Origin of the sequence: Nonomuraea sp. NPDC050153 (assembly GCF_044460125.1) — a bacterium.
Classification (GTDB): domain Bacteria; phylum Actinomycetota; class Actinomycetes; order Streptosporangiales; family Streptosporangiaceae; genus Nonomuraea.
Genome location: NZ_JBITJQ010000016.1, coordinates 56,278 through 111,192 on the forward strand (window position 1 = coordinate 56,278; position 54,915 = coordinate 111,192).

Genomic DNA, 54,915 nt, shown 5'->3' on the forward strand with positions numbered 1-54,915 from the left:
CGTCCGGGGGCGGGCAGCCCGCGCAGGCGGGCCAGGTCGCAGGCGAGCCGCAGCGTCTCCACGGCCTCGCCGGTCCCCGCTGTGTGCCCGGCCGAGCGCAGCTCCCGGCACAGGTCGGTGATGGCGCGCGCGGCACCGTCCCGGACCTTCTCCGGATCGCCCCCGGCCGCGAACACCGCCTGCTGCCAGCGCGGGTCCCTGATGCCTGCCGGGTAGCCGGACCGGGAGTCCAGCAGGTCGAACGCGTACGGCACGAGCGAGGTCACCGGCTCCGGCGATCCCTCACGCGACGACGCCGGGGGCCGGGTGACGGCCTCCCCACGTGACGCCGCCGCGTCAGGCGCGGCGCTCTCGTCGGAGGGCAGGCGGAGCGCGGGGGCGTGGAAGGAGCCGATCACCGCCGCCACGCGACGGCCACCGGCCGCGACGGTGGCGAGGACGTGGCGCATGTGGGCTTCGCGGGCCAGGTCCATCGCGGGCACCCCGCCCGCGGCCTCGGCGTCGCGGCGCAGGGCCCAGCCGACGCCGAGGGCGGCGCGGCGGACGGCCTCGGGCTCGCAGCCGGGGGCGAGGACCTCGACGGCGCGGTCCCACATGTCGTCCCCGTCGCGGCCGGTGCTGGACCTGGCCAGCCCGTCGGCGAAGGAGACGCCCCGCGCCCCGTCGCCGGGGGAGACGCCCCGCGCCCCGTCGCCGGGGGAGACGCCCTGCGGGCTCGCCTCGGCAACGGGGGAGACGGCGGCGGCGTGCCAGCCGGGGTCGGACAGCGGGAGGTCGCAGCAGACCACCTCGGCCCCGCGCTTCCAGGCCCACCGGATGGCCACCAGCTCGGGCGAGAAGTCGGCGAACGGGTAGAACCCGAGCCCGCCGTCGTCGCCCCGCGCCCCCGCGAGCGCCACCGGGGCTTGCGTCCCCGGGTCGGCCAGGTGCACGAGCCAGGGCTGGAAGTCGGCCGGCAGCTCGACGCAGACCACTTCGGGGTCGGCGGCGTCCAGCAGCGCCGGCAGCACCGCGGCCAGGGCGGGGCTGTGGTGCCGCACCCCCAGCAGGTACGGCCGCGACGAGGCCGCCAGCGCGGTGACCGCCTCCCGGGGATCCACGCCCGGCACGGCCGCCGGATCGGGTGCCGCCCCCGGCCCGGCCCCCGGATCGGGAGCCGTGGCCGGGGCGGACGGTGTGAGGTTCTGGGAGGTCAACGGAGGTTCTCCCGCAGGTCCCACAGCCGGCGCCACATGGCCGACCCGTCCTCCGCGCGCCTGCGCACCGGCCCGTCCCAATAGCCCAGCAGCCGCCCGTGGTCCGCCGGGTCGTCCTTGCGCACGACTCCCAGCAGGTGACCGGGCACCAGGTCCAGCACGTCGCCGGTGGGCAGGTACGCCACCGCCACCCCCAGGGAGGCCGCCACCTGCACGGCCTCGGCCGTGGACATGACGGTGCCGGGGCGTTCGACGTCCCAGCCCTCCGCGGAGCGGCCGGAGCGCAGGTCGCGGAAGACGGTGACCAGCGCGTCGAGCACCGCGTCGTCCACTCCGAAGGTCGCTCCGGCGCGCTCGACGACGGCCGTGGCCTGGCGGCGCACGAGGGAGACCTCGGCGTCGGCGTCGGAGATGGGGCCGACGGTCTCGAAGTTGAAGCGCCGCTTGAGGGCCGCCGACATCTCCGAGACGCCCCGGTCGCGCAGGTTGGCCGTGGCGATGACGGTGAACCCGGCCACCGCCGCGACCTGCCCGTCCTCGCTCCCGGCCAGCTCGGGTACGCTGACCCGCCGGTCGGACAGGATCGACACCAGCGCGTCCTGGACCTCGGGCAGGCAGCGGGTGATCTCCTCCACCCGGGCGACCCGGCCCGAGCGCATGGCGGTGAGCACGGGCGAGTCGACGAGCGCCGTCCGGCTGGGGCCCTGGGCGAGGAGCAGGGCGTAGTTCCAGCCGTAGCGGAAGGCGTCCTCGGTCGTGCCGGCGGTGCCCTGGACGGTGAGCGCGCTGGTGCCGCACACGGCGGCGGCCAGCAGCTCCGAGAGCATCGACTTGGCGGTGCCGGGCTCGCCCACCAGCAGCAGGCCGCGCTCGCCGGCGAGGGTGACGACGCAGCGTTCGACGAGGGCGCGTTCGCCGACGAACTTGGGCGCGATCTTCATCCGGCCGTCCAGCGGCTCGTCGCCGCTGCCGCAGATGAAGGTCACGACCGCGCGCGGGGTCAGCGCCCAGCCGGGCGGGCGGGGGCCGGAGTCGTGGGCGGCCAGGAAGGCGAGCTCGGCGGCGTGGCGCTCCTCGGCGGGCAGCACCTGCCGGGCCGAGGGAGCGCGATCTTCGGTCAAGGTCATGAGAAGAGAGGTCCTCTGGTCGATCGGTGAATGGACGGGCGCGCCCCCGGTGCGGGAGCGCGCCCCGGGCAGGGTCAGCGGCGGCGTCCGCGCTTCACCTTCAGCTCCTCGAACCGCGGCGCGTCCCCGTCCCGCACCCGTCCCCAGGCCCTGGCGTACAGGCCGGCGGCGGGTTCGGTGGGCACGAGCGGCACGCCGGAGTGCCCCGCCAGGTCGAACAGCGGCAGCTTCCACTGCTCCAGCGGCAGCCGCGGCGCGCTCTGCGCCGTCCACCCGCCGGGCAGGAACAGCGAGCGGCCCGCCCGCTCGCGCGTGGCCCGCACGACCAGGTCGGTATCGGCCAGCTCGGCGTGGGCCGACTTGAGCCGGGCGGGCTTCCAGCCGGTCCACCGGGCCACGTTGCGGTCGGTCGGGTCGGGCATGGCCAGCAGCATCAGGTACGCGGTGGCGGCGTCCTCGCCGAGCCCGTACTCCTTGGCCACCTCGACGACCAGGGCGGGCACGGACCGGCCGGGGTCCTGCGGCCACCACGTGCCGTCGGCGCCGCGCTCCCCGGCGAGCGGGTCGCCGGGGTCGGCCAGCAGGGCCTCGAAGCCGGGGTCCCGGACGGTCCGCAGCGCGTCCATGGCCGGGAACGGCTCCTCCGACCCGATGAGGGCCCGCAGGTACGGGTCGTCACCGGCCGCGTCCAGGAGGGACACGCGGACGGCCGGCGCCGGCCGGTCGTCGGCGGTGGCCATGAGGACGGCGCCGTACCTTTCGTACCCCTCGCCGGTCTCGGTGGGCACGCCGGCCGCCTTGCGGAAGGCGGGCAGGTCGACGTACCGGCCGAGGTCGAGCAGCAGGTCGGGGCTGGCCAGCCGGGCGTGCACGGCGGACAGCGCGCCCGGCAGCGCGGCCCGGATCGGGTCGCCCGCGGGCAGCCGGTGCGCGAGCCAGCGCGACATGACGATGGTCGTGTGGAGGGTGTCGGCCGTGAAGCCGGTGGCGTTGTCGTCGGCGGGCCTGGCACGGTCGCCCTGGATGGTCCAGACCAGGTCGCGGCCGAGCTCCGGCTCACCGGCCGGATCGATGAGGGCGCGCAGCGCGCGGCCGGTGTCCCAGCCGGTCCCGACCGTGCGGGAGGCCTCGCCGAGCAGCCATTCGGGGACGGCCGTCTGGGGGCCGACCTTGTCGTTCCAGACGGCCGCCGCGGCGGCGACGTCGGGGCCGTCGCTCCAGAGCCGGGCGGGCTCCCGGGGCAGCAGCGCGGCGACGACCGCCCGCCGGACCTCGGCGTCGACCTTGCGCAGTTCGTCGCGGGCGATGGCGGCGTCCGCCACCTTCACGCCGATCATGGTGCGGGTCTCCTTGGCGAGGAAGGAGCGCTCATACCCGTCGACGGACGGCAGGCCCGCCACGATCAGCCGGGCCAGCGTCAGGGAGACGCCGGTGAGCCGGGAGAACTCCTCGGCCGCCTCCGGCCGCCAGGGCGCGGGCCCGCGTTCGGCCAGCTCGGCGCGGAACGACTCCAGCCACCCCTGCGGACGATCCACGCCGACCGGGTCGGAGGAGCTCAGCGTGTACGGCGGAGGCACCTCGAACCGCCCGGACGGGTCGTGGAACAGCGCCTTCCACCGGGTCCCGGAGACCTCGGGCGAGTCGTGGCTGACGAACACCAGGAACGCGCCGCCCTCCAGCGGCAGGCCCCCGTGCCAGCTGCCGTCGCGCCACTTGCCGTCGGGCTTCTGCAGATACCGATTGGGCAGGTGAGCGGAGACGCGGCGCCATCGGGACAGGTCGGCCGCCGTGGGCAGCCCGGCCTCGGCCAGGGCGTGCAGCAGCCGCTCCTGCGTGCCTCGGTGCTCCTCGGGGACGGTCGCCGATCCGGTGCGGTAGGCCACCGCGGCCAGGTGGTCGAGCAGCGGCTCCCACTCCAGGCTGGAGTGCGGCAGCTCCGGCCGATCGAGGTGGACGTGGCCCACCCCGGCCGGGGTCTGCTCCGCCAACGCCCGGATCGTCCGGAACTGCTGGAAGGCCCCGTCGACCTGGTTGCGCCAGTAGTAGGAGGTGGAGACCTCCAGCCCGCTGAGCGCCTCCGCCAGCGCGTGGTCCGTGGGGCCTACGGGCGCCTGCCGGTGGTGTCCGCCGGACAGGGACTCGGTGAGCCTGGCGGAGACGGCGTCCAGCGAGGCCTGCTGCGCGGCGGCGAACCGGACGATCCCGGCGATACCCGCCACCAGCCCGTCGTGGCTGACCTGGGGCAGCAGCTCGCGGATGCGCGCCGGGAGGTCCTCCTCACGGGCCACGGCCAGCAGCCGCGCGGCGGTGTCCGGGTCGAGCCCGCGCAGGGCGGCCGACCCCTCGGGGTCCCTCGGCCGCAGGCAGTGCCAGTAGCGCAGCGGCGGCAGGATGATCGTGCCCTCCCCGAACACGCCGGGCGCGGCGTCGGTCTTGGCCGTGGCGGTGACCACGCCGTCGGCGTCGACGAGCTCGACCCGGTAGCTCCCCTTCAGGACGGCCACGTGCCGGTCGGCGCCGGGGAAGGTCAGGATGCGCACCGGCGAGCCGCCTCCCTGCGGGAGAGTGACCGCGCGGCCGGAGGTGTCCTCGCCGCGCAGCGAGCCGTCGGGCAGCCGCGTCACCCGCCAGCCGAACAGCCCGTCCGCGGGCACGCCCGCCGGGGCCGCCTCCTCGGACGGGGCGGGCAGCACCCAGCCCCGCTCGAACGTCGTGCCCGCGGGGACGTCGGTGAGGAAGGCGGGCCGGCTCTTCCTGCCGTGCTCCCCGCTCGCCGGGTCGTATTCGTGCCATCCGAGGGTGTCGTGGTCGGACCCGTCCCAGGTCCACACCCAGTAGGAGGTGCCGTCGCTGATCACGGACCGTTCGAGGGGCACGGTGGTGTCGCCGGCGTGCAGCAGGCCGAGCCCGGTGGTGCGCCCGCCGCCGGGCAACGGCAGGGTGACCGGGTCGTCGCCGCGGTACCAGTCCAGGCGCGTGCCCCGGGTGCTGCCGCTCTGGCTCTCGACGGCGTGGACGCGGTCGGCGGAGGTGTGCCAGTAGCCGCGGAAGGCGTTGTCGGCGGCGCGGGACTGCCAGTAGACGAGCAGGTCGCCGTCGACGTAGTGGTAGCCGATGTCGCCCCACGTGTCGTTGGGCGGGACGCGCAGGTCGTGGGTGAGCACGGTGCCCTCGTGGTCGAGCACGCGGGCCTGCCGGGAGCCCGCCGCGATCAGGTACGGCCAGGCGTCGGCGACCACGATGTCGTCGACGTCTTTCCTCGGCACGAGGGTCGCGGCCGCCTCCTCCCAGGCCGGCCAGCCCAGCTCGTCGAAGATCCCGGCCCGCAGCGTACGGGCGAGCACGGGCGAGATGTTGGCCGCCGCGGCCTGACGTACCTCGTCCTCGGCCAGGACCAGGGCCTCGCCCGGCAGCCAGGACAGCCGCCGCAGCGCGTCGGGCAGCTCGGGCAGCCCCGCGGACGTCGACTGCGTGGCGACCTTGCGCACCCACCCGGCCAGCATCGGCCGGCCGCCGTCGGAGCCGGCCAGCAGCCGGACGGCGCGCAGCGCGTCGCTGTCGCCGGAGAAGGAGTAGGCCGCGCGCTCGAAGGGCTGCGCGAACCTGCCGTCGGCGGCCAGCGCGGCCAGGTCGCGCTGACCCTCGCCCTGTGCCCAGTGCTCCAGCCGCAGCGCGTCGCCCTCGCGGGGGTCGGCCACCGGCAGTCCGAGCGCGAGGAACAGGTCGAGCAGATCGACGTCGTACGGGTCCGTCAGCCCGGTCGCGGTGCCGGCGAGCTCGGCGCGCAGCCGGTCGGCGGCCCGTTCGACGAGCGAGTAGAGGACCGGCAGCCGGGGCGGCATGCCCCAGGCGGCGTTGCGGGCGACGAGGAAGCGCCGGAGCCAGCCCGACGCGCCGTCCTCCGGCGCCTGGCCCGAGACCAGCTCGTCGATGGCACCCGTGGCCTCGAGGACGTCCATCCACACGCCGGGCAGCTCGCTGTCGTGGCTCTGCGGCATGGCCGCGAGCAGCGTCGCGCGCACCTCGGGGTCCTGCCTGCCGAGCGCCCCGATCGCCGCGCGGTGGGCCTTCCACCAGCCGGTGGCGGCCCGCAGGGTGGCGGGCAGGGCGAGCAGCTCGCGCAGGTACGACTGCTCGGTCGCGTCGGCGTCCACGCCGGCCGCCCTGGCCAGGCGGCGCAGGTCGGTGGCCATCTGGGCCGAGGGCGGCAGCCCGCCCGCCGTGCGCCGCAGGCACAGCAGGGAGAAGCGGCGCAGCGCCTCGTCGGCGGACACCCGGCCGGCCAGCTCCTTGGCGTAGCCGGACAGCACCTTGACCGGCAGCGCCCCCGCCAGCGCGAACTCCAGGAACACCTCGTCGAGCCGGTCCTCGTCGACCGCCAGCCCGTGCTCGGCCTCCGCCTTACGCGCGCTGGAGAACATCTGGGCGGCGTAGGTGGCGTTCTCCACGCCGGTGAACACCCGTCCGGCCTGTTCGTAGAACGTGGGCAGGAAGTGCGGCACGGACGCGGCGAGCCGGCGGGCCAGCTCGTGGTAGCCGTCGAGCGCGTTCTTCGGCTTGGACTTGGCCTGCCGGGCGACGCGCTCCAGCTCCGGCACGACGGCGAGCGCGTGATGCCCGTCGTCGGGGTGGTGCACCAGCACCCACTCGGGGAAGCCGAGCGAACGCCGTAACCCGAGCCCGACCACCTCGGGCTCCCCGTCGGCCGCCAGGCCCAGGAACCCGGCCGCCAGGTCCTCGGCCGCCCCCAGCTCGCCGGCGACCAGGCGCACGACCACCCGGTCGTCGAGCCCGGGGTGCCGGTAGCGGCGGGCGGTCATCGGCACGGCACTCTCGCCCGCGACCTCGGTGCCCGGCGGCAGGATCGCCCCGGCCTTCAACATGTCGTCACTCATGCGTCCTTGCCCTCCTCGACCTTGCGCCCCGCGTACAGCGCCGCGGCCATCCGCATCCCCTCCGACCACGCGACCGGGCCGACCTCACGCAGCGGCAGCGTCCTGCCGTCGAGGTTCTGCCAGTTCAGGCCGCCCGTGGTGACCTCGTCCTCCCAGTACGGCTCGCCGATCCAGACGCTCGCCTCGGTGATGGCCCCGGCGTCGCGAACCCGGCAGGTGGCGTAGCCGCCGGTGACCCGGTAGCCGAGCCCGGTGGCCCGAGCGGCCAGGCCGAAGCGGGAGTCGTACGTGCCGCCGGAGAACTCCGTCACGGACGTCGCCTTGCCGTCCAGGTCGTCGGGCTTGCGCCAGGTGGCGCGGTGGATCTGCTCGACCTTCTGGACCACGCCCAGCTCGGCGGCGAACTCCCGCAGGTCGTCGAGGTCGGGCAGCAGCACCGGGTGGGGCAGCGTCACCGTGCGCGGCGACAGCCGTACGGTCTCGCCGTCGAGGTTGACCACCCGCAGCTCGCCCGTCTCGGTGGCGTCGCGCAGGAAGCCCACCTCGTCGGGGTCGTCGCCGACCACGGCCAGGTCGCGCAGTGCCGACTGCCACGCCTCGTCCGGCCACACCCGGGCCAGCAGCCCGGTCGGCACGGGCAGGGACGACACCATCCACAGGTCCACCTGCGCCACGCACGCGGCGGCGTGGCGGTCGAGCCACTCGGCGAGGCGGCGCAGCCGGTCCACCTCGGGGTGATCACGTAGTGCCTTCGGCAGCGATTTCAGCTGCCGTCCCGCCGCCCGGCCGGAGGTGGCTCGCGCCGCCACCCGGCCCTCCATGAGGGCGACCTCGTATCCGTCGCCCGCTGCCAGCCAACCCAACGGTCCCCGCCTTCCAGACGCCCGAATCCGGGCATGAAACATCGAATGAGCAGGGGTTTCCAGCCCCCTGCCGCTGTTGATGCGCCGAACCTAGCGGCCCCGACCGACAAATGCGGGCGGGTCAGGCGAATTATGTCGGACCTGGTCATCGCGTGGATGACCTGTCTGATCGGAGTGCGGGGTTGTCAGGGCGTCAGTCGGTGCCTCATGATCGTCGCGACGGGCGACCGCACGGGGGTGACAGTTCGTGGGCGGCAGATCATCGATCGTGATCACCGTGCTGGCTCTGGTCCTGGTCATGACGTCGTGCGGCGGCGACCGGCCCGAGCAGACGCCGACGCCCGCGGCCTCCTCCCGGACGACCCCGCCGCCGTCCCCCAGCGCGCCGTCCCCCAGCGCGCCGGCCGCGTGGGCCCAGGGCTTCTGCCTCGACGTACGGGTGCCCAAACCCGACAGCCAGGTCCCGGCGCCGGTCGACTGCGCCCTGGCGACGGCCGGAGTGCGGATCGTCCGGCTGGTGGCGCAGGGCCAGGGCGGCGCGAAGTGCCCGCGCGACTCCGACGGCTGGCTGGACACCCCGGCGGGCACCGAGACGGCCTGCCTGCGCAACCGCGTCGGCCCGCACCCCGGAGACCCCGGCAAGGGCGGGGGCGTCCTGCAGGTCGGCGACTGCACGCTCGTCAAGGACGGCGACGTCCAGGAACGGGCCTGCTTCGACGCCCACGGCCCCGGCCGGATCCGCTCCTTCACCAGGACCAAGAAGGCGTGCGAGCGCAGGATCTGGTCCTACGCCTACAAGTGGAACGGCTCGTACGTCTGCGTCGGCCCCGGCGAGGACGCCACGGACGTCGGCCCCAGGTACGAGCCGGGCAGCTGCCTGACCGCCCCCAAGACCAAGAAGCGCAAGACCGTGTTCGGCACCGAGACGGCCATCGTCGGCGGCCTGAAGAAGACGCCGTGCAAGGGCGGCAAGGCGTGGGGGAAGGTGGTCGGGAACATCAGCATCGAGCTCGAGTGCAAGCGCCCGGCCGACTACTCGGTGACGGCCAACACCACGACGTACGTGCTGCCGCACGGCGCCGACCCCTACCCGTCCGTCACCTGCGTCCGGCGCCTCTAGGGCCCCTCAGCCGGGCGGACCAGCGGATCGCCCTGGAGCGCGAGCCGTTCCCGATAGTGTGACCGCATGATCTTAGTGACCGGCGCCACCGGCAACATCGGCTCGGAACTGGTCGCCGCGCTGGCCGCGGCGGGCCGGCCGGTGCGGGCCCTCGTCCGGAACCCGCTCGGCGCCGCCCTCCCGGCCGGTGCCGAGGCCGTGACCGGCGACCTCAACCGGCCCGAGAGCCTGGCCGGAGCGCTCGACGGCGCCCAGGGGCTGTTCCTCCTGCCGGGTTACGCGGACCTGCCCAAGCTGCTGGCCCTGGCCCGCGACGCCGGGGTGCGGCACGTCGTGCTCCTTTCCGGCGGTTCGGCCGCGCTGGAGGACCTCGGGAACGCCGTCTCCCGCTACATGACGCTCTCGGAGCGGGCCGTGCGCGAGTCGGGGCTGTCGTGGACGTTCCTGCGGCCCAGGTCGTTCATGTCGAACGCGCTGCGCTGGCTCCCGCAGCTGGCGGCGGGCGACGTGGTGCGGGTGCCGTTCGCCGAGGTGCCGGTCGCGGCCATTGACCCGTACGACATCGCCGCGGTCGCGGCCCGCGCGCTGCTGAGCGGCGAGCACGAGGGCCGGATCCACGAGCTGACCGGCTCCCGCGCGCTGCTGCCCGCCGACCAGGTGGCCGTGCTCGCCCGGGTGCTGGGCAGGGACCTGCGGTGCGAGGGGCTGACGAACAGCCAGGCGCGGGCCGAGATGGAGGCGGGCATGCCGGTCGAGTACGTCGACGCCTTCTTCCGGTTCTTCGTGGACGGCACGCTCGACGAGACGACGGTCCACCCGACCGTGGAGAACGTGCTCGGCCGGCCGCCGCGCACGTTCGAGCAGTGGGCGGAGGCCCACGCGGACGCCTTCCGCGAGGACTGAGGGCGACGCTCGGGGCAGCACTGAAGACCCGCCATATCCTTTGTGGGTGACCACAAAGGTGTCGGTGGAGGACCTGCTGCGCTCTCCCGCCCTCCAGCTGCGGCTCCTGGCCGGTGAGGCGGGGCTGGGGCGGTCGGTGTCGTGGGCGCACGTCAGCGAGCTCGACGACCCCACGCCCTGGCTGCTGGGCGCGGAGGTCATCATGACCACGGGGATCGCGATCCCGCGCCAGGCCGCCAGGCAGCGCGCCTACCTGGCACGGCTCGACGACGCGGGCGTGTCCGCGCTCGCCCTGTCGGCCCAGCTGCACGTGCCCCCGTTGCACGACGCGTTCATCCGGGCCGCCGAGGAGCGGGGGATGCCCGTGCTGGAGGTGCCGCTGGCCGTGCCGTTCATCGCGATCGCCCAGGAGGTGGCCGCGGCCGTGCAGGAGGACGCCAGGCAGCGCCTGGGCGCGCAGCTGCAGGTGTTCGGGGCGCTGCGCTGGCTGGCGGCCGAGGACCTCGACTCCGCGACGCTGTTCAAACGGCTCGAACGGCTGTCCGGCTACGAGGTCTACCTGTGCACCCCGCAGGGGCGGCCGCTGCTGCCGGGGGTGCCGGTGCCCGACGTCTCGGTGCTGCCCTCCGAGCCGGAGGCGCCGCCCACCATTCCGGGGGGTTTCGTGCTGCCCGTGCCCGCGCCGGGCGGTCCGGCGGGCTTCCTCGTCGCCTTCGAACGCCAGGGGGCCAGGCCCGCCGGCCTGGCCGTGGTGCAGCACATCGCCACGGTGGCCGCCCTGCAGGTGGCCATGGCCCGCAACGAGCGCGAGACGCTGCGCCGCCAGGGCGCCGAGACCCTGTCCGAGCTGCTCCAGGACGTCCTCGACCCGGCCGCGGCCCGGCGGCGCCTGGTCAGGATGGGCCTCCCCGTGGACGCGGAGCTGGCCCTCCTCGTGATCAGGAACGTGCCCGACGAGGCCATCCAGCGCGCGATCGACGACGAGCCGCACCTCATGCTCCGCCGGGGCGACGACCGCTACGTGCTCGGCCCGCCCGCCCTCGGCACGGCGGTCGCCGCGCTGCCGGGCGTCGCGGCGGGCATGAGCAGGCCGTTCCCGCCCGGGGAGTCCATGCAGATCCCCAAGCGGGAGGCGGTGTGGGCGGCCTCCTCGGCGGCCGAGTCGGGGCGCGCGCTGATCCACTACGGCGACGACACCACCGGCCGGTGGCTGCCCGACGACCCGGGGGCGCTCACGGCGCTGGTCGAGAACGTGCTCGGCAAGGCGCTCGCCTACGACTCCGCGCACGGATCGCAGCTCCTGGCGTCCGTACGCACCTGGATGGAGCGCGACCGGCGCACCGAGGACGCCGCGACCGCGCTGCACATCCACCCCAACACGCTGGCGTACCGGCTGCGCAGGTTCGCCGAGCTGACGGGGCGCGATCTGACGTCCACGGCCGCGTTCGCCGAGGTCTGGCTGGCCCTGCGGGCCGGCCGCCAGCTCGGGCTCATGGACTGATCCCCGGGCGGGCCGCCCCCGCTCGGCCTGGACCTCATCTCGGGGTTCTCCGGCCGAGCTGCCGGGCCCGCGCCGCGGCCGCCACGTTGACGGGCATGCGCCCGAAGACCAGGCCGTGGAAGGGGGAGATCGCCCACCAGTACAGGTGGCCGAGCAGGCCGCGCGGGTGGAAGATCGCCCGCTGGCGGTAGTAGGTGCGGTCGCCGGAACGGGAGACGCCGAGCTCCAGCCAGGCCAGGCCCGGCAGCCGCATCTCGGCGCGCAGGCGCAGCAGGCGGCCGGGCAGCACCTCCTCCACCCGCCAGAAGTCGACGGCGTCGCCCACCCTCAGCCGGTGCTCGTCGCGCCGCCCGCGGCGCAGTCCCACACCGCCGGACAGCCTGTCCAGCAGGCCGCGCAGGCGCCAGGCGACCGGCAGGGAGTACCAGCCGTTGGGGCCGCCGATGCCCTCGATCACCTGCCACAACGCCTCCGGCCCCGCGGCCACCCGGATGGCGCGGCAGTCGGTGTAGAGGCTGCCGCCCGCCCAGTCGGGGTCGGTCGGCAGCGGATCGCTCGGGGCGCCCGGCGTGGCGGCCGACGACCAGCGGGTGGCCACGTCCGCCTCCTTGATCTTCTTGAGCGCCAGCGACACGGCCTCGCGGAAACCGATCAGCCCCTCCTCGGGGTCGGGCACGTACCGGGCGATGTCGTGCTCGCCGCAGACCGCCTCGTTGCGCAGCGACTCGACCAGCGGCCGCGCGATCCCCGAGGGGACCGGGGTGACCAGGCCCACCCACAGGCTCGACAACCTCGGGGTCAGCACCCGCACCGGAATGATCAGGCGGTGGGGCAGGCCGGCCACGGACGCGTACCCCTGCATCATGTCGCCGTAGGTCAGCACGTCCGGGCCGCCGACGTCGAACCCGCGGTTGACCTCGCCGGGCACCTCCGCCCAGGCGGTGAGGTAGCGCAGCACGTCCCGTACGGCGATGGGCTGCGTACGGCTGCGCACCCAGCGGGGCGTCGTCATGACCGGCAGCCGTTCGGTGAGGTGGCGCAGCATCTCGAAGGACGCCGAACCCGAGCCGATGATCACCGCGGCCCGCAGCACCACCGCCGGCACGCCCGACCCGAGGAAGATCTCACCCACCTCGGCCCTGGAGCGCAGGTGCGGCGATAGCCGCTCGCCCGGGACCAGCCCGCCGAGGTAGACGATGCGGCGCACCCCGGCCTCCTCGGCCGCCGCCGCGAAGGTCCGGGCCGCCCTGCGGTCGTCCTCGGCGAACCGCCCCGACCCGCCCATCGCGTGGATCAGGTAGTAGGCCACGTCGACGCCGTCCAGGGCCGCCCGCGTCCGTGTGGGATCGGTGGCGTCGGCCTCGGCCACCTGCGTCCGCGCCATCCACGGCAGATCCCGCAGCCTGCCGGGCGAGCGCGCCATGCAGCGGACCTCGTGCCCGGCCGCGAGCAGCTCGGGGACCAACCGGCCGCCGATGTAGCCGGTCGCCCCGGTGACCAGGCAACGCGCCATCTCCGTGCCCCTCCACAGCCGGTGACCCTCTTATGCCTGTTCCATCCGGCGTCGCGGGGAATCGGGAACCAGCGCAAAGATGACTTTGCCGTGGACCGCCCGAGTCGAGCGCGCCCGCCCGGCCGGGCGGGCGCGCTCAGGCTTCAGGCGTCCTCGACCACCTGGATGGCGGCCGCCGGGCAGACGGCGGCGGCCTCACGCACGGCGGCGTGCCGATCCGCGGCGGGCTCGGCCTCCAGCAGGATCACGATGCCGTCGTCCTCGTTCTGGTCGAACACCTCCGGCGCGATCAGCACGCACTGGCCCGCGCCGCAGCACTTGACCTCGTCCACGATGACTTTCATCCGAGACTCCTCCTACCAGCGAACCGGGACCTGGCGCAGGCCGCCGACCACGAGGCCCTCCACCCGGTGCAGCTCCTCCACCGGCACGGCCAGCTCCAGGGTGGGGAGCCTGCGCAGCAGCACCTCCAGGACGACCTGCAGCTCGGTGCGGGCCAGGGACTGGCCCAGGCAGGAGTGGGCGCCGGAGCCGAAGGCCAGGTGCGGGTTCGGGCTGCGGGTCAGGTCCATCTCGGGAGCCGCCTCGAAGACGCTCTCGTCGCGGTTGGCGGCGGCCATGCTGCAGATCACCGTCGTGCCGCGGGGCAGCACCGTGCCGCTGACCTCGGTCTCCTCCTTCAGGTAGCGGGGCAGGCCGAAGCCGGAGTTGGCGTCGAAGCGCAGCACCTCCTCCACCGCCGTGCGCACCAGCGACGGGTCGGCCAGCAGCCGCTCCCAGCGGGTGCGGTCGGCCAGCAGCATCCCCACCATCTTGCCGATCATGTTCGCGGTGGTCTCGTGCCCGGCGACGAGCAGCCCCATCCCGGTGGCCAGCAGCTCGACGTCGCTCAGGCCCTCGCCCTCGGCCGCGCTCGCCTCGATCAGCTCGCTGAGCAGGTCGTCGCCCGGCTCGGCCCGCTTGGCGGCCACGTGCTCGGACATGTACTGGATGAACTCGGCCTGCGAGGCGTCGGTCTCCGCCTGGGTGAACTTGGTCAGGTTGAGCAGGCTGTCCGACCAGTGGGCGAAGCGGTCCCGGTCGGACGCGGGCACGCCGAGCAGGTCGCAGATCACGTACACGGGCAGCGGGAAGCCCAGGGACGCCTTGAGGTCGCCCGGCGCGCCGTGCTCGACCATGTCGTCGATGAGCTGCTCGGCCATCGCCTCCATGGCGGGCCGCAGCGACGACATGCGCTTGGCGGTGAAGTACTTGCCGACCAGGCGTCGCCAGCGCTGGTGCGGCTCGCCGCTGTCCGGGATGACCGCCGCCATCTCACTGCTGAACAGCCCGCCGTCCTCGTTGGCCGACAGCCGGGCCGCGTCCGGCGCGTTCAGCAGGCGGCTGAAGCGCGGGTCGGCCAGCACCTGCTTGACGTCCTCGTACCGGGTGAGCAGCGTGGCCTCGTCGCCGCTGGGCAGTGTCACCCGCGCGACCGGGCACTTCCCCCGCAGCTCCGCCCACTCGGAGGGCGGCTCCAGCGCCGCCTCACTCGGGATCGGGTAGCTCAGGACCTGCTCGCTCTGCGTCATTGCGGTATCTCCTCCGATGGGTGTTCTCGCTGGTCAGGTGATGGGTGTCACCGCAAGCCGGGGTGAGCGCGGCGTCTCCGGCATCGGCGTCCTCTCGGAAGCGGCGACGGCGCGCTCTGGCGATGCGAACCCAGGCCGCGGGGGTGACGTGCGGCAGCAACCGGACTACATCGTCCGGTTGTAACCGTAGCCCCGCCTTCTGCGTGTGTCGAGTGGGCGGGACGATCGCGGTAGGGGATACCGGACGATATCGTCCGGTTGATACCGTACTGCCATGGCCAACACGCGTCGACCCAACAGAGGCCCCAGCGCCGCCGCCGGGAACCGGGCGGCGCTGATCGCGGCGGCCCGCGAGCTGTTCGCGACCGACGGCTTCGACGCGCCGCTCACCTCGATCGCGAAGGCGGCCGGTGTCGGCCAGGGCAGCCTCTACCGGCACTTCCCCGACCGGGTCAGCCTCGCGCTGGCCGTGTTCGACGACGGCATCAGGGCGCTGGAGGCGCTGGCCGCCGACCCCGCCGCCACGCTCGACGACGTGCTGGAGCTGATGACCGAGCAGGCCATCGCCTCGACGGCGTTCATCGCGATGGTCAGCGCCACGGATCCGCGCATCATGCGCCTGCGTTACCAGGTGGAGGCGCTGCTGGAGGACCCGCTGGCCAGGGCGTGGGAGGCCGGTCTCGTCCGCGAGCAGGTCACCACCGAGGACCTGGTGACGGCCCTCGGCATGATCGCGGGGCTGCTCGCCAAGATACCGGCGGACATGCGGCGCGAGACCGCCGACCGGGCGTGGCTGCTGCTCCGCAAGGGCTTGGAGCCCCCGGTGGCTCCCGGCCGATGAGTTCCGCCGCTCCCGACGGTCTAGATTCGCAGAAGACGAGAAGGAGCGACCACATGACCGAGCTCAAGACCCACACCCTTGAGGTCCCCGGCTGCGTGCTGCACTACGACGTGCGGGAGGCCGGCGCGGGCGCCGGGCCGATCCTGCTGATGATCGGCTCGCCGATGGGCGCCGACGGGTTCGTCACCCTGGCCGGGCACTTCCAGGATCGTACGGTGGTGACCTACGACCCGCGCGGCATCGGGCGGAGCACCCGCACCGACGGCGCCGACGAGTCGACGCCCGACCTGCACGCCGACGACCTGCACCGGCTGATCGGCGCGCTCGGCGGCGGGCCGGTGGACATCTTCGCCAGCAGCGGCGGCGCCGTGAACGGGCTGGCGCTGGTGGCCCGGCATCCGGAGCAGGTGCGCACGCTCGTGGCCCACGAACCTCCGGCCGCCCAGACCCTCCCGGATCGGGAGCAGGCGCTGGCCGCGGTGGTGGACATCCGCGACACGTACGAGCGGGAGGGCGTCGGACCGGCGATGATGAAGTTCTTCGCGATCACCGGTCTGCGGGGCGAGGTCCCGGCCGACTTCGCCGACCAGCCCGTGCAGAACCCCGCAGACTTCGGCCTGCCCGCGCAGGACGACGGCTCCCGCGACGACCCGCTGCTCGGGCAGAACCTCATGACCTGCACGCACCACGAGCACGACTTCGACGCCCTGCGCGCCGCCTCGACCCGCATCGTCGTGGGCGTCGGGGCCGAATCGGAGGGCGAGCTGGCGCACCGCTCGGGCGTGGCGGTCGCCGAACGGCTCGGCACGAAGCCCGTGACCTTCCCCAGCCACCACGGGGGTTTCCTCGGCGACGAGTTCGGCATGAGGGGCGACCCGGACGCCTTCGCCGTCACGCTGCGCCAGACCCTGGCCGAGTGACCGGCTGACGCCTCAGCGCGTCCGGGTCGTGTAGGAGTGGGCCCCGGCTCCGGCCAGGGCGCCACCCTCGACGATCAGGTACTCCTCGCGGATCGGGGTGCCCTCCAGCCAGGATTCGAGGATCTCGCGGGTCCCGGCCGCGTACCGGGCCTGGGCCGACAGGGAGGAGCCGGAGATGTGCGGGGTCATGCCGTGGTGCGGCATGGTCCGCCAGGGGTGGCCGGCCGGGGCGGGCTGGGGGTACCAGACGTCGCCGGCGTAGCCGGCGAGCTGCCCGCTCTCCAGGGCGCGCACGATCGCGTCGCGATCGGCGATCTTGGCGCGGGCGGTGTTGACCAGGTAGGCGCCGCGCTTCATCGAGCCGATCAGCTTGTCGCCGAACAGGCCCTCGGTCTGGGGGTGCAGCGGCGCGTTGACGGTCACCACGTCGCAGAGCGGGACCATGGCGGCGGCGTCGGGGTGGAAGGTGAGCCCGAGCTCCTCCTCGACCTCGGCCGGCAGGCGGTGCTTGTCGGTGTAGTGCAGGTGCACGTCGAACGGCTTGAGCCGGCGCAGCACGGCCAGTCCGATGCGGCCGGCGGCGACGGTGCCGACGTGCATGCCCTCGACGTCGTAGGAGCGGGCGACCACGTCGGCGATGTTCCAGCCGCCGTCGAGCACGGTCCGGTGGGCGGGCAGGTAGTTGCGTACCAGGGACAGGATCATCATCACGACGTGCTCGGCGACGCTGATGCTGTTGCAGTAGGTGACCTCGGCGACGGTGATCCCGCGGGCGATGGCGGCGTCGAGGTCGACGTGGTCGGAGCCGATGCCGGCGGTGATGGCCAGCTTCAGCTTGGGCGCGCGGGCGATGCGCTCGGCGGTCAGGTACGCGGGCCAGAACGGCTGGGAGATGACCACGTCGGCGTCGGCCAGTTCGCGGTCGAAGGCGGAGTCGTCGGTGTCCTTGTCGGAGGTGACCACCAGGGTGTGGCCGCGTTCTTCCAGGAAGCGGCGCAGGCCCAGCTCGCCGGAGACGCTGCCGAGCAGGTGCCCGGGGGTGAAGTCGATCGCCTTGGGGCTGGGCAGCGTCTGGCCGCCCGGGTAGCCGGCCAGCTCGGGCAGGCCGTCTCGCGCGTAGGTGGTCGGGTACCCGTCGATCGGGTCGTCGTACAGCACGCACAGCACCTTGGCCATGGTCTCGGCTCCTCGTCGGTCGAAGGTGATCTCACTGTCCGCCGACGTATATCCGCAGGTCAAAGCGTTTGCTTCTATCGGGTGATAGAGCCCGTCTATGCCAGGTGATCCCGGGTCAGCCGGTCGAACACCTCGCGCAGATCGAGATCGCGGGCGATGTCCAGCAGCGCCCGCGCCATCACCGACTCCGGGCCCGTGCCGGCCAGCACGAGCCCCACGCGCGGCTCCCGGGCGGCCCGCTCCAGCCGGACGACCCGCATGCCCTCGGGCACCCCGAACATGTGCAGCCACGCGTGCGCGATGACGCTGGACCAGCGGTGGGTCGCCACGTGGGCGAACAGGGCCGAGACGGTGTCGGTCTCGATCGCGGGCACGGCCACCGCCCCGGCCTGCCGGAAGTTGACGTCCAGGATGCGGCGGTTGCGCATCTCGGGGGCCAGCAGGCACAGCGGCAGCGCGGCCACCTCCGCCCAGCGCGCCACCCGCCGGTCGGCCAGCTCGCCGTCGGACGGCGTCAGCAGCAGGTAGCGCTCCTCGTACAGGGGGTGCACCTCGCCGAACCCCTCCTCGTCGTCGAGGTACGTCATCGCCATGTCGATCTCGAACTCGGCCAGCCGCCGCGTGATCTCCCGTGACGACAGGGAGGTCAGCAGCACCCGTACATGCGGGTACCGCTCGCAGAACGGCGTGGTCAGCAGCGAGGCGGCGGTCAGCGCGGTCGGGATCGCGCCCATCCGCAACGTGCCCGACAGCCCCTCGCGCATCTTCGACAGGTCCTGGCGCAGGGCGTCGGCGTCGGCGAGGATCCGGTGCGCCCACAGCAGCACCCGCTCGCCCTCCGGGGTCAGCCCGGCGAAGCGCTGCCCGCGCCGGACGAGGGGCACGTCCAGCTCGCGTTCGAGCTTGCGGATGGCCGCCGACAGCGACGGCTGGGAGACGTGACAGGCCGCGGCGGCGCGGGCGAAATGCCGCTCCCGGGCCAGGGCCACCAGATACTCCAACTGGCGCAACAGCACGCCACAGAATGCCCCGCGCGCGGGCGCCACGTCCATCCCCTTCCGCCGGGGGCGCCGCGCATGCGCGTGAGACCCCCGGTCAGGGCGCGCTGAGCACCTCGATCAGCTGCTTGGCGAACTCCTCGGGGGCGTCGGTGAAGCTGTGCCCGCCCGGGAACTCGACCAGTTCGAGCCCGAGCCGCTCCGCCAGCACCGCGGCGGGCCGGTACGGCAGATGCCCCCTGCTCTCGCGTCCGGCGGCCAGGACCAGCCGGTCGGAGGCGCGGCCGAGCGCGGCCAGGTCGGGCACGTGCGAGGTGAACTGCCGCAACTCGTGCTCCATCATGATCGGCGCGTTGCTCGTCAGCCGGGCCGTCATCTCGGCGGCCCGGGGAGGCAGCGAGGCGGGGTCCGGCAGCGGCCGGAGGGTGCCGCCGATGCCCTCCATGAACCGGGCGGACGCGGCCGCGAGCCCCTGCTCGCGGAAGAGCCGGTGGACCTCCTCGACAAAGGCCAGCTGCGCGGGGGCGTCGGGGAGGACGGCGAAGCACGGCGGCTCGTGCGCGACCAGGCGGCGCACCCGCCCGGGGTGCCGGGAGAGCAGGTCGAGGCCGACGATGGCGCCGCTGCTGCCGCCGAAGACGTAGGCGGGCCGGTCGGGGGTGACGGCGTCGAGCAGCCGGCGGGCGTCCTCGCTCTGCACCTCGACCCGCTGGTCCGCGGCCGGGCCGTCGAGGCGGCTGCGGGAGTAGCCGCGCGGGTCGACGGTGATGAGCGTGAAGTGCCCGGCGAGCGGGCCGGTCAGCGCGTCGAAGATCGCCGCGTCACCGCCGCCGCCCGGCAGCAGGAGGAGCGCGGGTCCGCTGCCGCTGACCTCGTGGTAAAGCGTGGCGCCTGGTACGTCCAGCGTGGCCATGATGATCCCCTTTCGAGCGATTCCTAGGCATCCTAGCTTATTTCCTAGGGCTCCTAGGCTTATAAAAGATGACACTAGCTGTCGGGTTTTGTCTCTAGCGTCTGGAGCATGAGCAACACGTTGAAGGGCAAGGTCGCGCTGGTCGCCGGTGGCACGCGCGGCGCGGGACGGGGCATCGCGGTGGAGCTGGGGGCGGCGGGCGCGACCGTGTACGTGACCGGCCGGACCACGCGCGAGAACCGGTCCGAGTACGGCCGTCCCGAGACCATCGAGGAGACCGCCGAGCTGGTGAACGAGGCAGGAGGGGAAGGGATCGCCGTCCAGGTCGATCATCTGGAGCACGAGCAGGTGCGGGCTCTCGTCGAGCGCGTCGAGCGCGACCACGGGCGCCTGGACGTGCTGGTCAACGACATCTGGGGCGGAGAGCTACTGGCGGAGTGGGAAACCCCGCTGTGGAAGCATGACCTCGACGGCGGGCTGCGGCTCCTCCGGCTCGCCGTCGACACCCACATCATCACCAGCCACTACGCGCTGCCCCTGCTGATCCGGCGCCCGGGGGGCCTGGTGGTGGAGATGACCGACGGCACCAAGGAGTACAACGACGGCAACTACCGCGTCTCCTTCTTCTACGACCACGCCAAGAGCGCCGTGATCAGGCTCGGTTTCGCGCAGGCCCACGAGCTGCGGCCGTACGGCTGCGCGGCCGTGGCGCTGACGCCCGGCTGGCTGCGCTCGGAGCTGATGCTGGACCTGTACGAGGTCACCGAGGACAACTGGCGCGACGCCACCGCCCGCGAGCCGCACTTCGTGATCTCCGAGACGCCCCGCTACGTCGGCAGGGCGGTCGCCGCCCTGGCCGCGGACCCCGACGTGATGCGCTGGAGCGGCCAGTCGCTGTCCGGGGCGCGACTCGCCCACGAGTACGGCTTCACCGACGTGGACGGCTCGCGGCCGGACGGCTGGCGCTATCTGGTCGAGGTCCAGGACAAGGGCGGTCCCGCGGACGCGACCGGCTACCGCTGAGAGCCGGCCGGCGGGCTGAAGGGCAGGTAGACGGTGCGGGCATCCTTGCGTGCCCGCCGCGCCGCCGGGACGCGGGCGGTGGTGGTGGCGGGGAGCAGCCGGGCCGCCTCGTCCCAGGAGAAGAAGCCGAAGTCGTCGAGCTCCGAGGTCTGCAGGACGATCTGGCCCGGGTCGGTGACGGTGCCGCCGTCGAACAGGAAGTTGATCATGCTCTGCGGCCGGTCGTCCATGGGCGGTATCCAGTCCACCACCAGGAGCCCGGTCACCGCCACGCGCAGCCCGAGCTCCTCGTCGATCTCGCGGACGGCGCACTCGTGGGGGAGCTCGTCGGCCTCGATGATGCCGCCGGGGATCGACCAGTAGGGCCGGTAGTTGGGCTTGACCATGAGGACCCGGTCCTCGGTGTCGGTCAGCAGCACGCACGCCGAGGCGTAGAACGCCGGAAGCGTCGCGTACCACTCCGCTGGCTCCAGGAACGACTTGCTCATCCGTTCACGCTACCCGTTCCACCCGCGAGATCCCGGTCGCCACGCGTCAGCCCATCCGCCTGGCTCCTCGCGCACGGGCCGCCTCCCCGCCGCCGCGGTTCCCCGGCTGACCGGCTGTCGTCGATCCCCACCCCGCTCACGGCGGCCGGTCGTCTGAACGCTCTCGGTTTCGTAAAGGGACCTGGGCCCCGGAGGGCCGGGTGCGACGCGTTCCAAACCTGCGGGAAGACGCGGCGGGCAAAAGTTATGATGTGCGGCTTTTGTGGCCTTTTAGGCGAAATGTAACTCCGGTGTTCTCGATGGCTGCCCACACTGGAGGGGCAGCCGGGGTGCGAGCCCGGGGCTGCGTTCGAGCCGTGGCGAGTTCGCCCGCCGCGGCACTCCGAACTCGGGGGGATCACAGTGAAACGAGTGCTTCTCGCGGCGGCGTTGGCGCTGGCCGCCGGTGCCACTGGTACCGCCGGCGCGGCTGTCCACATGCGTACGCCGGCGCCGTCACCGGAGGAGACCTCCATACCGGAGGTGTCGCCCACCACGCCAGAGATGTCGCCCACCTCACCGGAGATGTCGCCCTCTCCTCCGGAGATGTCGCCCTCGCCGGGCGCCGCCGTAAGCCCGTCCGGTCCCGGATGCGCCGCGATCGAGAGCGACCTGGCCGAGATCGCCGACCAGCCGGCCGGCACCGCCATCTCCAAGCTCACCGAGCTCTCCATGGTGTCGGCGGCCGTGAAGGCGGCCGGGCTCGAGGAGAAGCTGAACTCCGCCAAGGACATCACGCTCTTCGCGCCGGACAACAAGGCGTTCGACGCGATCCCGAAGGAAGTCCGGGACAAGCTCATGGCCAACAAGGACGTGCTGACCAAGCTGCTGTCCTACCACGTGGTGACGGGCAAGAAGGCGCCGTCCGACCTGGTGGAGGGCGCCGACCTCAAGACCATGCAGGGCGCGTCCCTGACCGTGAAGGGCTCCGGCGACAACCTCACGATCAACGACGCCAAGATCGTCTGCGGCGGCGTGACGACGAGCAACGCCACCGTCTACATCGTCGACAAGGTCCTGATGCCCCACTGACGGGACCTGGCCTTCGGAACGGGGAGCGCGGTCGCCAGCGGCCGCGCTCCCCACCCGCACTTCTTGAGCGATTGCTTAAATCCGTCTAAGGTCGGATTAAGCAGTCGCTCAAAACGGAGGTCGGGGGTGCGGTTCATGCCTGCTGCGGTCGTGGTCGGCGGGGGGATCGGCGGGCTGGCGGCGGCAATCGCGCTGCATCGGATCGGCTGGCGGGTGACCGTGCTGGAGCGGGCCGGGGAGTTCGGCGAGATCGGGGCGGGGCTGGCGCTCTGGCCGAACGCCACGCGCGCCCTCGCCGCCCTGGGCCTGGCCGAGCGGGTACGCGCAATCGCCGCCGTGGAGACCGCGGGCGGGGTGCGGGACCGGGCCGGGCGGTGGCTGTTCAGGACGGACAACTCCGACGTCGCGCGGCGGCACGGCCGGCCGCTGCTCATGGTGCACCGGGCCGAGCTGGTACGGGTGCTCGTGGCGGCACTGCCCGCGGACCTGCTGCGGCCGGGCGGCGAGGTGCGCGCCGTGTGGCCGGACGGCGACGGGGCGGTGGTCGAGCACCGGGACGGGCGGGTGCGCGCGGATCTGGTGGTGGGGGCCGACGGGATCCGCAGCCGGGTGCGGCGGCAGTGCTGGCCGGAGGCCCGGCCGCCCCGATATGCCGGGTGCACGGCGTGGCGGGCGGTGACCGAGCCGCTGGACGGGCGGGGAGCCGAGGGGGCGCTGTTCTGGGGGCGGGGCGAGCGATTCGGGTTCGCCGCGCTGCCCGGCGGGCGGTTCTACTGTTTCGCGGCGGCCCGGGCGCCCGAAGGTGGCGAGGAGGACGCGTCCGCCGGGTTCGCGCGCAGGTTCGGCGGCTGGCCCGATCCCGTGCCCGAACTGCTTGCGGCGGTGCCCGAGGGCGCCGTGCTGCGGCACGACGTGTACGCGGTGCCGCCACTGGCCTCCTACGTTCGGGGGAGGGCGGTGCTGCTGGGGGACGCGGCGCACGCGATGGATCCGGCGCTGGGGCAGGGTGCGGGCACCGCGCTGGAGGACGCGGTCACGCTGGCCGCCTGCCTGCGGGCGGACCCGGACGTGGACGTGGCGCTCGCGCGGTACGACCGGGCACGGCGGCCCCGCACCCGGGCGATCGTGCGCCGGTCGGCCCGGATGGGCGCGGCGTCCCTGGTGGCATGGCCACCGGGGGCGTGGTCACGGAACCTGCTCGCCCGCCTGGTGCCGCCCGGCCTGCTGCTGCGTTCGATGGACCCCGTCCTCGGATGGACACCACCCGAGCTGCCCGAGCCGGCTGAGCTGCCTGGGCCGGCCGAGCGGGTCGAGCCGGCTGAACGGGCGGCTGAGGCGGTGCCCGCGCCGGGGGGAAGGCCGGGTGGCGATGCCTGACTGGACGTACCAGCCGCTGCGGGGCATCGCGGGGGCGCTGCTGGGCGTGCGGCGGTCGCGGCGGATGGCGCTGCGGACGCTGGCCTGGACGGGATCGCTGCCCGGCGGCGGGCGGATGATCGCGGGGCTGCTCGGGCACCGGCACCCGCCGGCGCACCTGGCGGGCACCGCGGGCGGGGTCGCGGTATGCAGCCGCTTGGGGGCGGTGGTGCCGCCGGAGGTGGCCCGGGACGCCGTACGCGCGCTGCCGCCGCTCGGGGCGGGGCTCATCGTGGTGGAGCCGGTCGGGCTCGCGGACGTGGCGCTCGTACGGGAGGCGGCGGCGGGCAGGCGGGTGCCGGTGCTGGTCCGCACGGGGGACCCGGCCGCGACCGCCGCCCTGGCACCGCACGTGGACGCGGTCCTACCGCCGGACCACGAGGAGAACCGACGGCCGGGGCACGGGGAGAACCGCCGACCGGACCACGAGAGGAGCCGCCGGCCGGGGCTCGATGTGGAGGCCCGTCCGGAGGACGGCGTGGACGTCGTCCAGCTCGTTTCCCCGTCCGTCGGAGCGGCGGTCCGGGTCCTCGCCGATCCCGCCAAGGTCGTGCTCGCCACACCGGCCCTGCTCGTCGAGGCGGGGCCCGGGTGGTTCGGGCGGGTGATGGAGGCGGCGACCCCCACCACGCCCGCCCCCTCGCTGTGGCCCGCCGGCCGCGACCCCCGCCGCTGGCCCGCCTGGTGGTGGGGGCTGATGGCCGGCGCCGTCATCGCGGTCGCCGGGCTCGTGGCCGCGGCGGTCGCGCTCGGGCCGGTCCTGCTCTGGTACGACCGCGCCTTCCTCGGCATGGACCAGGAGGCGTTACACGCCGTCAACCACCACCTGGTCCACTTCCTGCGACACGACCGGATCACGCTGGCGGGCACCATGGTGGCCGTCGGAGTCCTCCACATGGGGCTCACCGCCGGGGGCATGCGCCGCGGGTGGCCGTGGGCACGCGAGGCATACCTGGTCTCCGGGGCGATCGGGTTCGCCGCCGTGCCCTACCTCTTCACCCACGGGTACGTCGAGCCGCTGCACACGGCGCTGGCCGCCGTGCTCCTGCCCATGTTCCTGGCCGCGGCCCGGCGGCCCCGGGACCGCCCGCGGTGGATCTCCCGCCCGGAGGGACCCGAACGCGAACGCCGCCGGGCGCTCACCGGCCAGCTCCTCATGGTGATCACCGGGATCGGCCTGTTCGCCGGCGGCGTGGCCGTGTCGGCCGTCGGCCTCGGCGGTGTCTTCGTCCCGAGCGACCTGGAGTACCTGAGAACCGGGCCGGACACGCTGCGGGCGGCCGGCACGCGGCTGCTGCCGTTCATCGCGCACGACAGGGCGGGGTTCGGCGGGTCGCTGATGGCCGCCGCGGCGGCCATCACCCTGCTGAGCGCCTGGGGGTGGCGGCGCGGCGAGGCATGGGTGTGGTGGACGCTGACGCTCGCGGCCGTCGCCGGTTTCGTGCCCGCCGTCGTCACCCACCTGGCCATCGGGTACGTCGACCTCGGGCACCTCGCGCCGGTCCTGTTCGGCATGGCCCTCACCGCGATCGCCCTGACGCTCTCCCGCCCGTACCTGTGCTCCGCACAGGCTGCCGCGTCACGGAGAACGGGCGGCCGCGGCGGCGAAGAGCACGTCACGTCCGGCGGCACCTGTACGAGCGCGGAGGAAGGCTTTCTCGGGGCCGAGGCCACGGCTCCGCGACAGGACGCCGCCGCCTCCTGACCCCTGTTCACTACCCTGACGTGTACGTTTCCCAGACCATCTCGGGCGTGAAGCGGTTGTCGCTGCAGTCCTTGAGCCTGAGGAACTCCGGATTTCCCGTCGTGCCCTTGCTCAGACACATCGGGTGGGCCGGGGCGTTGGCGCGGGAGCGGAAGGCGTACTTGCGGGGGCCCATCGGAATGGCCATCCAGACGGTGTTGCTGCTGCACGGCCCCAGACCCGCCGCGGTGCCCCCGCCGTCCTGCATGCGCCGGCCGCCGAACAGAATGCATCGTCCCGTCAGTTTGTTCTCCAGTTTGACCTCGCCAATTTGCCCGGTGCTGGGAAATCTCACCTTCCATAGCTGCGAATCCTTGGCGAACGTGCTGGCGTTCAACCGGACCGATCCGGTGATCTTGCCGTCGGGGGCCCATTGCACGTCCATAGCGCGAAGGGCGAAGGGAGCGATCTTGTCCTTCGTGGTGCCCCGGAGATGGAACCATCCGGCGGGCATGGCGTTGGCGGGCGTCGCCGTGAGGGGAACGAGTCCTGCCGCCAGAATCGCGGCACCGATCAGAGAGGTGAATGTTGCGCGACGCACGGGAGCCTCCTCGCACCAGTGGTCCAGTGGGGCACGCCTTGTGTATGGCGGATCGCTTTCATACGGACTGATGGCCGCTTGCGATCTGACTTCCGAGAATGATCAGTTCAGTAGACGGCGCAGCCGACACGGACCGCGACCTTGGGCGACCAGCGGCCCGAGGTGACGTCCTGGGCGCGAGCGTAGGCGTTGGCGGGCTTGCCCGGGGCCGAGCAGTCGAACTTGCCGGTCTGCATGCCCCAACTGCCACCGGGGTACGCGCCGTTCTGGGCGGCCTTGACCGTGCCGCTCCAGAAGAGCTTGCCGGTGTTGTAGTAGATGAACAGTCTCACCTGGCCGACGTTGTAGTGGCTGCCGTTCAGTTTCAGCCGCTCGATGTCATCGGTTGAGGTGGTGGAGGCGGTGCCGTCGCCGTTGTCCCGCGGCCCGAGGCGGTATTTGGTGATCCACAGGCTGGCCGTGACCCTGCGATCGGCGGCCTCGGCGTTGTCCCGCAGCGCCTCGTTGCGGCTTTTCTGGTTGACACAGACGTCGTCACCGGCGAAGGCTTCTCGCCATACCATTCCCTTTAAGCAGGTGTGCGGGCCGTACGCGCCCGGTACCCAGTTCATGTATTTGAGCCGGTTCTCCAGCGCGGTCCGCTCGCGAACCTTCGGGGTCACGCAGACCCGGTCGGTGGGACGCGCCTCCCGCCACACGTAGCCGACCAGGCAGGTGTCCGGGCCCGGTGCGGTGGACGCGGTAGCGGCGAAGGCGGGCGTCAGGGCGATGGTCAGAACGGTGGCCGCCAGTACGGCCGTGCCGAAGGTGACGTACTTCATGATCTTCTCCTTGGGGTCAGCAGTGCTTGCTCAGCGAGGCGCAGATGGTTATGGCGACATCTGCGGCCCGGCCCCGTCAGGTGGGCCGATGATCTGGTACCCGTGGCGGGCGGCCATCTCTGTGAGCCGCGTGGGGTCGGGTGGGCCGGCACCGAGGGCGGCGACGTCGGCGGCGAAGCGCTCGAACCCGGTCGGCCAGGTCAGCTGGAGCAGTCGCAGGGGGTGGTCCTGGCGGTTGACGAAGGCGTGGGGCCGCCCACGGGGCAGCAGGACGAAGGCGCCGGGGCCGGCCGGCCACGTCGTGTCGCCGCAGGAGACCTGCATGGTTCCCGACAGCACGTAGAAGGCCTCGTCGTCGTGTTGGTGAAGGTGCAGGGGAGTGGCGAAGCCGGGCGGGCACTCCTGCTCGATGAGAGTCATCGCCCCGCCGGTTTCCCGTTGGCCCGCCTTCACGGTCATGGTGGTGCCGAGGAACAGGTGAACGGCACCGGAGCCGGCGGGCAGGTGCAATGCGCTCATGACCGCTCCTGGAAGGTGTAGAGCCGGATCTCGATGCCGTCGGGGTCGGTGATGCCGCTGATCAGCCACCCCACGCTGCCTTCGGCGATCTCGGAGTGCGCCACGCCCAACGCCTCAAGGCGGTCGGACCAGGCGTGTAACGCATCAAGGGTCGGCACGCCGAGCGCGACCGGGTCGAATCCGCTCAGGGCGGCGGCTCGCTCGGGCTCCTCGCGGATCGCGATCATGAGGCTCTGGCCGGCGTCGCGCAAGGCGGCGCCGCGCAACGCGCCGTCCTCGACGAACTCGATCGCCACCTGAAGGCCGAGCACCCGCCCGTACCACTCCAGACTCTTGTGGATGTCGGAGACAGGGAGCTTGACATGGTGGAACCCGCCTAGCGCGGTCATGAACCACTCCTGGTTTTTGTAGTGCGACTATAGAGCGACACTATAAAGTGGTACTCTAAATCAATGCCTGACGTCAAGAACCCCAAAGGGCGCTCCGCGCAGACCAAGGGCCGCATCGTGCGGGCCGCGTACGAGCTGTTCGTGGTGCGGGGATATGCCGGGACGACCTTCCAGCAGGTCGCCGATACGGCCGAGGTGTCGGTGCAGACCGTGTACTTTCACTACGGGAGCAAGAGCCGGCTGCTCAAACACGTCGTCGACGCCGCGTCCGCCGGAGACGACGAGCCCGTGCCGCTTCTGGACCGGCCCTGGTTCGCGGCTCTGCGGGCGGAGCAGGACCCGGTGGCGGTCGTACGGGGGTGGACCCACGCGAGCGGCGTCATCCTCGATCGGGTCGCCCCCGTGCTGGCGGTCGTCCGTGACGCGGCAGCCGTCGATGCCGACATGGCCGCCCAATGGGCGGCCAACAGCGAGCAGCGGCAGATCGCGCATGGGACGTTCGTCGCCATCCTGTCCGGGCTGCGTGCCTTGCGGCCAGGCCTGACCAAACGGCGAGCCACCGACATCACCGTCGGGCTGCTGTCGCCGGACCTGTTTCTCGTGATGCTGCGCGAGTGCGGATGGACGACGGGGCAGTGGGAGAGCTGGGCCGCCGACCAACTGGCGCACGCCCTGCTGCCGCACTGACGATCAGGGACCCTTCCCGCCGCCGGTGTGACACGGCCGCAGCCGTTCGGCCGGGTCCTGGTGGAAGCGCGCCTGCCGTACGGGGTCGGCGGCGTTGGAGCCGGCGAACTCGGAGATCGTGACCATCCAGCGGACGAAGCCGGCCCTGCGTTCCGGTGAGATGCCGAGCAGCGCCGCGAGCGTGGCGACCGTCAGCGCGAAGCGAACCCGTCCACCGCCTCACCGGGCGGGGCGGATCCAGCGACGGCGAGCTGCGCAGCACGGGATTGTCGTGGCGAGGTGCCGGATGTGTGCCGTGGGCACCGGAACGCCTCGTTTGCCGACTATGGCGGAATCCCTTGAGCGATGCATACTGAATATGCATACTTGGTATCCATGTCGATCAGGCACGGCCTGCTGGCCCTGCTCAGCAGGGGGCCTCGGCATGGCTACCAATTGCGGGTGGAGTTCGAGGCGTCGACTGGGGCGACCTGGCCGCTCAACATCGGCCAGGTCTACACGACGCTGGCCCGCATGGAGCGCGACGGCTTCGTCGAGCCGGGCGAGTCGGACGAGCAGGGCCGGGTCGTCTACACGCTCACCGCGGACGGCAGGGCGGAACTGGCGCGATGGTTCAGCACCCCCATCGTCCCGTCCGACCGGCCGCGGGACGAGCTGGTCATCAAGCTGGCCATGGCCGTCGAGGCCAAGGAGGTGGACGTCGCCGAGGTCATCCGCCGGCAGCGTACTGCGACCATGCGCGCCCTCCAGCAGCTGACCAGGGCCAAACGAGCTGCGACGGGAGGTGTGGCTCAGCGGTTGGTGCTCGATTCGATGATTTTCCGGGCCGAGGCCGAGCAGCGGTGGCTGGACCACTGCGAGGCCGTTCTCAAGGAGAAAAGATGACGGTTGTGCGGCTGGCCGAGGTGGCCAGAGTCCATGGCGAAGGGGCGACGGGCGTGCACGCTCTCAAGGGCGTGAGCCTGGAGGTTGACGCGGGGGAGCTGGTCGCGGTCATGGGCCCGTCCGGGTCCGGCAAGTCGACGCTGCTCAACCTCGCGGGCGGGCTGGAGCGGCCCACGTCGGGGACGGTGCACGTCGACGAGCAGGACCTGGCCGCCGTACGCGACCTGGCGGCCTTGCGGCGTCGCAGCGTCGGCTACGTTTTTCAGGACCTCAATCTGATCCCGTCGCTGACGGCGGTGGAGAATGTGATGCTGCCGCGCGAGCTCGACGGCGTGCGCCCACGCCTCGCCCGCGAGGAGGCCACGGTTGTGCTGGCGGAGGTCGGCGTGGAAGATCTGGCCGACCGCTTCCCTGACGAGCTGTCCGGTGGCCAGCGCCAGCGGGTGGCGATCGCCCGTGCTCTGGTCGGCGAACGGCACCTGCTGCTGGCCGACGAGCCGACCGGTGCGCTCGACACACGCACCGGCGATGAAATCCTGCAAGTCTTACGCGCCCGCTGTGACGTGGGCGCGGCGGTCTTGCTCGTCACCCATGAGCCGCGCTACGCCGCCTGGGCCGATCGTGTGGTGTTCCTCCGTGACGGGATGATCGCGGATTCCACGGACGTGTCACTGGTGAGCGCCCGATGAGCGTCGTTCTTGTCGCGCTGCGCATCGCCCGCCGCAACGCGCGGCGCTCCCGAGGGCGAAGCGCGCTCATCATGGTGATGATCGGCTTGCCCGTATTGGTGATCACGACGGTTCTGACCCTCATCGAGACCATGAACGTCAGTCCGCAGGAAGGGCTGGTGGCTGAGTTTGGCGCGGCTGACGCCCGCCTCGTGCAGGTGCCCGAGGGTGCGGTGCTCCGCCAGCAGCCGGACGGGACGAGCTGGAGCACGGGTGGCGAAGGACCGATCGTGGCCAGGCGCAGCGCCGCCGAAGTGGTGGCGCTGCTCGGATCGGGCACCAGGTTGATCCCCTTCGACAGGGGTGTGCTCCACCTGGGCACCGAGCGGGTCGACGCGCTGAAGACCGACCTGCGCGACCCCCTCACCAAGGGGATGCTGACGCTGAGCGAGGGCAGGTTGCCCTCGGCGGCCCGCGAGGTCGCGGTGACCTCCGCGTTCGGCCTGCGGCCCGGCGCTCTCCTGCGGCCGTCCGGCGCGGCGCCGCTGACGGTGGTGGGCGTGGTCGAGCACCCGAACCGGCCGTCTCTTCGGGAGGTCGTGGGCCTCGATCTCCCGCTGGCGTCGCTGGATGAGTTCTGGTTTCCAGACAGGCACGGCATCGGATGGCTCGCCGACACCGCAGGCTCCGTGTCCTGGACCGGCGTGACCACGCTGAACAGCGCCGGTCTGTACGTCACCTCGCGCGCCATGATGACGGACCCTCGCGTTTGGGCTCGTGCCTCGGGCTTCGACGTCCAGAACACGGTCGGGATCGGCGCCATGGTGATCATGGTGGTGCTGGAGACCGTGCTGCTGGCCGGGCCCGCTTTCGCGGTCGGGCTCAGGAGGCGGCGCCGGGAACTGGCCGAGATCGCTGCCCAGGGAGGTTCGGCCGCGCATCTGCGGACCATCGTGGTGGCCGACGGACTGGTCCTCGGCGGCGCCGCCACCCTGATGGCGACGGTGCTGGGCATCGGGGCAGGAACGCTCGGCGCACCCATCGTGGCACGATGGGGAGGCCAGGCCGGCCCGCCGGACGTACCGTGGCCGCCGGTCCTGGCCGTCTCCGCGCTGGGCCTGCTCACTGGGATCGTGGCAGCGCTGGTGCCCGCCGTACAGGCGGCTCGGCAGAACAGCGCGACGGTGCTGGCCGGCCGGGCGCCCACGGCGGCTGATCGGCCGGGATGGCCGCTGGCGGGGGCTGTGCTGGTGCTGGCCGGACTGGGGGCGACCGTGGTGGCGCGCCGCCAGCCGGGCTCGGTGTGGGTGCTCGCATCCGCGGTGCTGGTCCTGCTCGGGCTGGTGGTGTTGACGCCATGGCTGGTCCGCTGCACGGGGCGACTGGCCGAGCGGCTGCGGCTCCCTCTGCGGCTTTCCGTACGTGACGCGGTCCGTCACCGATCCCGTACGGCGAGCGCCGTGGCGGCCGTCATGGCGGTTACGGCCACAGTCGTGGCGGTGGGCATCGGCACTTACAGCGAGTACATGGACCGGCGCAACGCCTACACCTCGGCGCGCCCGACCGGCATGCTGGCCATCTGGGCCGGCAACATCGGCGACGCGGCCTGGACCAGGCTTCGCGCCGAAGCCGCCCGCCACCTGCCGGGCGTGCCGCTGACCGCCGGGTACCAAGTGAGGGACACCCAGGGCCGCCGCTACGCACTGCGGTACACGGTGCGATGGAACGGCACACGCACGCGTCGCACAGCGGCCGTCGGAGACCAGACCCTGCTCAGGCTCCTGCAAGGGCGCCATGATCCGCAGGCGGCCGCGGCGCTGGCGAGTGGCAAGGCCGTGGTGTTCGACGCGGCCGCGCTGCGGGACGGCAAACTCGCGCTGCGGGCGGGCTCCACGTCCGGCCCCGCGCGCAAGCTCGAAGTGCCCGCGGTGCTGGCCGCACCCGCCGATGAGCACCAGGGCGGCGCCCTGCTGCCGCGTGCCCTGGTGGAGCAGGCCGGTTTCGCGACAGCGGAGCGCCAGCTCTACGCCATGTACCGGCCGTCAGCGAACTCGACGCTGGGGCGCGATCTGGCCAAGGTGACCCCGCGTGTCACGGTCGCCTCCGAGGAGGGCTATCGCAACGTGCCCGACCCCAGCCTGTGGGGCTGGCTCGGCGGCGCTCTCGTCCTCGTCGTCGGCGGTACGCTGGCCGCTACTCGCCTGGCAGCCGCCGACATGAGGCCCGAGCAGGCGACGATGGTGGCCATCGGTGCCCCGTCCAGGGTGTTGCGGGCGGTCGTGGCCGGCCAGGCCCTCTACATCTCCGGGCTCGGCGCGCTGGTGGGGCTGGTCGCGGGAACGGTGACGGGCCTGGCACTGACCCGCCCGATGACGACGCACGGCGCCGGAGATCCCGCCACGATCGCCATACCGTGGCCGTTCGTGGTCGCCGTGGTGGTAGGGCTGCCCGTTCTGGCGAGCATGGCGGCGCTCATCACCCGGACCAGACTGCCCCTCACCCGCCGGCTCCTGTGACGCGGATCCTGGTCAGCGTGTTTCTGAAGGTGTCGCTGCCCGGAGCGACCGTCACATCCCGCCGGCGGGCCGGGCGGATGGCTCAGCTCAGCGCGGCGGCGGTCCGCTCCCGGAGCAGGGCCTCGTGGGCCGGGTCGGTGCACAGGGTGACCGTCAGCCCGGCCTCGGCGGCGTCGGACAGGACCGCCAGCAGGGTGGCGAACTGCTCGGGAGGCTCGGCGTCGAGCAGCTCTTCGGCGTGCACCACGACCAGGGCGACGGCCCCGGTGTCGCGCAGCGAGTCGGTGAGCGCGTCCCAGTTGCGGCCGAAGTAGTCCGGCAGGCGCAGAACCCGCGCCACCTCGGTGAAGAAGGCGGCACGGGTCCGGCAGGACCGCCCGTCGACCACCACCGGAGCCGGGCCGGTGGACACCGTGAGCCAGGACGGCAGCGGACGTGCGGCGGAGGTCATGGGCGTGCGTCCTAGAGGCGATAGAAGTCGGTGTAGTGGTTGGGCGAGAACCACACCACGCCGGTGCTGCGGTTGACCACGATCCGGTACGCGTCACGCGCGGCCCCGCGCGCCCGGGAGTAGACGTCGTACTCGTAGTAGGTGGCGCCGCTGGGCAGCTGGCCCTCGCGGTTGTAGAAGCGCCCGCCCGTGTAGTTGTAACGGCCGTCAGGCCAGGAGTACCAGCCGCTGGAGGTGGGGTAGCCCTTGGAGGCCCAGGTCGAGCTGGCGGAGCGCGCGTCGGAGCACCGGGAGATGGTGCAGGAGTTGTAGACCGCGGCGCTGGCGGGGGTGACGCCGACCAGGGCGATGAGGGACAGGAGGGCGGTGAGGACGACGGTGAGCCTCACCGGCCAGGCGGGTCCGGAGCGTTGCGGGGTGTGCACGAAGCCTCCTCGTGGGGGTGCGACGGACATCGCAATGATCCCCATGAATCGGTGCGAATAATGACAAAGATCGCCAAAGTAATGATGAACACTCGGATTGGTCCAATCATCCGGGCCACAACTGGCCCATCCCATAGGGCCGAACGCGCCATAGCGTGCTGGGCATGCAGACTTCTTCGCGATCGAACACCGTCCTGACAATGCTTCAGGAGCAGCACCCCACGGTCCCCGAGGGGGCCTGCGCGATGACCGCGCTGATCGAGTTGCCGCCCGGGGACCCGGGCACTCCGCCGCACCGCCACGCGGGCCCGGTCTTCGGCTACATGCTCGAAGGAGAAATGATCTTCGAGCTCGAGGGCGAGCCCGAGCGGGTCCTCCGCGCGGGCGAGGCCTTCTGGGAGCCGGGCGGTGACGTCATCCACTACCAGGCGGCCAACAACCTCGGCGACTCGTGGAGCCGTTTCGTCGTCGTGATGCTGTGCGCGCCCGGCGAGCCGATGCTCACGCTGGTCGAGGAGGAAGAGCTCGAACGCCGCCGCGACCGCCGCGTGCCCCGGGCTTCCGCCGGCGAGCGCCGCACGAGCGACGCGCCCCGCTGACCGTTGGCGGCGCGACGCTGACCGTTTGGGACGGGATCCGCTGACCGCTCACGAAGGGGCGCTGGGGTGGCGCTCGCGCCAGATGAGGAAGACGACGCACGACACCAGCGCCCACGCCCCCAGCACCAGGAAGGTGCCACGCTCTGGTGGCCGCGGAAGTAGACGGCGGTGCGCTGGGCGTTGACCGACGCCCCCGGCGGCAACCAGCGGCCGATGACGCCGAGCGGCGAGGGCAGCAGCGGCCACGACACCGCCCCGCCGGAGGAGGGGTTGCCGAGCAGCACCATCAACCCCCAGGTGGGGAGCATCGCCCAGCGTCCGAGGAAGGTGCGGAACATGGTGAACACCATCCCCGTCGTGAACATGGTCGGCGCCAGGATCGACTACGACTCCAGGACCGGCAGCCGCAGCGCGCCCAGCAGCCAGTCCACGATCGCCACGATGAAGAACGCCCCGAGCGCGGCGTACGCGGGGGTGAAGGCGATCCGCTCGCCCGCACCGAGCCGGTCGGCGTGGGCGCTGAGCCTGCTCGACGAGCAGCAGTGCCACCGACGCGCCCGAGGCGCTGGAGACGCTCATCTCGACGTCGGTCCCGCGCACGACGAAGACGGCGAAGGCCCGCTGCTCCTCGACGGCCCGCATGGCCTTGGCGTACGTCCGGTGGAAGAGCAGGACGAGCGAGGCGTCCAGGGACTTCTCCAGGCCGGTGACGAGGGCCTCCCCGCGTACGCTCTCGTAGCTGACGCCGACGACGGGCCCGTTCCCCGAGAGCGCGGCTAACCGGCCGCCGTCGTGCGCAGCGCGCGGTAGAGCAGGCGGCTGTCGCCCAGGTGATGGCGCAGGAGCTTCTCCAGGCCGCCGATCGGGACCAGGTTCTGCGGCGCGCGCGGGTCCTTGTAGTCCACGCCGGCCAGCGGCGGCAGGGCGAGGGTGACCGAGTCGGCCAGCCGTACGACCTGGGCCGGGTCCAGCTCGGCGCTGGCCTCGCAGCGCGCCACGCCCGCCCACGGGGCGGACGACTGGACGGGCAGCCGCACGTACCAGGCGTGCCGCCGCCAGCTCGTGCCCATCAGGAACACCGGCGTGCGCTGGCCGGGCGCGAGCGCGGCGACCACCGCGGACTGCGGCGACGGCAGGTAGGCGGTGTGATGCGTCTTGATGTAGCCGATCGTGCGCGGCAGGTGCGTGCGCCCCCGCAGCGGCCCGTCCACCAGCAGCAGGTCGTCATCGCGGTTGCGGTGCCGCACCGCCACATCCACCTCCAGCTGGGTGACCAGCCGCTGCAACGCCAGCGACAGCTCCTCGAAGCTCGCGTCGGCGGCCTTGGTGGGCTGGTAGGTGGCGTGCGGGGTCTTGACCTCGGGCGTGTGCGGCGAGGCGGAGATCAGCGACCGGTTGACCTCGATCTCCGCCAGCTCGGCGCCGTCCGGCCCGCAGCGGACGATCCCGGCCGCGTACGACGCCGCGATCCCCGGCACGGGCATGGGCGCGTCGGGGTCGTGGACCCACACGCGGGCGTCGATCCTGCGGACCCCGTCGGCCACCAGCAGCGTCGCGGGAGGGGAGGCGCCGGGCCCGGGGGTGACGGGTTTCCAGTCGGCGGCCGGCCGCTCGACGTCGATGACCAGCTCGGCGCTGGTGGCGCCCATCTCGGAGAGGTTCTCGACGGCGAGGGCGGCGGCGTAGCCGGGGTCCCACGGGTCGACGGTGAATCCCGTCATGGAGCGATGGCCGCCTTCCGCACGTGGGAGCCCTTGCCGTCGCGCCTGACCTCGAAGCGCACCGGCACGCGCTCGGCCAGCGCGGGCACGTGCGTGACGACGCCGATCAGGCGGTCCTGGCCGGCGGCGAGGCGTTCGAGGGTGGTGGCCACGGTGTCGAGCGTGGCCGGGTCGAGCGTGCCGAACCCCTCGTCCAGGAAGATCGAGTCGAGGCCCCGGGCGACCGTGCCGGACAGCGCCAGGGCCAGGGCGAGGGCCGCCTGGAAGGTCTCGCCGCCGGACAGGGTGCGGGCGCTGCGCCGCAGGCCGGCCTCGCCGTAGTCGATGACCTCGATGTCGCCGGTCTTGTCGCCGAGAGCCAGCTCGTACTGGCCGTCGGACAGCTCGCGCAGCGTGTCGGAGGCCGAGGCGACCAGCACGGCCAGGGCCTCGGCGCACAGCCAGCGCTCGAATGCGTTGGCCCGCAGCCGCAGGGCGAGCTCGTGGGCGACCTTGGCCTCGTGCTCCTTCTGAGAGACCTGGAGTTCGAGGTCGGCGGCCCGCTTGCGCTCCTCCTTGAGGCGTTCGAGGGCGCTGTCGGCGCGGGCGACGGCCCCGGCGACGGCGGCGCCGAGCTGGTCGGGCGAGGCGTCGCGCGGGGCGACGACGCCGTGCTGGGCCAGCCGCTCCGTCAGCCGGCGGCGGTCGGCGGCGAGCCGGGCGCCGGCCTGGGCGAGCTGCTCCTCGCGCTCGGCCAGCTCGGCGCGGGCGGCCTGCGCGGCCCGGTCCCGCCAGCCGAGCAGCTCGCTCCACGCCTGGTGCAGGTCGCGCCGGTCCACCAGCGGCGGCGGGTCCTCCTGCGGGCCGGAGACCAGGAGCCGGTCGCGGGCGGCCTCCAGCTCCCGCCAGGCGGTCTCCGTCTGCCGCTCGGTCCGCTCCGCGCCGGCCCGAGCCTCGTCCAGCTTCGCGCGGGCGGCGCGCAGCGCCCCGCGTGCCTGGGTGGCCAGCTCGCCGGCCTTGGCGATCGCCGCCAACCGGCCTTCGAGCTCGGCCCGGTCGCCCGGGGCGGGCAGCGCGGCCAGCTCGGACTCCATCCGGGTGGCCTGCGCGGTGAGCATCGACGCCGAGGTCTCGGCCCGGGCGTGGGCGGCCCTGGCGCGCTCGGCCCGTTCGCGGGCGCCCGCGAGGACGCGGTCGGCGGTGCGGATGTCGGCGGGCGGCTCGTGCCGGGGCAGCTCGGAGACCGGGTGCCGGCAGACCGGGCACGGCTCGCCCACGGCCAGCCGGGGGGCCAGGTGGGCGGCCGCGTGGGCGTCGCGCAGCCGTTCCCGCTGGGTCTCGGCGGCGGCCAGCGCCTGTTCGGCCCCCTCCCGCGCGCCGGCCAGGCTCTCCAGGGACTCCGCCGCCGTCGTGGCCTCGGCGCGGGCGCGGGCGGCGTCGGCGGTCAGCCGCTCGCGGGCGTCCAGCGCGGCCAGCGCCGCCCGTGGCGCGCCCCGGTCGCCCAGCGCGGCCAGCGCCTCGTACGCCTCGTGGTCGTCGGCCTCCAGCGTGGCCACCTCGGCGGTCAGCGCCTCGACCGACTCGGCGGCGGCGCGCCGGGCCGAGGCCAGCGTGGGCACGGCGGCGGGCATGCGCAACGACGACAGCAGCGACCGGCGTTCGGCCATGGCGGCCAGCTCCTGCTCGGCGCGGCGGATGTCGGCCTCGCGGGCCCGCAGCAGGTCCAGGTCGGCGCCGATGGTCTCGGCCAGCCGCCGCAGCGCCTCCAGCCGCTCCGACAGCTCCCGCTCGGCCTCCGCGGTCGCGCCGGACAGCTTGGCGAGCTGGTCGCGGGCGAAGGAGGCGGCCTGCTTGGCGGCCTCCTCCTCGCGGGCGGCGCTCTGCCTGATCCGCTCGTAGACGTCGGCGTCGAGCAGCTGCACCAGCAGGTCCTGCCGCTCGCGCGGCGCCGCGTGCAGGAACTCCGCGAAGCGGCCCTGCGGCAGCACCACGCACTGGGTGAAGAACCGGTACTCCAACCCGGTCACGCGTTGCGCCTCCGGGGTGACGTTCTCGCCCTCGGCGAGCGGCTTGACCACCGCGTCGAACGCCTGCGCGAGCGGCGCGGCCGGGTCCAGCTCGTCGAGCCTGGCCTCCTTGGTGCGCACCGCGCCCTTGGCGTCGCGCACCATCGACCGGGCCACGCCGTAGCGGCGCCCGTTACTGTCGAACACCATCGCCACCTTGCCGGCCGCGACGGACGGGGCCAGGGCGTGGGCGATGGAGTTCTCCCTGCCCCAGCGCGGCACGGTGCCGTACAGGGCGAAGCAGATGGCGTCGATGATCGTGCTCTTGCCGGCGCCGGTCGGGCCCACGAGCGCGAAGTACTCGGTGTCGGAGAAGTCGACGGCCACCGGCTCGCGGAAGCTGCCGAAGTGGTCCAGGTGCAGCAGGAGGGGTCGCATCAGCCGGTCACCTCGTCGTAGAGCCGGTCGAACAGCGCGGCCACCTGCTCGTCGTGGCGGCCGGTGGCGGTCAGGTATTCGCGGAACAGCTCGCGCGGGCTGTGCTCGGCCGAGCCGGTCCTGCGCGTGGCGGGCACCGGCCTGAACCGCTCGTCCAGGACCACGTCCACGGCGCCGTTCAGCAGGCCGCGCACGTCGTCGGCGAGGCCGACCCGGGGTTTCTCCTCCACGATCACCTTGAGCCAGTCGTCGCCCGGCTCGATGGCCTCCAGCTGCTCCAGCGTGCCGCGCACGGTGCGCAGCCGCCGCGCGGAGGTGAACGCCAGCTCCCGCACCACGGCGGGCCTGCCCGGCGCGACCTCGACCAGCAGCGCGCCCGGCGTGTTGCCCTCCTCGCCGAAGTCGACGGCCAGCGGCGAGCCGCTGTACCAGATCGGGCACGGGCCGGGGATCTGCTGGCGGCGGTGCAGGTGGCCGAGGGCGGCGTACTGGGTGGTGGCCGGGAACGCGGTCGGCTCGAAGTAGTAGGAGAAGATCGACTGCGCCTCCCGCTCGCCGCCGCCGAACGCCCCGCCGGGCAGGGTGCCGTGGGTGGTGACCAGGTTGACGGTGTCGGCGTGGAAGCCGGCGGTGAGCGCGCCGACCAGCTCGCCGATGCGGGCGGCGTAGTCGCGGTTGTGGTCGGCGGCGGTGCCGGTGAGGACCTCGGCGGCGCGTACGACGTAGCGGTGCGACAGGAACGGCAGCACCGCCAGCCGCACCGGCTCGCCCGAGCGCGCCGTGAAGGCGAGCGTGCCGCCCGCGTCCGGGCGCCGGAACGAGCCGATGACGTGCAGCCCCAGCTTGCCCAGCACCGGCCGGTAGACCTCCAGCAGCTGCGGGTTGTCGTGGTTGCCGGCCAGCACCACCACGTCCCTGCCGTCGCCGCGCAGCGCCATGAGCGCGTTGAGCACCAGCGACTGCGCCTCGGGCGTGGGCGCAGAGGTGTCGAACAGGTCGCCGGCCACGATCACGGCGTCGACGTCGTGGGTGCGGGCGGCGGCGACCAGCTCGCGCAGCACGTCGCGGTGCTCGTCGAAGCGGGGGCGGCCCTTGAGCACCTTGCCCACGTGCCAGTCCGCGGTGTGCAGGATCTTCACGAAACCACCTGTGGTCAGAAGGGCGGGATGTCGTCTTCGACGCCGGGCAGGCCCTGGAACGGATCGGCGGACACCTTCGCCGGCTCGGTCGCGGCCTCGGCCGGCCGGGTCGCCCAGGCCGGGAAGGGGAAGGCGACGGCCAGCGGGACCGGGATCTCCGGCTGGGCCACGAACATGGTGCCGGGCTTGGCGATCGTGGCGCGCTCCCTGACGGCCGGGGGCAGCCAGCCGTACTCGGAGCGGGCGGCCTCGGCCGGGTCGAGGCGGCCGGCGACGCGTACGGCGCTGTTGGAGACGATGCGCCGCTCCACCTCCGAGGCGGTCTGCTGGGCGCCGATGAGGATGACGCCCAGCGAGCGGCCCCGCTCGGCCACGTCGAGCAGGATCTCCTTGATCGGGGAGTCGCCCTCGCGCGGGGCGTACTTGTTGAGCTCGTCCAGCACCACGAACAGCAGCGGCCGGGCCGTGCCCGAGGACTCCTTGCGGTGGAACTCGCCGCGCAGCACCACGCCCACCACGAACCGCTGCGCCCGCTCCGGCAGGTTGTGCAGGTCCACGATCGACACCTGCGCGTCGGAGGTGCGGACCGAGTGGTTGCGGTAGAACGGCAGGTCGCCCCGGACGATCGGAGACAGCGGGCGCACGGCGCTGCGGAGCCGGCGCAGGAACGCGTTGACGGTGCCGAGCGGCGTCTGCGCGCCGGTCCACTCGCCGCGCGTGCCCTCGTCCTGGAGCTCGTCGGACAGCAGCTCGACGAGGTCGGAGAACGTACGGCAGGACGTGCCCCGCACCATGATCGCGCCGCCGTCGCCCACCGGCTCGGCCCACGCCTTCAGCCGGGCGGCGACCTGGCCGACCAGCAGTGAGTAGCCGGCCCGCTCGTCGTCGGCGTCGGCGAACACGAAGCGCAGCAGCTCCTCCTGGCAGAACTCGACCAGCGTCCAGTAGAAGGAGCTCACCCCCTGGGTGCGCGCGGAGACGTGCGGCACGCCGTTGGGGTCGTTCGGCCGGGGCGGGGCGAAGACGTGGACGCTGCCGAACGCCTTGGCGGGCAGCCCCAGCCGGGCGTAGACGCCTCTGGCGCGCTCGTCGAGCCGCACGTTGCCGTGGTCGAGGAAGAGCAGGTCCTCGCCCTTGACGGAGAAGATCAGCGCCTTGGTGTTGGCCGCCTCGCCCGCCAGCACGCCCGAGTTGAAGATCGAGTAGAGCAGGAAGGTCGCGAAGGAGGTCTTGGTGGCCACGCCGGAGACGCCCGAGATCGACACGTGGGCGCCGCGGGTGCCGTCGAGGAAGTCGAAGTTGACGTACAGCGGCTGGCCGTCGCGGCCCATGCCCAGGGGGATGCGGCGGTCCATCACGTCGAAGTAGAGGGCCTGGTCGCGGTCGCCGGAGCCGGCCAGGAAGACCTTGGAGCCGGGCAGCGGCGGCACGAACACCTCCGGCTCGACCCTCGTCACCCGCACCTCCGCCACCTCGACCACGGCGGCCGGCAGCGCGCCGTCGGCGATCAGGAAGACGTCGGAGTCGTACGCGGCGCCCTCGTGCCTGGCCTCCACGGTCGTCACCACGCCCGCCACGAGCACGGTGCCGTGGCCGGGCACCTCGCGCCTGGTCACCACCACGTCGTCGAGCTGGACCACCTTGCCCGGCTCCAGGCCGACCCAGAACGACAGCGGCGAGGCCGCCTGGGTGCCGAGCACCCGGCCGACGGCCTCACCGGCCGCGGGCGCTCCCGCGCCGGCCCCTGTGCTGGCCTGATGGTCCACCGACCCGTTGACCGTCACTCGTCCCTCCGCCCCCACGAAACGCCCTTCTAAGGGAGCGTAGTAGGCCTGAGGTGTGCCTCCGGCGCATTTCGCGCCCGGCGAGCGGTCTTGTCGGCGGTTTGCCGGGGGCCGTCTGGTTTATCGGGGGCCGTCGGCCCCGGAGCTCAGCGCCATGGCCGCAGCCTGCGCGAGCGCCGCGTGGACCTGGGCCTCGGCCACGATCTGCCGGTGGGCCCGCTCGGCGTTGCCGATGTCCAAGGGGCTGCTCACCGCCGTGGCGCGCACCTCCTGCGCGGCGCCGAGCAGCCTAGCGGCGGCGTCGGCATGCTCGCGATAACGCTCGAACTCACTCACGGCGACGTTTCCTTCGCTCAGGGGGACGGCCCCCAAGCCTACAAGCCGTGCCGCGGAATCACATGGTTGACACTTGCCCCGTGAGGCAGAAAAGATACGGTCGTCCGTACAACTGAGGCGGAGACGTCATGACCGACTGGGAACGCAGGCTGGCGCTCGACCCGTCAGCCGCGGTGCCGCTCTACTACCAGCTGCGCGAGCGACTGCGGGCGGTGATCCGCGACTGCGAGCCCGACACGATGATCCCCGCCGAGAAGGACCTGATGGTCTACGCGGGCGTGAGCAGGGCGACGGCCCGCCGGGCGATCGGCGACCTGGTCCAGGAAGGGCTGCTGGTGGCCAGGCAGGGGAGCGGCACCTACACCGCTCCGCAGGCCGTGGCCCCCGAGCTGGGCTCGCGGCCGGCCGGGTTCACCGAGACCATGGCGCGGCTGGGCCGCAAGCCCACGACGCAGCTGCTCAGGGCCCACCTCCAGCAGGCCGGGCCGGACGTCGCCACCGCGCTCGGCGTGCGGGCGGACCAGGAGATCGTCTTCGTCGAGCGGCTGCGCCTGCTCGACGGCGTGCCCTGCATGCTGGAGAGCGCCCACCTGCCCGTCGAGCTGGTCCCCGGCATCCTCGACGAGGACCTCACCGGCTCCCTCTACGACCTGCTGCGCACCAAGTACGGCCGCACCCCCGCCAGCGGCCGGGAGACGATCGGCGCGGTCAACGCCGACTACCGGCTCGCCGAGCTGCTGCGCGTGCCCATGGCCGCGGCCCTGCTGGCCACCGCCCGCAGCACGTGCACCGAGAGCGGGATCGCCCTCGAATACACCATCCGCCACGCCCGCGGCGACCTCACCGTGTTCTCCGTGGAGCTCAACGACCCCAAAAACGCTCTCATGGGCCAGTAATCCCCCATACCGGCCCCATACCGGGAGGTCGAGCATGACCAGGTTGACCCGCCGTGCCCTGCTCAGAACCGCCACTCTCGCGACGGCGTCCGGCCTGCTCGCCGCCTGCGGCTCGGAACCCGCCGCCACGGTCCCCGCCGACGGGGTGCCGCGCGGGAAGCTCAACGTCTGGCTGCACCAGACCAAGGCGTACGACAAGGTCTTCAACCCGCTGCTGCACAGCTACGTGCAGGAGTTCGGCGGCGTCGACGTCACCCCCCTGTTCGTGCCGGTCGACAAGCTCGACGCCAAGCTCCTGACCGCGTTCGCCGGGGACGTCCCGCCCGACCTGTTCAAGATCGGCGGCTGGACGATCCCGGGCCACGCGCGCAAGGGCCGGCTGGCCCCGATCATCCCCAAGGCCATGGGCGTGGCCGACGAGAAGGCGCTGGTCCAGGCGTACGACGAGCACGCCATCGGCTCGCTGTCGTACGAGGGCAAGCTGTACGGCGTCCCCATCGACTACACGATCTGCTACCTCTACTACCGCAAGGACAGGTTCGCCGAAGCCGGGCTCGACCCGGACAAGCCGCCCACCACCTGGGAGGAGGTCGCCGAGTACAGCAAGCGGCTGACCTCGGCCGACGGCAAGAAGGTGGGCCTGCAGTGGATCCTGGGCAGCCCGCAGTGGACGCTGATGCAACTGCTCGCGCTGGTCAAGGGCAAAGGCGGCACCATACTCAGCCCCGACGCCACCAGGGCCACGCTCGCCTCGGACGCCGGGGTCGAGGCGCTGCGCTACTACGGCGGCCTGGGCAACCCCAAGCTGTCGAATCCGCTGTCCGGCTTCGGGCTGTTCGCCACCGGTGAGGCGGCGATGCTGGTGTCCGGGCTGTTCGCGATGGACCTGTTCCCGACGCTGAACCCCAAGCTGACCTTCGGCAACGTCTTCGACATCGCGCCGATGCCCCGCTGGGAGGCGGGTCAGCCGGTCGCGCCCGCGTACACCTGGGGCTGGGCGGTCGCCCAGAAGTCCAAGCTCCAGTACACCGCCTGGCACTTCATCGACTACCTCCAGCGCGAGGACGTCGCCGCCAAGCAGCTCAAGGACGCCAGCCTGCTCACCCCGGTCAAGGGCTGGGAGAAGCTGCCCGGAGCCGACCAGAAGGCCATCGACATCATGGCCGCCTCCGCCCCGCACGCCGACTTCGGCCCGCAGACCCCCGTCTGGAACGAGATGGCCAAGGCGCTGACCGACGCCGGCGACGCGGTGGCGTTCGGCAAGAAGACGCCCGAGCAGGCCGCGGCCGACTTCGACCAGGCGATGCGGATCGCCCTATGACGCTGTCGCTGGGGCTCGCGCCGCGCGTCGAACGGGTGTCGGGCAAGGGGCAGCGGTGGGCGGAGGCGCGCACCGGCGCCCTGCTGTCCCTCCCCGCGGCCCTGTACTTCCTGGTCTTCTGGGTCACGCCGTTCGCGTCGGCGGTCTACCTCAGCTTCACCAGCTACGATCTGGCCGGCGCCCCCGAGTGGACCGGCCTGGACAACTACCGCAGGATGCTGGCCGACCCCGGCTTCTGGAACTCGGCCAGGGTCACCGCCGTCTACACCGTCGCCTCCGTGGTCCCGTCGATCGTGCTCGCCCTGGCGATCGCCGTGCCGCTGAGCAAGCCGGGCCGCTACAACGCCTTCCTCCGCGCGCTGGTCATGATCCCGGCCGCGATGCCGCTGGTGGCCACCTCGCTGACCTGGTCGGTGATCTTCGCCGAGGACGGCCTGGCGAACGCGCTGATCGGGCTGGCCGGCGCGGAGCCCAAGCCGTGGCTGACCGACGAGGGCCTCGCGCTCTGGGCCCTGGTGATCATGACGACGTGGAAGCACCTCGGCCTGTTCGTGATCATCCTGACGGCGGGCCTGCAGGGGCTGCCGCTGAGCGTCTTCGAGGCCGCCGGGCTCGACGGCGCGGGGCCGGTGCGGATCTTCTTGCGCATCACGCTGCCGCTGCTGCGCCGCACCCTGCTGTTCGTGCTGGTCATCGCGGTGGTCGGGGCGATGCAGTCGTTCGTGCCGGCCTTCCTGCTGACCAAGGGCGGCCCGGCGGGCGCGACCGAGGTGCTGCCGCTCTACATGTGGGCGACCGGCTTCACGTTCGAGCGCATGGGGTACGCGTCGGCGATAGCGATGGTGCTGCTCGTGGCCATGCTGGCGCTGTCGGTCGCGCAGTTCCGCGTGCTGCGGGGAGGCGATGACGGGTGAAACTCCTACGCGGGACCGTGCTGACGCTGGTCGTGGCCGTCATGCTGCTGCCGGTGTATGCGATGTTCGCCGTCTCCTCGGCCTCGGACGCGGGCGACCTGGGCGGGCTGTCGTTCGACGCCTCCCAGCTGGGCGCGCACGTGGCGCAGCTGTTCGGCCAGGGCGGCTTCCCGCTCTACCTGCGCAACAGCCTGATCCTCTCGCTCGGCATCGCGGTGCTCGAGGTGATCCTCTCCGCCGCCGCCGGCTACGCGCTCGCCCAGCTCCGCTTCCCCGGCAGCCGCGCGCTGTTCGCGGTGATCGTGGGGACGCTGTCGCTGTCGCCGATCGTGGTGCTCGTGCCGATGTACCTCATCGTCAAGGCGCTGGGCTGGATCGACACCTTCCAGGGCATGATCGTGCCGTTCATGATGAGTGCCTTCGGGGTGTTCCTGGTCCGCCAGTTCGCCCTGGCGCTGCCGCGCGAGCTGCTGCTGTCCGCGCGGGTGGACGGGGCGGGCGAGCTGCGCATCTTCGCCCGCATCGGCGTGCCCCTGCTGCGGCCCGCGCTGCTGACGCTCTTCCTGCTGCAGTTCCTCGCGCAGTGGGACAACCTGCTCTGGCCGCTCATCGTGGCCAACAACCCGGGGCTGTGGCCGCTGCCCGTGGGGCTCTCGCAGCTCCAGACCGAGTACGACTTCAGCATCGGCCTGGTCAGCACCGCCGCGCTGATCACGGCGCTGCCGCCGCTGGCGCTGATGTTCCTGCTGCAGCGCTACTACGTCGCGGGGCTGACCCTGGGAGGGGTGCGCAAATGAGCTCGTACGGGGAGTGGACGACGGCGTACGGGCTGCCCGCGTTCGCGTACACGCTGGACCAGGAGCGGGACCCGCGCGCCGAGTGGGACCCCGTGCTGGACCCGCCCACGCGGCGGCACGTCGCGCACGTGGGCAACCGGCGGATCACGCTGGTGTCGGACAACTACGGGCTGAGCGACCTGTTCGACGAGCACACGGGCCTGCTGTGGCTCACGCGGGGGACCGGCGTGACCCGCGTCGGCGACCTTTCCACCGATATTTCGGGATCTGAGCGGATCTTCGGACCCACCTTCGCCACCGTCAGGGTGGCCGACGAGCGGGCGGCGCTGGAGCGCACGGTCCTCTGCCCGGAGGGCGAGCAGCCGTGGGTGCTGATCCGGCTGCGGGTGCGCAACCTGCTCGACACGCCGGTACGGCTGGAGCTGACCGAGGAGTGGGAGGCCAGGGCGGCCCGGGTCGAGCTCATCACCGGCCCGGTCGAGTGTCGCGCCGACGAGGACGACCCCGGGCTGGAGCTGGAGCTGATCGGCGGGGCCAGGACGCGGTCCGGCCGGCTCGCGCTCCCGCTGGAGCTGGCGGCGGGCGAGGAGCGGGTGCTGGACCTCCGCTACGGCCTGCTCGACGCCCCATCCCAGACGGCGACGATCGACTCGTCCCGGACCGCGACGATCGACGGCTCGTCCGAGACCGCGACGTTCGAGGGCAGCCTGGAGGCCCTGCGCGCCCGGCTGCCGCGCGCGTCCGCCGCGCGGGCGCCCGAGGCCGAGCGGGAGATCCCCTGGCACGCGGCCCTGCTCACCGGCGCGGCCTGCGCCGACGGCGTGCTCGGCGGCCACACCCTCGACCAGGGATCCTGCTACTCCTTCCGGCACGGCTTCAACGGCGCCGCCCGCGACCCGCTCCAGCACGCGCTCCCGCTCGTCCACATCGAGCCCGACCTGGCGCTGTCCGTGCTGCGCAACACGTGCGCGTGGGGCGGACCCGACGGCGACCTGCCCTACGCGCTCGGACCGGACAAGAAGCCCTGGACCGACCTGTTCCGCCCGTCGGACCAGAACCTGTGGGCCCTGTGGCTGGCCGCCGAGTACCTGGGCGCGACGGGTGACGAGGCGGCCTTCCACGCGGACGTGCCGTACCACCCGGTCCACGAGACCCCCGAGGTGCCGCTGCGGGAGCACCTGCGCAGGCAGTTCAGGTTCTTCGCCGACGTGGTCGGGCGGGGCGAGCACGGGCACGTCCGCATCCTCAACGCCGACTGGAACGACATGGCCATCACCGAGAGCGGCGTGGCCCGCGAGGTGATGATCGCCCAGGGCGAGTCCGTCCTGAACTCCGCCATGGCCGCCTGGGTCCTGCCGCGCTACGCGACGCTGGCCGAGCGCCTGGGCGACGACGCCACCGCCGCCGAGGCCGGCAAGCTGGGCGAGGAGCTGCGCGACCTGGTCGCGGGGGAGTGGAACGGGCGCTGGTACCGCCGCGCGTACGGGCCGGGCGCGGTCGTCGGTGACGACGATCTGTGGCTGGAGGTGCAGCCTTGGGCCATTCTGTGCGGCGCCGCCCCGCCCGAGCGGGCCGTGGAGCTGCTGCGCACGATCGAGCGGACTTCCGCCGCCGATTCCCCTTTGGGCGCCCGGCTGCGCTGGCCCGCCCGCGACGCGTACGGGCCCGGCGGGGTCGGCACGATCTGGTACGCGATCAACATGACGCTCGTCTGGGCCGCCGCCGAACACCTCCCCGACCTGGCCTGGGACTGGTGGCGGCGGATGACCCTGGCCGCGCACACGGCCGCCTACCCGGACGTCTGGGAGGGCACGCTGTCGGGCCCCGACGCCTACCTGGCCCCCGAGACCGGCCGCCCCGGGCGCACCTGGGACCTGGCCGACCTGGGTGTCGCCATGCAGGCGTACCCGGTCGCGAACCTGCACAGCCACTCCCAGCCGCTGCTGGCCTACCTGCGCCTGCTTGGCGTCGAGCCGTTCCGGCGGCCACGCGGCGGGGCCCGCTTCGCCTCCCGGGCGCTGGAGGTCGGACCGTGACCGGGCTCGGGATCGACGTCGGCGGCACGTACACCAAATGGGTGACGCTGGACGGGGACGCCGTCTCCGGCTCGGGCACCGTCCCCACGCCGCCCGGCCCCGAGGAGACCGTGCGGCTCGTGGCCTCGCTGGCCCCGCACGCCGACTCCATCGGGATCGGGCTCCCCGGCCACGTGGACCGCGACACCGGGACCGCCCTGTTCGTCCCGAATCCGCCGGGAGACTGGGACGGCTTCCCCGTCGGCGCGCGGCTGCGCGCGCTGACCGGGGCGCCCGTCGCCGTCGTCAACGACGCCCGCGCGTTCGCGCTCGCCGAGCTGGAGCTGGGCGCCGCCCGCGGGCTGTCCGACGTGCTGTTCGCCGTGCTCGGCACCGGCGTGGGCGGGGCCGTGGCGCTGCGCGGAGCCGTCCTCGTCGGGCCGCGCGACAACCTCGGCGAGGTCGGCCACGTCACGGTCTCCCCCTGGGGCCCGGCCTGCTGCTGCGGCAACCGGGGCTGCGCGGAGACGTTCGCCGCCGGGCCGGCCATCGTGCGGGCCTTCGGCTCGGGCGCGACGAAGGTCACCGGCGCGGCGGTCACCGGCCCCGGGCCCAGCGCGGCGGGGATCGCCGGGGCGCGGGCCATCGCGGCGCAGGTCACCGCGGCGGAGGTCGCCGACGCCGCCAGGGCCGGGGACGAGCGGGCGGCCCAGGCGTTCGAACAGGCCGGATGGGCGCTCGGCGTGGCGCTGGGCGACGCGGCCGCGTTCTTCGGCGCCCCCTCGGTGGTCGTCGGCGGCGGCATCGCCGGCGCGCTCGACCTCATGCGATCCACCCTGCACACCGAACTCGCGCGCAGACGACCGCTGATCGGAGAGATCACGGTGCTGCCCGCCGTACTCGGCCCGATGGCGGGGGCCATCGGCGCCGCACTCTATGGGAGGAGATCTGGATGAAGTGGATAAGCCGCGCCATGGAGCTGCTCGGCGAGATCGAACGGACACAGGAGGACGCCCTTGCCGAAGCCGCTCGCATCGCCTCTGAGGCGATCCTCGGCGGAGGAGTGGTGCACACGTTCGGAACCGGACATTCGCGGATGGGCGTGGAGGAGATGTTCCCCCGCTACGGCTCCTACCCCGGCTTCCACCCCATCGTCGACCTGTCCACGACCTTCTACACCCAGGTGGCCGGCTCGAACGGGATGCGGCAGGCCATGTTCATCGAGCGCGTCGAGGGGCTGGCCGACGCCATCCTGGCCAACTTCGAGCTGCGGCCGAGCGACGCGGCGATCGTCTTCAGCGTCAGCGGCCTGAACGCCGTGCCCATCGAGATGGCCATGGGCCTGCGCAAGGCGGGCCTGTCCGTCGTGGCCGTGACCTCGATGAACGAGACCATGGCCGTCGAGCCGGGACACCCCAGCGGCACCCGGCTGGCCGACCACGCCGACGTGGTGGTCGACCTGCGCACCCCGGTCGGCGACGCGCTCTGCCGGGTCGACGGGCTGGCCGAGCCGGTCGGCCCCGGCAGCACGCTGGCGGCCGTCTCCGTGGTCAACGAGATCAAGGTCCGCACGGCCGAGCTGCTCGTGGCGGGCGGCTGGACGCCGCCGGTCATCTCCAGCGCCAAGCTCGTCGGCGGTCCCCGCTCCGACGAGCTGTTCGAGGCCGCCTACCTCGAACACGCCCGCCGCGCCGCCGCCGTCCTCCGGAAGCCATGAGCGCCGTCCTGGTGGCGGGCTCGGACGGCGGTATCGGCCGCGCCTGCGTGGAGGCGGTCGAGGCGTCCGGCACGAGCGCGTACGGCGTGGACCTCGCCGACGGCATCGACATCACCGCGCCCGGCGGGGTCGAGAAGGCGCTGGCCCAGGCCACGGCCCGGCACGGGCGGGTGGCCGGAGTCGTGCACGCGGTCGGCATGTCCGGCCGCCGGCTCGGCGACGGCGGCGTGGCCGAGTGCACCGACGAGGCCTGGCACGAGGTGCACCGGGTCAACCACGAGTCGGTGTTCCGGCTGCTGCGCGCGGCGATCCCCGCGCTGCCCGAGGGCGGGTCGATCGTCGTGATCGGCTCCGCGCTCGGCACGTCGATCGACGACGACTTCCGCACCGTGGCCTACGCCTCGGCCAAGGGCGCGCTGATCCCGCTGATCAGGACCGCCGCCCGCGAGGCCGCGCCGCGCGGGGTGCGGGTCAACCTGGTCTCGGCCGGCCTCGTGGCCACGCCGATGAGCGTCCGCGCGCGGACGTCCGCCGCCGTCCAGGCCAGGATGCCCGCGCTGATGCCCCTCGGTTCGAGCCCCTGCCGGCCGGAGGAGGTCGCGCAGGCCGTGCTGTGGCTGCTCTCGCCCTCGTCGGGGCGGACCACGGGCGCGGTCATTCCCGTCGACGGAGGGTGGCATCTGCGGTGAACGTCCTGTGGGAAGGCGACGTGGTCGTCGCCGGCGGCGGCAGCGCCGGGTGCGCGGCGGCCGTGGCGGCGGTCCGCGCCGGCGCGTCGTGCCTGCTGGTGGAGTCGGCGGGCTTCCTCGGCGGCACCGGCGTCGCCGTGCTCGACACGTTCTACGGCTTCTACGCCCCCGGCCCGGTCTCGCGGCGCGTGGTCGGCGGGATCGGCTGGGAGGTGTGCGAACGGCTCTTCTCCGCCGGAGCCGCCTTCGAGCGGCCCAACACGTACGGGGCGGGCACCGGGGTCACGTACGAGCCGGAGGAGCTCAAGCTCGTCTGGGACGAGCTCACCGCGGACGCCGGGGTGCTGCTGCACGCGAGGGTGTGCGCGTACGTGCCCGGGGTCGGGATCGAGGTGGAGACGGTGGCCGGCCGGTTCCTGGTCAAGGCCCGGGTGGTCGTGGACGCGACCGGCGACGGCGAGGTGGCCTGGCGGGCCGGGGCCACGCTGGAGCGGCCGGGCATGCGCTCGCAGCCGATGACGGCCACGTTCCGGCTGGGCGGGGTGGATCTGTCCGCGACCGGCACGGCCGAGCTGCACGCGCTGATGGCCGACGCCGACCTGCCCAGGCGCGAGGGCTCCGTGCACAGGACCGTCAACGACGGGATCGCGCACACCAACCTGACCAGGGTGAGCGGGCTCGACCCGACCGACCCGTTCGAGCTGTCGCGCGCCGAACGCGAGGGACGTGCGCAGGTGCGCGAGTACGTCCGCTTCCTGCGGGCCAAGGTGCCCGGGTACGAGTCGGCGGTGCTGCTGAGCACGTCGGTGCGGATCGGGGTGCGGGAGTCGCGGCGGCTGGTCGGGAGATATGTCCTGACTTCTGATGATGTGCTGGCCGGGAAGGATTTTCCCGACACGATCGCCCGGTGCGGCGCCCCCATCGAGGACCACGCCGCCGGGTCGGCCACCCGCTGGGAGTACGTGCACGACTACGGGACCTACGGGATCCCGTACCGGTGCCTGCTGCCGGTCGAGGTCGACGGGCTGATCGTGGCCGGGAGGTGCCTGTCGGCCACGCACGACGCGCACGCCTCGGCCCGGTCGATGGGGCAGTGCATGGCGATGGGGCAGGCGGCCGGGACGGCGGCGGCGCTGGCCGCACAGGCCGGGGTGGAGCCCGCGGCGGTGGACGTGGAGCTGCTGCGCGCCCGGCTACGCGAGGAAGGAGCGCTCCTGTGACGGTTCGCACGGTCCTGGGGGACGTCGAGGAGATCGGCGTCACCTATGCGCATGAGCACTTTTTCATGACCGGTGACTGGCCTGTCCGCAACGAGCCCGACTACCGGCTGGACTCCCTGGACGCGGCCGTCGCCGAGGTGACGGCCGCTCGGCGGCTCGGGCTGTCGGCGGTGGTCGAGATGACGCCGCTCGGGTTCGGCCGCAGCCCGGCGCTGATGAAGGCGCTGGCCGAGCGGACCGGGCTGCACGTGATCGCGGTAACCGGCTTCCACAAGAGCACCTACTACAGCGACGCCCACTGGCTGCACCACTACTCGCCCGGCGAGATCGCCGAGCTGCTGGTGGCCGAGATCGAGCTGGGCATGGACGAGTACGGGCTGGTCGGGCCGCTGGTGCGGCGCTCGCCCGCGCGGGCGGGAGCCATCAAGATCGCGACCTCGTACCACGCGTTCGGGCGCGGGGTGGAGCGGCTGGTCGGCGCGGTGGCCGCGGCCGCCCTGCGCACCGGCGTGCCGGTCGTCACCCACTGCGACAAGGGCACGATGGGGCACGAGCTGCTGGACGCGCTGGCGTCGCACGGCGTGGCGGCCGACCGGGTGGTGCTCGGGCACATCGATCACAATCCCGACGCCGGATATCTCATCTCGTTGGCGGAGAGGGGGGCGTACCTGGCCTTCGACCGGCCCGGGCGGATCAAGTACGGGCCCGACAGCGACATCGTCGCGCTCGTCGCCGAGCTGGCCGGGCGCGGGCTGGGGCATCGGGTGCTGTTCGGCATGGACCTGGCGCGGCGGTCGTACTGGCCGGGGCTGGGCGGGGGGCCGGGGCTGAGGTACCTGCTGGAGCGGTTCGTGCCGCGGCTGGAGGCGGAGGGGCTCGGCGAGGCGGCCAAGGCCGCGCTGATCGCCAACCCGCGCGCCGCCTTCGCCCTGCGGCCGGCCGGTTAGGCGGCTCGCGCGGGCGACATCGGGGTGCGGGCGGCGTCGCCCCGATGTCAAGGCAGGTTCTTCTCCACCTGGTTCTGCCAGTTGGCGTTGGTGTTGATCTCGGGCGAGGCGCCCGCGAAGGCGCCGCGCGCGTACGTGTCGCCCTGGAGCTGGTACATCAGCCACGCCGTCACGTATCCGAGGAAGCCGCCGCCCGTGCCCTGGATCGTGTTGTGCCCGGCGCCCTTGAGCAGCGCCTTCGCCGCCGCGCCCGGGACCTGGCCGTAGTACGTCTGCAGCGCCGAGTTGGGGGAGATGATCGTGTCGGCGGACCCGCTGACGAACAGCACGGGGCAGGTGAGCTGGTCCACGTGGAACTCGTCGCCCGCGCTCACCCAGATCGGGGCGGGCAGCGCGATGGGGACGACGGTGTCGACGATGCCGCCGGACTTGGTGGCGGTGTTCACCGAGCCGCCCGCGCCCTGGGAGTGGCCGACCGCGCCGACCTTGGTCACGTCGAGCTTGCCGTAGAAGACGCTGGAGCCGTCGGTGTTCCGGTCGATCAGATACTGGGCCGCGGCGATCATCTCGGACCCGGTGCCCGTCGTGGTGTCGGTGGAGGCGACCACGGCGAAGCCCCAGGACGCCAGCTGGTTGAGCAGCCCCGGATACTGCGTGGGGACCGCGTTGGTCCCGTTGCCCCAGGTGATGATCGGGTGCTTGAAGCCGCCCGCCCCGAGGTCGGCCGGGTAGTAGAGCTTGTATCCGGGCGCGTCGGCGGTCGCGACCGTCCACGGGCCCGCGACCTTGTAGTGCGCCTCGATGGTGTCCGCGGCCTGGGCGGGTCTGGCCAGGACCCCGAGCACGAGCACGACGGCGGCCACGACGAGCTTCATAGAGCCTCCAAGTTGTACGGATGACCGAAACTCTCGCTTCACAAGTGGGTCGTGTCAATGGTTGGATCGTGGACATGGAGCACGTGCCTTCCGCGGCGGAGATGCTGGGCTGGATCGAGACCGTCGTGGGGCAGGGCGTCCGCCGCCCCGGCTACCCGGCGGACGCGTGGACCGAGCGGTGGCTGGCCGAGCGCCTGTCGGAGTTCGGCCTGGAGGTCACGCTCGAACCGGTCGAGGTGCCGCGCTGGCAGCCGGGCACCGGGCTGCTGCGGCTCGACGACGGCACCTCGTGGGCCGGCATGCCGTTGCCCCACACGGCGCCGACCGCAGGGCTAAGGGGGCGGATCGCACGGCTCGCCGACGCCCGCCCCGGCGACATCGTCGTGGACGAGGTGACTTTCGGCGAGCTGCCGCAGTCGTACGTCAAGACGCTCGCCACCTCGGCCTATGACCCCGAAGGCGTCTTCGACACCCTCGTCCAGACGATCCCGTTCGGCCCGCGGATGATGGAGGTCGTCGAGCCCGCCCTGGCCGCGCGGGCCGCGGGCTTCATCGGCGCGCTGACCGGCCTCCCCTGGGAGACGCGCGACTACTACGTGCCGTACGACGCGGTCGAGCGCCCCATCCCCGCGCTGTGGCTGTCCGGGGCGGACGCCCGGCAGCTCCTGGCCCGCCTGCCGTGCGAGGGCGAGCTGATCGCCGAGTCCGCCACCGACACCGTGGTCACGCACAACGTGGTCGCCACCCTGCCCGGCGGCTCGCCCCACACGGTGATCGTCGCCTCGCACCACGACGCCCCCTGGGCCTCCGCCGTCGAGGACGCCTCCGGCCTGGCCCTCGTGCTGGCCACCGCGCGCCACTGGGCCCGCGTCCCGCCCGCGGAACGCCCGCACAACCTGACGTTCCTGCTCACGTCCGGGCACATGGCCCACGCGGCGGGCACCCGCGCCTTCATCGGCCGCCACCGGCCGGAGCTGGCCGGCGTGGTGCTCGAACTGCACCTGGAGCACGCCGCGCTCCGCTGCGAGGCGGTGGACGGCACGCTCGTGCCGACCGCCGAGCCCGAGGTCAGATGGTGGTTCACGACGCGCGCCCCCCGGCTGGAGCAGCTGGTCGCCGCGACGCTGGAGGCCGAGGACCTGCGGCGGTCGTTCGTCCTGCCCCCGGACGCGTTCTCGCCGATGCCGCCGACGGACGGCGCGTTCTTCCACCCCGAGGGGGTGCCGCTGGTGCACTTCCTGTCGGCGCCGATGTACCTGTTCGACTCGGCCGACACGATCGACAAGATCGACGTGGCGGGGCTGGAGCCGCTGGCCCGCGCGGCCGTCCGGATCGTGGCCGGCACGGCCGGCTGGACCCCGGCGGACCTCCGCGGGTAGCGGGGCGCCGCCGGCCATGGTCATGCTGGGGGACAACACCTCGACGCCGCCAGGACGTGATCACGATGTCACAGACTCCCGTTCGGTTCTCCGAAGAGCGTTCCGAGGACGTCGTCGCGGCGTCGTTCGCCGGGGCCCAGGACCCTCGGCTGCGGCTGGTCCTCACCAGCCTGGTCCGCCACCTGCACGCCTTCGCCAAGGACGTCGAGCTCACCCAGGCCGAGCTCGACGCGGCGATCGGCTTCCTCACCAGGACCGGGCAGACCTGCGACGGCACCCGCCAGGAGTTCGTGCTGCTGTCCGACGTGCTCGGCCTGTCGATGCTCGTCGACACCATGGCCAACCGGGCGCCCGCCGGGGCCACGGACTCCACCGTCCTGGGGCCGTTCCACATGGTCGAGTCCCCGGCTCGGCGGCTCGGCGACCAGATCTCCCTGGTGCCCGGCGGCGAGCCGACGCTCGTCACCGGGCAGGTGCTCTCGGCCGCCGGCCGCCCGCTCGCGGGCGCGGTCGTGGACGTCTGGCAGGCCGACGAGAAGGGCTTCTACGACGTCCAGCGGGACGACGTGCCCACCGGGCACCTGCGCGGCCTGTTCACCTGCGACGACCAGGGACGGTTCGCGTTCCGCACGATCCTGCCCGCGCCGTACCCGATCCCCGACGACGGGCCGGTCGGGGAGCTGCTGGCGGCGTCGGGCCGCCACCCGTACCGGCCCGCGCACATCCACTTCATCGCCGGCGCCGAGGGCCACGCGCCGCTCACCACGCACGTGTTCGTCTCCGAGTCCCCCTACCTCGACTCGGACGCGGTGTTCGGGGTCAAGGACAGCCTGGTGCTGGACTTCGTCCACGTCGAGGACCCGGAGCCGGCGGCGTATGCCATGCCAGTCCCGTTCCGCCACGCGCACGTGGAGCTGCGGCTGCGCGAGAGCCCGTGACGCCGCGGCTAGCGGCGGCCGCGG

Annotated in this window: 52 protein-coding genes (2 of these 52 cut by a window edge); 27 read left to right on the forward strand and 25 right to left on the reverse strand. The window is 73.1% G+C overall.

The window, feature by feature from the left end; all coding sequences use genetic code 11:
* The 4 genes from ACIBQ1_RS33450 to ACIBQ1_RS33465 all read right to left on the reverse strand — a co-directional run.
* Positions 1 to 1,196: the beginning of a DUF5682 family protein gene (locus tag ACIBQ1_RS33450; protein WP_397283290.1), read on the reverse strand. Its footprint begins 2,521 nt before the window's first position; 1,196 of the gene's 3,717 nt are visible here — the first part of the coding sequence; the start codon lies at positions 1,194 to 1,196; its stop codon lies off the left edge, out of view.
* Positions 1,193 to 2,323, reverse strand: a complete 1,131-nt coding sequence (locus ACIBQ1_RS33455) for an AAA family ATPase (RefSeq protein WP_397283291.1) — start codon at positions 2,321 to 2,323, stop codon at positions 1,193 to 1,195. Before ACIBQ1_RS33455 ends, ACIBQ1_RS33450 begins: the two co-directional genes overlap by 4 nt.
* Positions 2,324 to 2,397: 74 nt before the next feature.
* Positions 2,398 to 7,218 carry a DNA-binding protein gene (locus tag ACIBQ1_RS33460; RefSeq protein ID WP_397283292.1) on the reverse strand — a complete coding sequence of 1,607 codons (4,821 nt, stop codon included), beginning with the start codon at positions 7,216 to 7,218 and terminating at the stop codon, positions 2,398 to 2,400.
* Positions 7,215 to 8,081, reverse strand: coding sequence for a DUF4132 domain-containing protein (locus ACIBQ1_RS33465; RefSeq protein WP_397283293.1), 867 nt, complete (start codon positions 8,079 to 8,081; stop codon positions 7,215 to 7,217). The genes ACIBQ1_RS33460 and ACIBQ1_RS33465 overlap by 4 nt, the downstream gene beginning before the upstream one ends.
* Positions 8,082 to 8,328: 247 nt before the next feature.
* On the opposite strand from ACIBQ1_RS33465, the gene ACIBQ1_RS33470 reads away from it, so the two are divergent.
* From ACIBQ1_RS33470 to ACIBQ1_RS33480, 3 genes are all read left to right on the forward strand, one after another.
* A complete protein-coding gene (locus tag ACIBQ1_RS33470) occupies positions 8,329 to 9,201 on the forward strand; it encodes a hypothetical protein (RefSeq protein WP_397283294.1) in 873 nt (290 codons plus the stop codon).
* 66 nt (positions 9,202 to 9,267) lie between these two features.
* A complete protein-coding gene (locus tag ACIBQ1_RS33475; protein ID WP_397283295.1) occupies positions 9,268 to 10,104 on the forward strand; it encodes an NmrA family NAD(P)-binding protein in 837 nt (278 codons plus the stop codon).
* 46 nt (positions 10,105 to 10,150) lie between these two features.
* Complete coding sequence (locus ACIBQ1_RS33480) at positions 10,151 to 11,605, forward strand: PucR family transcriptional regulator (protein WP_397283296.1); 1,455 nt, start codon at positions 10,151 to 10,153, stop codon at positions 11,603 to 11,605.
* Positions 11,606 to 11,639: 34 nt separating this feature from the next.
* Here the strand turns inward: ACIBQ1_RS33480 and ACIBQ1_RS33485 are convergent, their stop codons facing one another.
* The 3 genes from ACIBQ1_RS33485 to ACIBQ1_RS33495 form a co-directional block, all read right to left on the reverse strand.
* Positions 11,640 to 13,118, reverse strand: a complete 1,479-nt coding sequence (locus ACIBQ1_RS33485) for an SDR family oxidoreductase (protein WP_397283297.1) — start codon at positions 13,116 to 13,118, stop codon at positions 11,640 to 11,642.
* Positions 13,119 to 13,261: 143 nt separating this feature from the next.
* Positions 13,262 to 13,462, reverse strand: coding sequence for a ferredoxin (locus tag ACIBQ1_RS33490; RefSeq protein ID WP_397283298.1), 201 nt, complete (start codon positions 13,460 to 13,462; stop codon positions 13,262 to 13,264).
* A 12-nt stretch (positions 13,463 to 13,474) separates the two neighbouring features.
* On the reverse strand, positions 13,475 to 14,689 hold the full coding sequence (locus ACIBQ1_RS33495; RefSeq protein ID WP_397283299.1) for a cytochrome P450: 1,215 nt from the start codon (positions 14,687 to 14,689) through the stop codon (positions 13,475 to 13,477).
* Between the two features lie 274 nt (positions 14,690 to 14,963).
* Here ACIBQ1_RS33495 and ACIBQ1_RS33500 point away from each other — a divergent pair, with 274 nt between their 5' ends.
* Complete coding sequence (locus ACIBQ1_RS33500; RefSeq protein ID WP_397283300.1) at positions 14,964 to 15,530, forward strand: TetR/AcrR family transcriptional regulator; 567 nt, start codon at positions 14,964 to 14,966, stop codon at positions 15,528 to 15,530.
* 53 nt (positions 15,531 to 15,583) lie between these two features.
* Positions 15,584 to 16,450: an alpha/beta fold hydrolase gene (locus tag ACIBQ1_RS33505; RefSeq protein ID WP_397283301.1), complete on the forward strand. Its 867-nt coding sequence runs from the start codon at positions 15,584 to 15,586 to the stop codon at positions 16,448 to 16,450.
* 12 nt (positions 16,451 to 16,462) lie between these two features.
* Here ACIBQ1_RS33505 and ACIBQ1_RS33510 read toward each other — a convergent pair whose 3' ends face one another.
* The 3 genes from ACIBQ1_RS33510 to ACIBQ1_RS33520 form a co-directional block, all read right to left on the reverse strand.
* Positions 16,463 to 17,626, reverse strand: coding sequence for an NAD-dependent formate dehydrogenase (locus tag ACIBQ1_RS33510; protein WP_397283302.1), 1,164 nt, complete (start codon positions 17,624 to 17,626; stop codon positions 16,463 to 16,465).
* A 95-nt stretch (positions 17,627 to 17,721) separates the two neighbouring features.
* A complete protein-coding gene (locus tag ACIBQ1_RS33515; RefSeq protein WP_397283303.1) occupies positions 17,722 to 18,672 on the reverse strand; it encodes a LysR family transcriptional regulator in 951 nt (316 codons plus the stop codon).
* Positions 18,673 to 18,721: 49 nt separating this feature from the next.
* Positions 18,722 to 19,537, reverse strand: a complete 816-nt coding sequence (locus tag ACIBQ1_RS33520; protein WP_397283304.1) for an alpha/beta fold hydrolase — start codon at positions 19,535 to 19,537, stop codon at positions 18,722 to 18,724.
* 108 nt (positions 19,538 to 19,645) lie between these two features.
* On the opposite strand from ACIBQ1_RS33520, the gene ACIBQ1_RS33525 reads away from it, so the two are divergent.
* The gene (locus tag ACIBQ1_RS33525) at positions 19,646 to 20,560 is read left to right on the forward strand and encodes an SDR family oxidoreductase (RefSeq protein ID WP_397283305.1); all 915 of its coding nucleotides are present in this window, start codon (positions 19,646 to 19,648) and stop codon (positions 20,558 to 20,560) included.
* Here the strand turns inward: ACIBQ1_RS33525 and ACIBQ1_RS33530 are convergent.
* Positions 20,551 to 21,048: an NUDIX domain-containing protein gene (locus tag ACIBQ1_RS33530; protein WP_397283306.1), complete on the reverse strand. Its 498-nt coding sequence runs from the start codon at positions 21,046 to 21,048 to the stop codon at positions 20,551 to 20,553. The genes ACIBQ1_RS33525 and ACIBQ1_RS33530 overlap by 10 nt on opposite strands.
* A gap of 402 nt (positions 21,049 to 21,450) precedes the next feature.
* On the opposite strand from ACIBQ1_RS33530, the gene ACIBQ1_RS33535 reads away from it, so the two are divergent.
* The 3 genes from ACIBQ1_RS33535 (at position 21,451) to ACIBQ1_RS33545 (ending at position 25,240) form a co-directional block, all read left to right on the forward strand.
* Entirely contained in the window at positions 21,451 to 22,119 is a 669-nt protein-coding gene (locus ACIBQ1_RS33535; protein ID WP_397283307.1) for a fasciclin domain-containing protein, read from the forward strand.
* A gap of 135 nt (positions 22,120 to 22,254) precedes the next feature.
* Entirely contained in the window at positions 22,255 to 23,496 is a 1,242-nt protein-coding gene (locus ACIBQ1_RS33540) for an FAD-dependent monooxygenase (RefSeq protein WP_397283308.1), read from the forward strand.
* The gene (locus ACIBQ1_RS33545) at positions 23,489 to 25,240 is read left to right on the forward strand and encodes a hypothetical protein (protein WP_397283309.1); all 1,752 of its coding nucleotides are present in this window, start codon (positions 23,489 to 23,491) and stop codon (positions 25,238 to 25,240) included. Before ACIBQ1_RS33540 ends, ACIBQ1_RS33545 begins: the two co-directional genes overlap by 8 nt.
* 10 nt (positions 25,241 to 25,250) lie before the next feature.
* Here ACIBQ1_RS33545 and ACIBQ1_RS33550 read toward each other — a convergent pair whose 3' ends face one another.
* The 4 genes from ACIBQ1_RS33550 to ACIBQ1_RS33565 form a co-directional block, all read right to left on the reverse strand.
* The gene (locus tag ACIBQ1_RS33550; protein ID WP_397283310.1) at positions 25,251 to 25,820 is read right to left on the reverse strand and encodes a hypothetical protein; all 570 of its coding nucleotides are present in this window, start codon (positions 25,818 to 25,820) and stop codon (positions 25,251 to 25,253) included.
* Between the two features lie 107 nt (positions 25,821 to 25,927).
* Positions 25,928 to 26,641, reverse strand: a complete 714-nt coding sequence (locus tag ACIBQ1_RS33555) for a hypothetical protein (protein WP_397283311.1) — start codon at positions 26,639 to 26,641, stop codon at positions 25,928 to 25,930.
* 48 nt (positions 26,642 to 26,689) lie between these two features.
* Positions 26,690 to 27,160 carry a cupin domain-containing protein gene (locus ACIBQ1_RS33560; RefSeq protein ID WP_397283312.1) on the reverse strand — a complete coding sequence of 157 codons (471 nt, stop codon included), beginning with the start codon at positions 27,158 to 27,160 and terminating at the stop codon, positions 26,690 to 26,692.
* A complete protein-coding gene (locus ACIBQ1_RS33565) occupies positions 27,157 to 27,549 on the reverse strand; it encodes a VOC family protein (RefSeq protein WP_397283313.1) in 393 nt (130 codons plus the stop codon). Before ACIBQ1_RS33565 ends, ACIBQ1_RS33560 begins: the two co-directional genes overlap by 4 nt.
* A 63-nt stretch (positions 27,550 to 27,612) precedes the next feature.
* On the opposite strand from ACIBQ1_RS33565, the gene ACIBQ1_RS33570 reads away from it, so the two are divergent.
* Positions 27,613 to 28,236, forward strand: coding sequence for a TetR/AcrR family transcriptional regulator (locus ACIBQ1_RS33570; protein ID WP_397283314.1), 624 nt, complete (start codon positions 27,613 to 27,615; stop codon positions 28,234 to 28,236).
* 3 nt (positions 28,237 to 28,239) lie between these two features.
* Here ACIBQ1_RS33570 and ACIBQ1_RS33575 read toward each other — a convergent pair whose 3' ends face one another.
* Positions 28,240 to 28,362 carry a hypothetical protein gene (locus tag ACIBQ1_RS33575; RefSeq protein WP_397283315.1) on the reverse strand — a complete coding sequence of 41 codons (123 nt, stop codon included), beginning with the start codon at positions 28,360 to 28,362 and terminating at the stop codon, positions 28,240 to 28,242.
* A gap of 249 nt (positions 28,363 to 28,611) precedes the next feature.
* Between ACIBQ1_RS33575 and ACIBQ1_RS33580 the strand changes: the two genes are divergently transcribed.
* Genes ACIBQ1_RS33580 through ACIBQ1_RS33590 form a run of 3 tightly spaced genes read left to right on the forward strand, consistent with a single transcriptional unit; the run spans position 28,612 to position 32,305 of the window.
* A complete protein-coding gene (locus ACIBQ1_RS33580) occupies positions 28,612 to 29,121 on the forward strand; it encodes a PadR family transcriptional regulator (protein ID WP_397283316.1) in 510 nt (169 codons plus the stop codon).
* Positions 29,118 to 29,810, forward strand: a complete 693-nt coding sequence (locus ACIBQ1_RS33585; RefSeq protein ID WP_397283317.1) for an ABC transporter ATP-binding protein — start codon at positions 29,118 to 29,120, stop codon at positions 29,808 to 29,810. Before ACIBQ1_RS33580 ends, ACIBQ1_RS33585 begins: the two co-directional genes overlap by 4 nt.
* Positions 29,807 to 32,305 (forward strand): FtsX-like permease family protein, encoded by a 2,499-nt coding sequence (locus tag ACIBQ1_RS33590; RefSeq protein ID WP_397283318.1) that lies wholly within the window; start codon positions 29,807 to 29,809, stop codon positions 32,303 to 32,305. Before ACIBQ1_RS33585 ends, ACIBQ1_RS33590 begins: the two co-directional genes overlap by 4 nt.
* An 82-nt stretch (positions 32,306 to 32,387) precedes the next feature.
* Here ACIBQ1_RS33590 and ACIBQ1_RS33595 read toward each other — a convergent pair whose 3' ends face one another.
* Positions 32,388 to 32,756, reverse strand: coding sequence for a barstar family protein (locus ACIBQ1_RS33595; protein WP_397283319.1), 369 nt, complete (start codon positions 32,754 to 32,756; stop codon positions 32,388 to 32,390).
* A gap of 11 nt (positions 32,757 to 32,767) precedes the next feature.
* Positions 32,768 to 33,181, reverse strand: coding sequence for a ribonuclease domain-containing protein (locus ACIBQ1_RS33600; protein ID WP_397283320.1), 414 nt, complete (start codon positions 33,179 to 33,181; stop codon positions 32,768 to 32,770).
* A gap of 200 nt (positions 33,182 to 33,381) precedes the next feature.
* On the opposite strand from ACIBQ1_RS33600, the gene ACIBQ1_RS33605 reads away from it, so the two are divergent.
* The gene (locus ACIBQ1_RS33605) at positions 33,382 to 33,780 is read left to right on the forward strand and encodes a cupin domain-containing protein (RefSeq protein ID WP_397283321.1); all 399 of its coding nucleotides are present in this window, start codon (positions 33,382 to 33,384) and stop codon (positions 33,778 to 33,780) included.
* 168 nt (positions 33,781 to 33,948) lie between these two features.
* Positions 33,949 to 34,560 carry a hypothetical protein gene (locus ACIBQ1_RS33610; protein WP_397283322.1) on the forward strand — a complete coding sequence of 204 codons (612 nt, stop codon included), beginning with the start codon at positions 33,949 to 33,951 and terminating at the stop codon, positions 34,558 to 34,560.
* Here ACIBQ1_RS33610 and ACIBQ1_RS33615 read toward each other — a convergent pair.
* The 5 genes from ACIBQ1_RS33615 to ACIBQ1_RS33635 form a co-directional block, all read right to left on the reverse strand.
* On the reverse strand, positions 34,557 to 35,501 hold the full coding sequence (locus ACIBQ1_RS33615) for a hypothetical protein (RefSeq protein WP_397283323.1): 945 nt from the start codon (positions 35,499 to 35,501) through the stop codon (positions 34,557 to 34,559). The genes ACIBQ1_RS33610 and ACIBQ1_RS33615 overlap by 4 nt on opposite strands.
* Entirely contained in the window at positions 35,498 to 37,924 is a 2,427-nt protein-coding gene (locus tag ACIBQ1_RS33620) for an AAA family ATPase (RefSeq protein WP_397283324.1), read from the reverse strand. Before ACIBQ1_RS33620 ends, ACIBQ1_RS33615 begins: the two co-directional genes overlap by 4 nt.
* Entirely contained in the window at positions 37,924 to 39,063 is a 1,140-nt protein-coding gene (locus ACIBQ1_RS33625) for an exonuclease SbcCD subunit D (protein ID WP_397283325.1), read from the reverse strand. Before ACIBQ1_RS33625 ends, ACIBQ1_RS33620 begins: the two co-directional genes overlap by 1 nt.
* A 14-nt stretch (positions 39,064 to 39,077) precedes the next feature.
* A complete protein-coding gene (locus tag ACIBQ1_RS33630) occupies positions 39,078 to 40,847 on the reverse strand; it encodes an ATP-binding protein (protein ID WP_397283326.1) in 1,770 nt (589 codons plus the stop codon).
* Between the two features lie 120 nt (positions 40,848 to 40,967).
* Positions 40,968 to 41,183, reverse strand: coding sequence for a hypothetical protein (locus ACIBQ1_RS33635; protein WP_397283327.1), 216 nt, complete (start codon positions 41,181 to 41,183; stop codon positions 40,968 to 40,970).
* A gap of 128 nt (positions 41,184 to 41,311) precedes the next feature.
* On the opposite strand from ACIBQ1_RS33635, the gene ACIBQ1_RS33640 reads away from it, so the two are divergent.
* Genes ACIBQ1_RS33640 through ACIBQ1_RS33685 form a run of 10 tightly spaced genes read left to right on the forward strand, consistent with a single transcriptional unit; the run spans position 41,312 to position 51,699 of the window.
* A complete protein-coding gene (locus ACIBQ1_RS33640) occupies positions 41,312 to 42,079 on the forward strand; it encodes a GntR family transcriptional regulator (RefSeq protein WP_397283328.1) in 768 nt (255 codons plus the stop codon).
* A gap of 34 nt (positions 42,080 to 42,113) precedes the next feature.
* On the forward strand, positions 42,114 to 43,400 hold the full coding sequence (locus ACIBQ1_RS33645) for an ABC transporter substrate-binding protein (protein ID WP_397283329.1): 1,287 nt from the start codon (positions 42,114 to 42,116) through the stop codon (positions 43,398 to 43,400).
* Positions 43,397 to 44,314 carry a carbohydrate ABC transporter permease gene (locus ACIBQ1_RS33650; RefSeq protein ID WP_397283330.1) on the forward strand — a complete coding sequence of 306 codons (918 nt, stop codon included), beginning with the start codon at positions 43,397 to 43,399 and terminating at the stop codon, positions 44,312 to 44,314. The genes ACIBQ1_RS33645 and ACIBQ1_RS33650 overlap by 4 nt, the downstream gene beginning before the upstream one ends.
* Complete coding sequence (locus tag ACIBQ1_RS33655; protein WP_397283331.1) at positions 44,311 to 45,111, forward strand: carbohydrate ABC transporter permease; 801 nt, start codon at positions 44,311 to 44,313, stop codon at positions 45,109 to 45,111. The genes ACIBQ1_RS33650 and ACIBQ1_RS33655 overlap by 4 nt, the downstream gene beginning before the upstream one ends.
* The gene (locus tag ACIBQ1_RS33660; RefSeq protein ID WP_397283332.1) at positions 45,108 to 47,147 is read left to right on the forward strand and encodes a GH36-type glycosyl hydrolase domain-containing protein; all 2,040 of its coding nucleotides are present in this window, start codon (positions 45,108 to 45,110) and stop codon (positions 47,145 to 47,147) included. Before ACIBQ1_RS33655 ends, ACIBQ1_RS33660 begins: the two co-directional genes overlap by 4 nt.
* Positions 47,144 to 48,082 (forward strand): ROK family protein, encoded by a 939-nt coding sequence (locus tag ACIBQ1_RS33665; protein WP_397283333.1) that lies wholly within the window; start codon positions 47,144 to 47,146, stop codon positions 48,080 to 48,082. The genes ACIBQ1_RS33660 and ACIBQ1_RS33665 overlap by 4 nt, the downstream gene beginning before the upstream one ends.
* On the forward strand, positions 48,079 to 48,843 hold the full coding sequence (locus ACIBQ1_RS33670; protein WP_397283334.1) for a sugar isomerase domain-containing protein: 765 nt from the start codon (positions 48,079 to 48,081) through the stop codon (positions 48,841 to 48,843). The genes ACIBQ1_RS33665 and ACIBQ1_RS33670 overlap by 4 nt, the downstream gene beginning before the upstream one ends.
* Positions 48,840 to 49,532: an SDR family NAD(P)-dependent oxidoreductase gene (locus ACIBQ1_RS33675; protein ID WP_397283335.1), complete on the forward strand. Its 693-nt coding sequence runs from the start codon at positions 48,840 to 48,842 to the stop codon at positions 49,530 to 49,532. The genes ACIBQ1_RS33670 and ACIBQ1_RS33675 overlap by 4 nt, the downstream gene beginning before the upstream one ends.
* Complete coding sequence (locus ACIBQ1_RS33680; protein ID WP_397283336.1) at positions 49,529 to 50,752, forward strand: FAD-dependent oxidoreductase; 1,224 nt, start codon at positions 49,529 to 49,531, stop codon at positions 50,750 to 50,752. The genes ACIBQ1_RS33675 and ACIBQ1_RS33680 overlap by 4 nt, the downstream gene beginning before the upstream one ends.
* Positions 50,749 to 51,699 (forward strand): phosphotriesterase, encoded by a 951-nt coding sequence (locus ACIBQ1_RS33685; protein ID WP_397283337.1) that lies wholly within the window; start codon positions 50,749 to 50,751, stop codon positions 51,697 to 51,699. The genes ACIBQ1_RS33680 and ACIBQ1_RS33685 overlap by 4 nt, the downstream gene beginning before the upstream one ends.
* Before the next feature lie 47 nt (positions 51,700 to 51,746).
* On the opposite strand, the gene ACIBQ1_RS33690 is transcribed toward ACIBQ1_RS33685, so the two are convergent.
* A complete protein-coding gene (locus tag ACIBQ1_RS33690; RefSeq protein ID WP_397283338.1) occupies positions 51,747 to 52,574 on the reverse strand; it encodes an alpha/beta hydrolase family protein in 828 nt (275 codons plus the stop codon).
* 74 nt (positions 52,575 to 52,648) lie between these two features.
* Here ACIBQ1_RS33690 and ACIBQ1_RS33695 point away from each other — a divergent pair, with 74 nt between their 5' ends.
* Entirely contained in the window at positions 52,649 to 53,953 is a 1,305-nt protein-coding gene (locus ACIBQ1_RS33695) for a M28 family peptidase (protein ID WP_397283339.1), read from the forward strand.
* 65 nt (positions 53,954 to 54,018) lie between these two features.
* Positions 54,019 to 54,891 carry a dioxygenase gene (locus ACIBQ1_RS33700; RefSeq protein ID WP_397283340.1) on the forward strand — a complete coding sequence of 291 codons (873 nt, stop codon included), beginning with the start codon at positions 54,019 to 54,021 and terminating at the stop codon, positions 54,889 to 54,891.
* 8 nt (positions 54,892 to 54,899) lie between these two features.
* On the opposite strand, the gene ACIBQ1_RS33705 is transcribed toward ACIBQ1_RS33700, so the two are convergent.
* On the reverse strand, positions 54,900 to 54,915 hold the final stretch of the coding sequence (locus tag ACIBQ1_RS33705; protein ID WP_397283341.1) for an epoxide hydrolase family protein. 1,214 nt of this gene lie beyond the right edge of the window; 16 of the gene's 1,230 nt are visible here — the last part of the coding sequence; its start codon lies off the right edge, out of view; it ends in the stop codon at positions 54,900 to 54,902.

Excerpts from the sequence above, each read along its gene's own strand:
- ACIBQ1_RS33605 (WP_397283321.1), top strand. The coding sequence starts at position 33,382 with ATGCTTCAGGAGCAGCACCCCACGGTCCCCGAGGGGGCCTGCGCGATG.
- ACIBQ1_RS33520 (WP_397283304.1), bottom strand. The coding sequence starts at position 19,537 with ATGGCCACGCTGGACGTACCAGGCGCCACGCTTTACCACGAGGTCAGC.
- ACIBQ1_RS33505 (WP_397283301.1), top strand. The coding sequence starts at position 15,584 with ATGACCGAGCTCAAGACCCACACCCTTGAGGTCCCCGGCTGCGTGCTG.
- ACIBQ1_RS33670 (WP_397283334.1), top strand. The coding sequence starts at position 48,079 with ATGAAGTGGATAAGCCGCGCCATGGAGCTGCTCGGCGAGATCGAACGG.
- ACIBQ1_RS33540 (WP_397283308.1), top strand. The coding sequence starts at position 22,255 with ATGCCTGCTGCGGTCGTGGTCGGCGGGGGGATCGGCGGGCTGGCGGCG.
- ACIBQ1_RS33575 (WP_397283315.1), bottom strand. The coding sequence starts at position 28,362 with ATGGTCACGATCTCCGAGTTCGCCGGCTCCAACGCCGCCGACCCCGTA.
- ACIBQ1_RS33660 (WP_397283332.1), top strand. The coding sequence starts at position 45,108 with ATGAGCTCGTACGGGGAGTGGACGACGGCGTACGGGCTGCCCGCGTTC.
- ACIBQ1_RS33565 (WP_397283313.1), bottom strand. The coding sequence starts at position 27,549 with ATGACCGCGCTAGGCGGGTTCCACCATGTCAAGCTCCCTGTCTCCGAC.
- ACIBQ1_RS33485 (WP_397283297.1), bottom strand. The coding sequence starts at position 13,118 with ATGGCGCGTTGCCTGGTCACCGGGGCGACCGGCTACATCGGCGGCCGG.
- ACIBQ1_RS33650 (WP_397283330.1), top strand. The coding sequence starts at position 43,397 with ATGACGCTGTCGCTGGGGCTCGCGCCGCGCGTCGAACGGGTGTCGGGC.
- ACIBQ1_RS33495 (WP_397283299.1), bottom strand. The coding sequence starts at position 14,689 with ATGACGCAGAGCGAGCAGGTCCTGAGCTACCCGATCCCGAGTGAGGCG.
- ACIBQ1_RS33590 (WP_397283318.1), top strand. The coding sequence starts at position 29,807 with ATGAGCGTCGTTCTTGTCGCGCTGCGCATCGCCCGCCGCAACGCGCGG.
- ACIBQ1_RS33555 (WP_397283311.1), bottom strand. The coding sequence starts at position 26,641 with ATGAAGTACGTCACCTTCGGCACGGCCGTACTGGCGGCCACCGTTCTG.
- ACIBQ1_RS33645 (WP_397283329.1), top strand. The coding sequence starts at position 42,114 with ATGACCAGGTTGACCCGCCGTGCCCTGCTCAGAACCGCCACTCTCGCG.
- ACIBQ1_RS33640 (WP_397283328.1), top strand. The coding sequence starts at position 41,312 with ATGACCGACTGGGAACGCAGGCTGGCGCTCGACCCGTCAGCCGCGGTG.
- ACIBQ1_RS33615 (WP_397283323.1), bottom strand. The coding sequence starts at position 35,501 with ATGACGGGATTCACCGTCGACCCGTGGGACCCCGGCTACGCCGCCGCC.
- ACIBQ1_RS33500 (WP_397283300.1), top strand. The coding sequence starts at position 14,964 with ATGGCCAACACGCGTCGACCCAACAGAGGCCCCAGCGCCGCCGCCGGG.
- ACIBQ1_RS33490 (WP_397283298.1), bottom strand. The coding sequence starts at position 13,462 with ATGAAAGTCATCGTGGACGAGGTCAAGTGCTGCGGCGCGGGCCAGTGC.
- ACIBQ1_RS33510 (WP_397283302.1), bottom strand. The coding sequence starts at position 17,626 with ATGGCCAAGGTGCTGTGCGTGCTGTACGACGACCCGATCGACGGGTAC.
- ACIBQ1_RS33580 (WP_397283316.1), top strand. The coding sequence starts at position 28,612 with ATGTCGATCAGGCACGGCCTGCTGGCCCTGCTCAGCAGGGGGCCTCGG.
- ACIBQ1_RS33570 (WP_397283314.1), top strand. The coding sequence starts at position 27,613 with ATGCCTGACGTCAAGAACCCCAAAGGGCGCTCCGCGCAGACCAAGGGC.
- ACIBQ1_RS33700 (WP_397283340.1), top strand. The coding sequence starts at position 54,019 with ATGTCACAGACTCCCGTTCGGTTCTCCGAAGAGCGTTCCGAGGACGTC.
- ACIBQ1_RS33545 (WP_397283309.1), top strand. The coding sequence starts at position 23,489 with ATGCCTGACTGGACGTACCAGCCGCTGCGGGGCATCGCGGGGGCGCTG.
- ACIBQ1_RS33475 (WP_397283295.1), top strand. The coding sequence starts at position 9,268 with ATGATCTTAGTGACCGGCGCCACCGGCAACATCGGCTCGGAACTGGTC.
- ACIBQ1_RS33585 (WP_397283317.1), top strand. The coding sequence starts at position 29,118 with ATGACGGTTGTGCGGCTGGCCGAGGTGGCCAGAGTCCATGGCGAAGGG.
- ACIBQ1_RS33690 (WP_397283338.1), bottom strand. The coding sequence starts at position 52,574 with ATGAAGCTCGTCGTGGCCGCCGTCGTGCTCGTGCTCGGGGTCCTGGCC.
- ACIBQ1_RS33560 (WP_397283312.1), bottom strand. The coding sequence starts at position 27,160 with ATGAGCGCATTGCACCTGCCCGCCGGCTCCGGTGCCGTTCACCTGTTC.
- ACIBQ1_RS33620 (WP_397283324.1), bottom strand. The coding sequence starts at position 37,924 with ATGCGACCCCTCCTGCTGCACCTGGACCACTTCGGCAGCTTCCGCGAG.
- ACIBQ1_RS33530 (WP_397283306.1), bottom strand. The coding sequence starts at position 21,048 with ATGAGCAAGTCGTTCCTGGAGCCAGCGGAGTGGTACGCGACGCTTCCG.
- ACIBQ1_RS33695 (WP_397283339.1), top strand. The coding sequence starts at position 52,649 with ATGGAGCACGTGCCTTCCGCGGCGGAGATGCTGGGCTGGATCGAGACC.
- ACIBQ1_RS33525 (WP_397283305.1), top strand. The coding sequence starts at position 19,646 with ATGAGCAACACGTTGAAGGGCAAGGTCGCGCTGGTCGCCGGTGGCACG.
- ACIBQ1_RS33455 (WP_397283291.1), bottom strand. The coding sequence starts at position 2,323 with ATGACCTTGACCGAAGATCGCGCTCCCTCGGCCCGGCAGGTGCTGCCC.
- ACIBQ1_RS33460 (WP_397283292.1), bottom strand. The coding sequence starts at position 7,218 with ATGAGTGACGACATGTTGAAGGCCGGGGCGATCCTGCCGCCGGGCACC.
- ACIBQ1_RS33675 (WP_397283335.1), top strand. The coding sequence starts at position 48,840 with ATGAGCGCCGTCCTGGTGGCGGGCTCGGACGGCGGTATCGGCCGCGCC.
- ACIBQ1_RS33595 (WP_397283319.1), bottom strand. The coding sequence starts at position 32,756 with ATGACCTCCGCCGCACGTCCGCTGCCGTCCTGGCTCACGGTGTCCACC.